The sequence below is a fragment of the Pseudomonas abietaniphila genome (assembly GCF_039697315.1).
Classification (GTDB): domain Bacteria; phylum Pseudomonadota; class Gammaproteobacteria; order Pseudomonadales; family Pseudomonadaceae; genus Aquipseudomonas; species Aquipseudomonas abietaniphila_B.
On the sequence record NZ_CP155619.1, the window covers coordinates 6,421,700 to 6,479,370 of the forward strand.

The 57,671-nt window shown below is 51.5% G+C and carries 51 protein-coding genes (1 of these 51 cut by a window edge); 39 read left to right on the forward strand and 12 right to left on the reverse strand.

The window, feature by feature from the left end; genetic code table 11:
* Positions 1–615: 615 nt before the first annotated feature.
* The 22 genes from ABDX87_RS28445 (at position 616) to ABDX87_RS28550 (ending at position 21,735) form a co-directional block, all read left to right on the forward strand.
* Entirely contained in the window at positions 616–1,740 is a 1,125-nt protein-coding gene (locus ABDX87_RS28445; RefSeq protein WP_346830887.1) for a phage/plasmid replication domain-containing protein, read from the forward strand.
* Positions 1,737–1,964, forward strand: a complete 228-nt coding sequence (locus ABDX87_RS28450; protein ID WP_346830888.1) for a hypothetical protein — start codon at positions 1,737–1,739, stop codon at positions 1,962–1,964. The genes ABDX87_RS28445 and ABDX87_RS28450 overlap by 4 nt, the downstream gene beginning before the upstream one ends.
* A 263-nt stretch (positions 1,965–2,227) precedes the next feature.
* The gene (locus ABDX87_RS28455; protein ID WP_346830889.1) at positions 2,228–2,566 is read left to right on the forward strand and encodes a hypothetical protein; all 339 of its coding nucleotides are present in this window, start codon (positions 2,228–2,230) and stop codon (positions 2,564–2,566) included.
* 258 nt (positions 2,567–2,824) lie between these two features.
* On the forward strand, positions 2,825–3,055 hold the full coding sequence (locus ABDX87_RS28460) for a hypothetical protein (RefSeq protein WP_346830890.1): 231 nt from the start codon (positions 2,825–2,827) through the stop codon (positions 3,053–3,055).
* A gap of 112 nt (positions 3,056–3,167) precedes the next feature.
* Complete coding sequence (locus ABDX87_RS28465; RefSeq protein WP_346830891.1) at positions 3,168–4,496, forward strand: hypothetical protein; 1,329 nt, start codon at positions 3,168–3,170, stop codon at positions 4,494–4,496.
* Positions 4,497–4,503: 7 nt separating this feature from the next.
* Positions 4,504–4,860, forward strand: coding sequence for a DUF2523 family protein (locus ABDX87_RS28470; protein ID WP_346830892.1), 357 nt, complete (start codon positions 4,504–4,506; stop codon positions 4,858–4,860).
* A gap of 2 nt (positions 4,861–4,862) precedes the next feature.
* Positions 4,863–6,185 carry a zonular occludens toxin domain-containing protein gene (locus ABDX87_RS28475; protein ID WP_346830893.1) on the forward strand — a complete coding sequence of 441 codons (1,323 nt, stop codon included), beginning with the start codon at positions 4,863–4,865 and terminating at the stop codon, positions 6,183–6,185.
* An 897-nt stretch (positions 6,186–7,082) separates the two neighbouring features.
* On the forward strand, positions 7,083–8,207 hold the full coding sequence (locus tag ABDX87_RS28480) for a phage/plasmid replication domain-containing protein (protein WP_346830887.1): 1,125 nt from the start codon (positions 7,083–7,085) through the stop codon (positions 8,205–8,207).
* A complete protein-coding gene (locus ABDX87_RS28485) occupies positions 8,204–8,431 on the forward strand; it encodes a hypothetical protein (RefSeq protein WP_346830888.1) in 228 nt (75 codons plus the stop codon). Before ABDX87_RS28480 ends, ABDX87_RS28485 begins: the two co-directional genes overlap by 4 nt.
* 263 nt (positions 8,432–8,694) lie before the next feature.
* Positions 8,695–9,033 (forward strand): hypothetical protein, encoded by a 339-nt coding sequence (locus ABDX87_RS28490; RefSeq protein WP_346830889.1) that lies wholly within the window; start codon positions 8,695–8,697, stop codon positions 9,031–9,033.
* 258 nt (positions 9,034–9,291) lie between these two features.
* Positions 9,292–9,522 carry a hypothetical protein gene (locus ABDX87_RS28495; RefSeq protein ID WP_346830890.1) on the forward strand — a complete coding sequence of 77 codons (231 nt, stop codon included), beginning with the start codon at positions 9,292–9,294 and terminating at the stop codon, positions 9,520–9,522.
* A 112-nt stretch (positions 9,523–9,634) separates the two neighbouring features.
* Positions 9,635–10,963: a hypothetical protein gene (locus ABDX87_RS28500; RefSeq protein WP_346830891.1), complete on the forward strand. Its 1,329-nt coding sequence runs from the start codon at positions 9,635–9,637 to the stop codon at positions 10,961–10,963.
* Positions 10,964–10,970: 7 nt separating this feature from the next.
* Entirely contained in the window at positions 10,971–11,327 is a 357-nt protein-coding gene (locus tag ABDX87_RS28505; RefSeq protein WP_346830892.1) for a DUF2523 family protein, read from the forward strand.
* 2 nt (positions 11,328–11,329) lie between these two features.
* Entirely contained in the window at positions 11,330–12,652 is a 1,323-nt protein-coding gene (locus ABDX87_RS28510) for a zonular occludens toxin domain-containing protein (protein WP_346830893.1), read from the forward strand.
* A gap of 897 nt (positions 12,653–13,549) precedes the next feature.
* The gene (locus ABDX87_RS28515; RefSeq protein ID WP_346830887.1) at positions 13,550–14,674 is read left to right on the forward strand and encodes a phage/plasmid replication domain-containing protein; all 1,125 of its coding nucleotides are present in this window, start codon (positions 13,550–13,552) and stop codon (positions 14,672–14,674) included.
* A complete protein-coding gene (locus ABDX87_RS28520; RefSeq protein WP_346830888.1) occupies positions 14,671–14,898 on the forward strand; it encodes a hypothetical protein in 228 nt (75 codons plus the stop codon). The genes ABDX87_RS28515 and ABDX87_RS28520 overlap by 4 nt, the downstream gene beginning before the upstream one ends.
* A gap of 263 nt (positions 14,899–15,161) precedes the next feature.
* A complete protein-coding gene (locus ABDX87_RS28525) occupies positions 15,162–15,500 on the forward strand; it encodes a hypothetical protein (protein WP_346830889.1) in 339 nt (112 codons plus the stop codon).
* 258 nt (positions 15,501–15,758) lie between these two features.
* On the forward strand, positions 15,759–15,989 hold the full coding sequence (locus ABDX87_RS28530) for a hypothetical protein (RefSeq protein WP_346830890.1): 231 nt from the start codon (positions 15,759–15,761) through the stop codon (positions 15,987–15,989).
* A 112-nt stretch (positions 15,990–16,101) separates the two neighbouring features.
* Positions 16,102–17,430, forward strand: coding sequence for a hypothetical protein (locus ABDX87_RS28535; RefSeq protein ID WP_346830891.1), 1,329 nt, complete (start codon positions 16,102–16,104; stop codon positions 17,428–17,430).
* 7 nt (positions 17,431–17,437) lie between these two features.
* Positions 17,438–17,794, forward strand: a complete 357-nt coding sequence (locus ABDX87_RS28540) for a DUF2523 family protein (RefSeq protein ID WP_346830892.1) — start codon at positions 17,438–17,440, stop codon at positions 17,792–17,794.
* A gap of 2 nt (positions 17,795–17,796) precedes the next feature.
* A complete protein-coding gene (locus tag ABDX87_RS28545; RefSeq protein ID WP_346830893.1) occupies positions 17,797–19,119 on the forward strand; it encodes a zonular occludens toxin domain-containing protein in 1,323 nt (440 codons plus the stop codon).
* A 1,317-nt stretch (positions 19,120–20,436) separates the two neighbouring features.
* Positions 20,437–21,735: a tyrosine-type recombinase/integrase gene (locus tag ABDX87_RS28550; protein WP_346830894.1), complete on the forward strand. Its 1,299-nt coding sequence runs from the start codon at positions 20,437–20,439 to the stop codon at positions 21,733–21,735.
* Positions 21,736–21,868: 133 nt separating this feature from the next.
* Here ABDX87_RS28550 and ABDX87_RS28555 read toward each other — a convergent pair whose 3' ends face one another.
* The 5 genes from ABDX87_RS28555 to ABDX87_RS28575 all read right to left on the reverse strand — a co-directional run bounded on the left by ABDX87_RS28555 (position 21,869) and on the right by ABDX87_RS28575 (position 29,070).
* Positions 21,869–22,087, reverse strand: a complete 219-nt coding sequence (locus tag ABDX87_RS28555; protein ID WP_346830895.1) for a hypothetical protein — start codon at positions 22,085–22,087, stop codon at positions 21,869–21,871.
* 256 nt (positions 22,088–22,343) lie between these two features.
* Positions 22,344–23,507, reverse strand: a complete 1,164-nt coding sequence (locus ABDX87_RS28560) for a Wadjet anti-phage system protein JetD domain-containing protein (protein WP_346830896.1) — start codon at positions 23,505–23,507, stop codon at positions 22,344–22,346.
* 6 nt (positions 23,508–23,513) lie between these two features.
* Positions 23,514–26,825, reverse strand: a complete 3,312-nt coding sequence (locus tag ABDX87_RS28565; protein WP_346830897.1) for an ATP-binding protein — start codon at positions 26,823–26,825, stop codon at positions 23,514–23,516.
* Positions 26,822–27,583, reverse strand: coding sequence for a DUF4194 domain-containing protein (locus tag ABDX87_RS28570; protein WP_346830898.1), 762 nt, complete (start codon positions 27,581–27,583; stop codon positions 26,822–26,824). Before ABDX87_RS28570 ends, ABDX87_RS28565 begins: the two co-directional genes overlap by 4 nt.
* Complete coding sequence (locus ABDX87_RS28575) at positions 27,571–29,070, reverse strand: DUF3375 domain-containing protein (protein WP_346830899.1); 1,500 nt, start codon at positions 29,068–29,070, stop codon at positions 27,571–27,573. Before ABDX87_RS28575 ends, ABDX87_RS28570 begins: the two co-directional genes overlap by 13 nt.
* Before the next feature lie 502 nt (positions 29,071–29,572).
* On the opposite strand from ABDX87_RS28575, the gene ABDX87_RS28580 reads away from it, so the two are divergent.
* Both ABDX87_RS28580 and ABDX87_RS28585 read left to right on the forward strand, forming a co-directional pair.
* A complete protein-coding gene (locus ABDX87_RS28580; RefSeq protein WP_346830900.1) occupies positions 29,573–30,322 on the forward strand; it encodes a hypothetical protein in 750 nt (249 codons plus the stop codon).
* A 121-nt stretch (positions 30,323–30,443) separates the two neighbouring features.
* Positions 30,444–31,823, forward strand: coding sequence for a DUF6035 family protein (locus ABDX87_RS28585; RefSeq protein WP_346830901.1), 1,380 nt, complete (start codon positions 30,444–30,446; stop codon positions 31,821–31,823).
* A gap of 369 nt (positions 31,824–32,192) precedes the next feature.
* Here the strand turns inward: ABDX87_RS28585 and ABDX87_RS29390 are convergent, their stop codons facing one another.
* Positions 32,193–32,447 carry an abortive infection family protein gene (locus ABDX87_RS29390; RefSeq protein WP_431061192.1) on the reverse strand — a complete coding sequence of 85 codons (255 nt, stop codon included), beginning with the start codon at positions 32,445–32,447 and terminating at the stop codon, positions 32,193–32,195.
* Between the two features lie 39 nt (positions 32,448–32,486).
* Here ABDX87_RS29390 and ABDX87_RS28590 point away from each other — a divergent pair, with 39 nt between their 5' ends.
* Together ABDX87_RS28590 and ABDX87_RS28595 are read left to right on the forward strand one after the other, a co-directional pair.
* On the forward strand, positions 32,487–34,421 hold the full coding sequence (locus tag ABDX87_RS28590; protein WP_346833648.1) for an ATP-dependent nuclease: 1,935 nt from the start codon (positions 32,487–32,489) through the stop codon (positions 34,419–34,421).
* Positions 34,418–36,097, forward strand: coding sequence for an ATP-dependent helicase (locus ABDX87_RS28595; protein ID WP_346830902.1), 1,680 nt, complete (start codon positions 34,418–34,420; stop codon positions 36,095–36,097). The genes ABDX87_RS28590 and ABDX87_RS28595 overlap by 4 nt, the downstream gene beginning before the upstream one ends.
* A gap of 76 nt (positions 36,098–36,173) precedes the next feature.
* On the opposite strand, the gene ABDX87_RS28600 is transcribed toward ABDX87_RS28595, so the two are convergent.
* Positions 36,174–37,361: a restriction endonuclease gene (locus tag ABDX87_RS28600; protein WP_346830903.1), complete on the reverse strand. Its 1,188-nt coding sequence runs from the start codon at positions 37,359–37,361 to the stop codon at positions 36,174–36,176.
* Positions 37,362–37,586: 225 nt separating this feature from the next.
* Here ABDX87_RS28600 and ABDX87_RS28605 point away from each other — a divergent pair, with 225 nt between their 5' ends.
* Positions 37,587–40,562: a TrlF family AAA-like ATPase gene (locus ABDX87_RS28605; protein ID WP_346833649.1), complete on the forward strand. Its 2,976-nt coding sequence runs from the start codon at positions 37,587–37,589 to the stop codon at positions 40,560–40,562.
* Positions 40,563–40,675: 113 nt separating this feature from the next.
* Here ABDX87_RS28605 and ABDX87_RS28610 read toward each other — a convergent pair whose 3' ends face one another.
* Entirely contained in the window at positions 40,676–42,520 is a 1,845-nt protein-coding gene (locus tag ABDX87_RS28610) for a DUF4209 domain-containing protein (protein WP_346830904.1), read from the reverse strand.
* 222 nt (positions 42,521–42,742) lie between these two features.
* Here ABDX87_RS28610 and ABDX87_RS28615 point away from each other — a divergent pair, with 222 nt between their 5' ends.
* From ABDX87_RS28615 to ABDX87_RS28660, 10 genes are all read left to right on the forward strand, one after another.
* Positions 42,743–43,360 (forward strand): 3'-5' exonuclease, encoded by a 618-nt coding sequence (locus ABDX87_RS28615; protein WP_346830905.1) that lies wholly within the window; start codon positions 42,743–42,745, stop codon positions 43,358–43,360.
* A 429-nt stretch (positions 43,361–43,789) separates the two neighbouring features.
* Positions 43,790–44,992, forward strand: a complete 1,203-nt coding sequence (locus ABDX87_RS28620; RefSeq protein WP_019579112.1) for an ABC-three component system protein — start codon at positions 43,790–43,792, stop codon at positions 44,990–44,992.
* Positions 44,989–45,477 (forward strand): three component ABC system middle component, encoded by a 489-nt coding sequence (locus ABDX87_RS28625; RefSeq protein WP_019579113.1) that lies wholly within the window; start codon positions 44,989–44,991, stop codon positions 45,475–45,477. The genes ABDX87_RS28620 and ABDX87_RS28625 overlap by 4 nt, the downstream gene beginning before the upstream one ends.
* Complete coding sequence (locus tag ABDX87_RS28630) at positions 45,474–47,423, forward strand: DUF3732 domain-containing protein (RefSeq protein ID WP_346830906.1); 1,950 nt, start codon at positions 45,474–45,476, stop codon at positions 47,421–47,423. Before ABDX87_RS28625 ends, ABDX87_RS28630 begins: the two co-directional genes overlap by 4 nt.
* Positions 47,424–47,850: 427 nt before the next feature.
* Positions 47,851–49,599, forward strand: coding sequence for a caspase family protein (locus ABDX87_RS28635; protein ID WP_346830907.1), 1,749 nt, complete (start codon positions 47,851–47,853; stop codon positions 49,597–49,599).
* Positions 49,600–49,845: 246 nt separating this feature from the next.
* On the forward strand, positions 49,846–50,811 hold the full coding sequence (locus ABDX87_RS28640) for a type II toxin-antitoxin system VapC family toxin (RefSeq protein ID WP_346830908.1): 966 nt from the start codon (positions 49,846–49,848) through the stop codon (positions 50,809–50,811).
* 90 nt (positions 50,812–50,901) lie between these two features.
* The gene (locus tag ABDX87_RS28645) at positions 50,902–51,477 is read left to right on the forward strand and encodes a hypothetical protein (RefSeq protein WP_346830909.1); all 576 of its coding nucleotides are present in this window, start codon (positions 50,902–50,904) and stop codon (positions 51,475–51,477) included.
* Between the two features lie 109 nt (positions 51,478–51,586).
* Positions 51,587–51,904: a DUF7693 family protein gene (locus tag ABDX87_RS28650; RefSeq protein ID WP_026331674.1), complete on the forward strand. Its 318-nt coding sequence runs from the start codon at positions 51,587–51,589 to the stop codon at positions 51,902–51,904.
* 86 nt (positions 51,905–51,990) lie between these two features.
* On the forward strand, positions 51,991–52,200 hold the full coding sequence (locus ABDX87_RS28655) for a hypothetical protein (protein WP_346830910.1): 210 nt from the start codon (positions 51,991–51,993) through the stop codon (positions 52,198–52,200).
* A 357-nt stretch (positions 52,201–52,557) separates the two neighbouring features.
* Complete coding sequence (locus tag ABDX87_RS28660; RefSeq protein WP_346830911.1) at positions 52,558–53,352, forward strand: NYN domain-containing protein; 795 nt, start codon at positions 52,558–52,560, stop codon at positions 53,350–53,352.
* Positions 53,353–53,422: 70 nt separating this feature from the next.
* On the opposite strand, the gene ABDX87_RS28665 is transcribed toward ABDX87_RS28660, so the two are convergent.
* Entirely contained in the window at positions 53,423–53,809 is a 387-nt protein-coding gene (locus tag ABDX87_RS28665) for an antitoxin Xre-like helix-turn-helix domain-containing protein (RefSeq protein WP_346830912.1), read from the reverse strand.
* Between the two features lie 537 nt (positions 53,810–54,346).
* Between ABDX87_RS28665 and ABDX87_RS28670 the strand changes: the two genes are divergently transcribed.
* Together ABDX87_RS28670 and ABDX87_RS28675 are read left to right on the forward strand one after the other, a co-directional pair.
* The gene (locus ABDX87_RS28670; RefSeq protein WP_346830913.1) at positions 54,347–54,556 is read left to right on the forward strand and encodes a hypothetical protein; all 210 of its coding nucleotides are present in this window, start codon (positions 54,347–54,349) and stop codon (positions 54,554–54,556) included.
* Between the two features lie 51 nt (positions 54,557–54,607).
* The gene (locus ABDX87_RS28675) at positions 54,608–55,360 is read left to right on the forward strand and encodes a hypothetical protein (RefSeq protein WP_346830914.1); all 753 of its coding nucleotides are present in this window, start codon (positions 54,608–54,610) and stop codon (positions 55,358–55,360) included.
* A 28-nt stretch (positions 55,361–55,388) separates the two neighbouring features.
* Here ABDX87_RS28675 and ABDX87_RS28680 read toward each other — a convergent pair whose 3' ends face one another.
* The 3 genes from ABDX87_RS28680 to ABDX87_RS28690 form a co-directional block, all read right to left on the reverse strand.
* Positions 55,389–56,153: a hypothetical protein gene (locus tag ABDX87_RS28680; protein WP_346830915.1), complete on the reverse strand. Its 765-nt coding sequence runs from the start codon at positions 56,151–56,153 to the stop codon at positions 55,389–55,391.
* 106 nt (positions 56,154–56,259) lie between these two features.
* The gene (locus tag ABDX87_RS28685) at positions 56,260–57,207 is read right to left on the reverse strand and encodes a hypothetical protein (protein WP_346830916.1); all 948 of its coding nucleotides are present in this window, start codon (positions 57,205–57,207) and stop codon (positions 56,260–56,262) included.
* A 456-nt stretch (positions 57,208–57,663) separates the two neighbouring features.
* Positions 57,664–57,671, reverse strand: partial view of a GIY-YIG nuclease family protein gene (locus ABDX87_RS28690; RefSeq protein WP_346830917.1) — the final stretch only. It continues 814 nt past the right edge of the window; only the last 8 of its 822 coding nucleotides appear in the window; its start codon lies beyond the right edge, outside the window; the stop codon is at positions 57,664–57,666.

Sequence of the window (57,671 nt, forward strand, 5' to 3'; positions counted from 1 at the left end):
CTTCTCAGGTCAAGGGCCGCGTCCCCGGCTTGTCGTGACACGCTCTACCGTCGCGATAAACGGAGACCCGGAGCGTAGCGAACCCTTTACCAGCCCCGATCCCCTCACTCTCTGCCTGGGGTGTGGGAGGCGCTTTTCCTCCCGCATCCCTGGCCCTCGCCGAGAGACCTCCGGTAGGACCCCCGGAGGGGCTTTTCAGCTTTTCAGCTTGTCGGCTTTGGCGATTGCCGGCCGAGCGGGGTGGGGAGTGCTGTAACACCCCCACTTTGGTATGCAATCGCATACTTTTTTGCCTTACTCCACTTCTAGCCTTACCTCTCCAGACTCTGACAGGTGTGTGCAAGGTATTGATTTCTCAAGGATTTTATGTACGAGCTCGCTATCTCTAAGCGGCTGCATCCCTTTTTTAACAAGTAACTTATTGATTTCTATAGCCTTTTGCCTGATTGCTTCCTGCTCGGCATTTGTCAATCTCACGTTCGTAGCCATACCTGCACCGTTCATCAAAATACCTCCCGATAATACATGTGTGCACGCAGACAAGTATTGACGTGTGCAGTTCCACATGTGTAGATTCGCGTCCTATGTTATTTGTGTGCATGTGTAGGAAGCGACATGTTCTTCGACTGGATCAAGGGTTATCAGGATTTTGATCATGATCTGCCTGTCATTGGCGATGTGATCACTCGCCGTTTCGACGCCGATACCGATGAGCTGCTTTCGTCCTCCGTTCCTGCTTTTTTTGCTGAGGGCAGCTACTCGACTACCTTTCGTATCCATGTCTCTGGTCGTCGCATCACCGTTGATGGCAATGCTTCTCGCCTAAATCGACTCGATAACGTCGTAGGTATCGCTTCCCTCGAGGATTCGATGCGTGTCATTAACGCGCTTCTCGCTGAGTATGGCCTCCCTCCTCTGAACAAGTGCAAAACCATTCAGCGTCTTCAGGACGGCTCCGCAGTTGCTGATGGCTTTGTTTTTCAACGTCTTGATTTGACTTCAAATTTTTATGTCGGTAAGGGCAACGAACGCGCTTATCTCCGTGGTATCTCTAGCCAGCGTTACAGAAATTCTATTGCCTACCTTTATCCTGACGGCAATACCTGCGTTTGGACTCCAAAAGGCGGTGAGAAGGCCGGTCGTCTCGTCTACCCCGGTAACTATGCAAAGGCCGCCGAGCTTGAAGCTCATCTTCTCCCACGCGTTAAGCGTACTTTCGGTGAAGAATCCGAAGAATTTAAATACGTAAGTAACTTGCGTGATTGGTGCCGCGAAGTCGGTATGGTTCGCTCTGAAATTAAATGTCGTTCAGAGTTTTTGAAGCGTGAAGGCCTACAATTTTGGGGCCTGTTTGACGAAAGCAAACTTGTGGAAATCCAGAGGGGTTTTCTTATGATCGGCGAAAAATGCGAGATCAATAACTTTGACGTCCTTACTGTTAAGGATGAACTCCTTGCAAAGAACATTGTTTCCTCTACTAAGGCTGCAATGACTACAGCGGGTTACGTTGCGCTCTGGCAGTGTGGACAGACCTTTGATTTTGAAAAGTCGGCTGTAAAGAAGCACCGTGCTTTGCTTCGTCAGCTTGATATCGATATTAAGATTCCGTTCGATGCTACTCGCCATGGCGTTGTATTCATTCGCAATGTCCGTGAGGTCGAGCGTCGTTTTGAATCTCCTGTTCCATCTTTCTACCGCCCTGCTGTTATCCCGCGTCATCTTCATTTGGTGGCCGCATGAAACGTGTCAGTTCGCAGGGTAAGACCCTTAGTTCTTCACAGCGCCGCCACCTTGAGTTACAGGCTCGTATGCGCTTGATTCCCTCGCCACTTCGTGCACAGGTTGAACAAACCATTCGTGAGCTTGATGAACGAAAAGAGCAGGGCGCCAAACCCGACAAGCAATACTTTCACGTGTCCAGTTCCCACGGCACTGTTTCCGTTGCTGAATGGATGGGCTACTAATGGACAAGTCTCAATACCAGATTTTACGCTGGGCTGTGGAGTGCCATCTTGCTGACACTATTAGCGATCCTGACACTGTTCGTGCTCTCTGTAATGAGCTTATGCGCAAATTTGTACAAGCTATGGCAGCTTCACAAGTTAAGCAAGCTGCCTCCAAGCGTGCTTTCCGCACGTTTCGACGAGATAAACAAGTAACTCCGCCCAGTTGGGCATTTCGCAAACCGGGCACAGATTCCCGACTCCCTAAGTTGTAAGGAGCTTTTATGATTATTCTTCAAGGTTTTGTTCAAGCTGTTGTCACCAAGAACGAAGACGTACAGGGCAAAAACCCTTATGCCGTTGTTGCTATTGACGACCTGAGTACAGACCGCGATGGCATTAGTCACACAATGACCCGTAAGATCATGGTTGCTGGTAACGATTATAAGAAGGGCCTTCAGAACGCTTACCGTAGCCTTATTGGCTCCGAGGTTTATGCCCCGGTTCGCGTAGAGTGCGAATTGTTTAACGGCAAACCTCAAGAGCGTTATACCTTGCAGGGTCCTCCTATCAAATTGACATCTGCCGCTTCAACTACGGTTAAAGCTGTGGGTTCAAACTAAGTGTCTACCCAACCTGTTTTGGTGTGTGCTCAATTTACCCAATCGAGCAGCGGTGTAACTTCATGCACCTCTCAGACTTGGGTTGATACTTATGTTCTAACACCTGACGAGCAGGCACAGTTGCAGCTTGTCGTAAACGGTGGTTTCGATGCCGATACGTTCACATTGTTCTTCGGGGCAACGCTAACGTTATTTGCAACTGGTTTCGCTGTTGGAATCATAATTTCTCAAATCCGCAAAGTTAGAAGAGGCATTTAAATGAAAAAGTTCATGCGCGTTCCTTCCTTCCGTTCCATCGCGTTGGCTGTTGGTGTTCCTGCATCCGTCGTTGCGTCTGGTAGCTCCTTCGCCGCTGGCATTGCTGATGGTGCAACCACCGCCATCGGTACGGCTCAATCCTCTGGTGAAAGCGTTGGTGCTGCTGTTGTTGCCTGTGTCGCGGCGCTCTGCGTTGTCGGTGTTGTTATCGCTCTGGTCCGCAAGGTCTGACCTGGGGTGATCTGGTCAGCGCTGGCCGCTATCATCATGGCCAGCGCACTGGTTTCAGGAATCCGGTGCGCTGAATACCTGTAACTTCAGCCCCCGGAAACGGGGGTTTTTTGTGCGCTACATATTCCTTTTTTTATTGCTACTAGTTAGTCAAACTTCCTTTTCAGCTAATTTCTATTGGACTCGCGGTGCTGGTACTGTTCAGTATCCTTCTGCCCTTGCTGCCTGCCCCAATCCCATCAGTTATTACTCATTCACGCTTGCGCCTGATCATGTAACTATCGCTTCCAACCTCACTACAGCCACTTGCGTTTATATGTATGACGGCAATCGTAATGGTGTACTTGTTCCCTATAACGGTGAATCCGTCTACCGCAAAGGTGATTCTTGCCCTGTAAATACCACTTATAATTCTGTCACTGGTGCCTGCGATGCTCCTTCCAATCCCTGCGCATCTAAGAAGGATGTAGCAATACCTTCCTTCAAATGGGATTCCAACTCTGATCTACCTCCTTCCACTATATCTTCTGGTGGATGCGAGGCTACTATATCCAAGGGTAAATGTTATTACGCATCTATAGGAAAGGCAGTTTGCAACGGCACAGCTACGTTCACTGGCAATCAATTAGCCTCAAATCCTAATGGCGCTCAGGTCTCCGATTGTAGTGGTGATGCCTGTGCCTCTGGTGCTCCTCAGCCTGAAAAGAAGAGCCAGGATTGTGTGTATTCTTCCAACGGTTCAGGGTCATCCTCCTGTACAGCAACCACTTCTGATTCCACTCCCGGTACTGCTCAGTGTGGCTCCGTAAATGGTGCTTACACCTGTATTGAAAGTCCAAAAGCTTCACTTACCTCTAACACAATAAGTTCTACAAAGACTCCCACCTCCAACTCAAATGGCACTCTTACAGTTGTTCAGAACGATACTATTACTACTGTTAAGTGCTCCGGTAAGTCCTGTACTACGACTACCTCCAACTCTTCCGGAACTACTGTCACTAACTCATCCGGACAGGTAATCAGTCATGACTCTACTTGCACTGGCAAAAGCTGCGGTTCTTCCGGTCAGGTTTCTACTGGTGGTTCTGGTAATGGCACCGGCGATCAGGAGGAGGGTGATGATGGTGATTCACCCAGCGCTGGCACACTTACTGATCCAACAAATGGTTCCTTCGCTGGACAGGGTGACGACTGGGATTCAAAGATTGAAAAGGCAAAGAAAGAATATAAAGATGGAATCGATAAAATTAAGGATTCCTTTAAGCCTATGGGCGATGTCTCTATAGGCGGTGGTAGTAAGCTTTATTGCCCGCCCGCTGTAACTGTTCTCGGTAAAAACATTGATTTTTGCCTTGATAAATATGCGTCTTCGCTCTCTTGGATCAGTGACGCAATTTTGGCCCTCTGCGCAATGATTGCGCTCATTATTGTATTTAGTTGAGGTGGTTATGGATCTCGGATGGATTGCCGCTTGGTTTGATTCTGTCAACACTTTTTTTCAGGCTGTCTGGAACTTTATGGATTCAGGCATTTATCAGTTCGTCAAAGACTTGCTCGTTGTCGTTACCAAGGCACTTATTTGGAGTTACCTCCAGTTTAAGATTTTCTGCCTCGACGTCGCCTACGAGGTTGTAAAGGAAATTCTTCAAGACACCGGCGTTACTCAAATGGTTAAGTCCGCTTGGAGTTCCATCCCCGGTGATATGCAGGCCATGCTCGGTTTTTTTAATATTCCACAGGGCCTGACACTTATCTTTTCTGCGATTCCCACTAAATGGGCGCTCAAGTTCGTTCCGGGAGCCTGATCATGGCTATTAAGATTCACCACGGCCCAAACGGCTCTTATAAAACCTCCGGTGCGATTTGGGACGATGCCGTTCCAGCCGCAAGGGAAGGGCGTCTTATTATCACAAACGTTCGAGGTGTAACCCGTGCTCGGTTCGAAGCTCTTTTTGATGATCTTCCTGATTCTTTTGATGTTGAGTGGATTAGCCATGAATCAACCGAAGGCATGGAGCGGATTAGAACTTGGTTTCAATGGGCTCCGCGAAACGCCTTTCTGATATTTGATGAGGCCCAAGTTATCTTTCCTAGCAAATGGACTGATAAGTATGTTGAGCGTTTCAATTATCCCGGTGGACCGGAAGCCGCAAAGGCTGCTGACAAGCCTACAGACTGGTTGTCCGCTTGGACCATGCACCGTCACTTTAACTGGGACATCATTCTTACGATGCCCAACATCAAGTACCTGCATTCTGATATCCGTAATACCTCTGAGGCTGCCTATCAGCACTCCAATCTCATGCTCCTTGGCAAATGGCTGAAAAAGCTTGTTGGCAAGGACTACAAGGAGGCCATGCACAGCGCTCAGGAGAATAAGGCGCCTTCTGACGGCTCTAACATCGTTCAGCTTCGCAAGATTGATAAACGGGTATTTGAACTCTATGACTCAACAGCAACCGGACTCCACCGCGACACCATGGCGGGCAAGAACGCGCTCACGTCGCCTCGCGTTCTTATTCTCTTCTTCGTTGTGGTTAGTGTTATCGGCTATGTTTTCTGGCGTAATGACGGCAATCCCTTTAAAAATCCGCTCTCTATACCGGGCGCTAAAACCAGTTCGCCGACTTCTCAGGCTCCTGCTCATCAAGATCCTGTCCAAAATCCTCACGTGGATCCTGTGCGCGTACCTGCTGAGCAAGTTCCTCAAACTCCTGTTTTGAGTGACCCTTACGGCCAGTTCGATATCGTCATCAAAGGCAGCCTCTGGAATGAAGAAAAAGGGGTCTTGTTTGTCTTCCAGATGTCCCGCGATCAACACGCTTTCACGCATACAACCCGTGACATGATCGCTGCAGGATATGAGATTTATGCCCGCGGCTCCTGTGCTGCCGACCTGGTGTTTCAAGGCCAGAAAAGAACCGTTACCTGTCTTGGTGCCATGGCCGACAGCAACGGCGAGCGGCGGCTCGGTTCAGAGCCGCGAGCCGGGGCTGTTGGACAGCCTTCGTTCGTCGCATCACAAGCGCCGCAACCGGCCAACGCTTCACAGCCAGGCACGCACGGAGTTGTCGTGAATGTCATCCCAGACACCAGCCGAGGGCAGCGCACGCTGTTAACCGCACAATGACTATCCCTTGGCACGCTATAATTCCCGGCCTCATCCTTGGCTGTATCATCGGAGAAATCTGGATTCGGCTTCAGATTTGGCGTCGTCGTCGACGTTCATCCTCCACGCCACCATAGGGAGCTTCGTATAATTTCTGTGCCGTTATGGTACTTGCGGCCAACGGCCAGAATCGTCGATCGGGAAAATCGCCTCGCGCCCGATCGGCGATTTAGCCATAACGGCCATTATACGAGGCCCCTACAGCCTCTCTGACCGCTTTTCCCACCACAACCTCCCCGAACCCTTCTCAGGTCAAGGGCCGCGTCCCCGGCTTGTCGTGACACGCTCTACCGTCGCGATAAACGGAGACCCGGAGCGTAGCGAACCCTTTACCAGCCCCGATCCCCTCACTCTCTGCCTGGGGTGTGGGAGGCGCTTTTCCTCCCGCATCCCTGGCCCTCGCCGAGAGACCTCCGGTAGGACCCCCGGAGGGGCTTTTCAGCTTTTCAGCTTGTCGGCTTTGGCGATTGCCGGCCGAGCGGGGTGGGGAGTGCTGTAACACCCCCACTTTGGTATGCAATCGCATACTTTTTTGCCTTACTCCACTTCTAGCCTTACCTCTCCAGACTCTGACAGGTGTGTGCAAGGTATTGATTTCTCAAGGATTTTATGTACGAGCTCGCTATCTCTAAGCGGCTGCATCCCTTTTTTAACAAGTAACTTATTGATTTCTATAGCCTTTTGCCTGATTGCTTCCTGCTCGGCATTTGTCAATCTCACGTTCGTAGCCATACCTGCACCGTTCATCAAAATACCTCCCGATAATACATGTGTGCACGCAGACAAGTATTGACGTGTGCAGTTCCACATGTGTAGATTCGCGTCCTATGTTATTTGTGTGCATGTGTAGGAAGCGACATGTTCTTCGACTGGATCAAGGGTTATCAGGATTTTGATCATGATCTGCCTGTCATTGGCGATGTGATCACTCGCCGTTTCGACGCCGATACCGATGAGCTGCTTTCGTCCTCCGTTCCTGCTTTTTTTGCTGAGGGCAGCTACTCGACTACCTTTCGTATCCATGTCTCTGGTCGTCGCATCACCGTTGATGGCAATGCTTCTCGCCTAAATCGACTCGATAACGTCGTAGGTATCGCTTCCCTCGAGGATTCGATGCGTGTCATTAACGCGCTTCTCGCTGAGTATGGCCTCCCTCCTCTGAACAAGTGCAAAACCATTCAGCGTCTTCAGGACGGCTCCGCAGTTGCTGATGGCTTTGTTTTTCAACGTCTTGATTTGACTTCAAATTTTTATGTCGGTAAGGGCAACGAACGCGCTTATCTCCGTGGTATCTCTAGCCAGCGTTACAGAAATTCTATTGCCTACCTTTATCCTGACGGCAATACCTGCGTTTGGACTCCAAAAGGCGGTGAGAAGGCCGGTCGTCTCGTCTACCCCGGTAACTATGCAAAGGCCGCCGAGCTTGAAGCTCATCTTCTCCCACGCGTTAAGCGTACTTTCGGTGAAGAATCCGAAGAATTTAAATACGTAAGTAACTTGCGTGATTGGTGCCGCGAAGTCGGTATGGTTCGCTCTGAAATTAAATGTCGTTCAGAGTTTTTGAAGCGTGAAGGCCTACAATTTTGGGGCCTGTTTGACGAAAGCAAACTTGTGGAAATCCAGAGGGGTTTTCTTATGATCGGCGAAAAATGCGAGATCAATAACTTTGACGTCCTTACTGTTAAGGATGAACTCCTTGCAAAGAACATTGTTTCCTCTACTAAGGCTGCAATGACTACAGCGGGTTACGTTGCGCTCTGGCAGTGTGGACAGACCTTTGATTTTGAAAAGTCGGCTGTAAAGAAGCACCGTGCTTTGCTTCGTCAGCTTGATATCGATATTAAGATTCCGTTCGATGCTACTCGCCATGGCGTTGTATTCATTCGCAATGTCCGTGAGGTCGAGCGTCGTTTTGAATCTCCTGTTCCATCTTTCTACCGCCCTGCTGTTATCCCGCGTCATCTTCATTTGGTGGCCGCATGAAACGTGTCAGTTCGCAGGGTAAGACCCTTAGTTCTTCACAGCGCCGCCACCTTGAGTTACAGGCTCGTATGCGCTTGATTCCCTCGCCACTTCGTGCACAGGTTGAACAAACCATTCGTGAGCTTGATGAACGAAAAGAGCAGGGCGCCAAACCCGACAAGCAATACTTTCACGTGTCCAGTTCCCACGGCACTGTTTCCGTTGCTGAATGGATGGGCTACTAATGGACAAGTCTCAATACCAGATTTTACGCTGGGCTGTGGAGTGCCATCTTGCTGACACTATTAGCGATCCTGACACTGTTCGTGCTCTCTGTAATGAGCTTATGCGCAAATTTGTACAAGCTATGGCAGCTTCACAAGTTAAGCAAGCTGCCTCCAAGCGTGCTTTCCGCACGTTTCGACGAGATAAACAAGTAACTCCGCCCAGTTGGGCATTTCGCAAACCGGGCACAGATTCCCGACTCCCTAAGTTGTAAGGAGCTTTTATGATTATTCTTCAAGGTTTTGTTCAAGCTGTTGTCACCAAGAACGAAGACGTACAGGGCAAAAACCCTTATGCCGTTGTTGCTATTGACGACCTGAGTACAGACCGCGATGGCATTAGTCACACAATGACCCGTAAGATCATGGTTGCTGGTAACGATTATAAGAAGGGCCTTCAGAACGCTTACCGTAGCCTTATTGGCTCCGAGGTTTATGCCCCGGTTCGCGTAGAGTGCGAATTGTTTAACGGCAAACCTCAAGAGCGTTATACCTTGCAGGGTCCTCCTATCAAATTGACATCTGCCGCTTCAACTACGGTTAAAGCTGTGGGTTCAAACTAAGTGTCTACCCAACCTGTTTTGGTGTGTGCTCAATTTACCCAATCGAGCAGCGGTGTAACTTCATGCACCTCTCAGACTTGGGTTGATACTTATGTTCTAACACCTGACGAGCAGGCACAGTTGCAGCTTGTCGTAAACGGTGGTTTCGATGCCGATACGTTCACATTGTTCTTCGGGGCAACGCTAACGTTATTTGCAACTGGTTTCGCTGTTGGAATCATAATTTCTCAAATCCGCAAAGTTAGAAGAGGCATTTAAATGAAAAAGTTCATGCGCGTTCCTTCCTTCCGTTCCATCGCGTTGGCTGTTGGTGTTCCTGCATCCGTCGTTGCGTCTGGTAGCTCCTTCGCCGCTGGCATTGCTGATGGTGCAACCACCGCCATCGGTACGGCTCAATCCTCTGGTGAAAGCGTTGGTGCTGCTGTTGTTGCCTGTGTCGCGGCGCTCTGCGTTGTCGGTGTTGTTATCGCTCTGGTCCGCAAGGTCTGACCTGGGGTGATCTGGTCAGCGCTGGCCGCTATCATCATGGCCAGCGCACTGGTTTCAGGAATCCGGTGCGCTGAATACCTGTAACTTCAGCCCCCGGAAACGGGGGTTTTTTGTGCGCTACATATTCCTTTTTTTATTGCTACTAGTTAGTCAAACTTCCTTTTCAGCTAATTTCTATTGGACTCGCGGTGCTGGTACTGTTCAGTATCCTTCTGCCCTTGCTGCCTGCCCCAATCCCATCAGTTATTACTCATTCACGCTTGCGCCTGATCATGTAACTATCGCTTCCAACCTCACTACAGCCACTTGCGTTTATATGTATGACGGCAATCGTAATGGTGTACTTGTTCCCTATAACGGTGAATCCGTCTACCGCAAAGGTGATTCTTGCCCTGTAAATACCACTTATAATTCTGTCACTGGTGCCTGCGATGCTCCTTCCAATCCCTGCGCATCTAAGAAGGATGTAGCAATACCTTCCTTCAAATGGGATTCCAACTCTGATCTACCTCCTTCCACTATATCTTCTGGTGGATGCGAGGCTACTATATCCAAGGGTAAATGTTATTACGCATCTATAGGAAAGGCAGTTTGCAACGGCACAGCTACGTTCACTGGCAATCAATTAGCCTCAAATCCTAATGGCGCTCAGGTCTCCGATTGTAGTGGTGATGCCTGTGCCTCTGGTGCTCCTCAGCCTGAAAAGAAGAGCCAGGATTGTGTGTATTCTTCCAACGGTTCAGGGTCATCCTCCTGTACAGCAACCACTTCTGATTCCACTCCCGGTACTGCTCAGTGTGGCTCCGTAAATGGTGCTTACACCTGTATTGAAAGTCCAAAAGCTTCACTTACCTCTAACACAATAAGTTCTACAAAGACTCCCACCTCCAACTCAAATGGCACTCTTACAGTTGTTCAGAACGATACTATTACTACTGTTAAGTGCTCCGGTAAGTCCTGTACTACGACTACCTCCAACTCTTCCGGAACTACTGTCACTAACTCATCCGGACAGGTAATCAGTCATGACTCTACTTGCACTGGCAAAAGCTGCGGTTCTTCCGGTCAGGTTTCTACTGGTGGTTCTGGTAATGGCACCGGCGATCAGGAGGAGGGTGATGATGGTGATTCACCCAGCGCTGGCACACTTACTGATCCAACAAATGGTTCCTTCGCTGGACAGGGTGACGACTGGGATTCAAAGATTGAAAAGGCAAAGAAAGAATATAAAGATGGAATCGATAAAATTAAGGATTCCTTTAAGCCTATGGGCGATGTCTCTATAGGCGGTGGTAGTAAGCTTTATTGCCCGCCCGCTGTAACTGTTCTCGGTAAAAACATTGATTTTTGCCTTGATAAATATGCGTCTTCGCTCTCTTGGATCAGTGACGCAATTTTGGCCCTCTGCGCAATGATTGCGCTCATTATTGTATTTAGTTGAGGTGGTTATGGATCTCGGATGGATTGCCGCTTGGTTTGATTCTGTCAACACTTTTTTTCAGGCTGTCTGGAACTTTATGGATTCAGGCATTTATCAGTTCGTCAAAGACTTGCTCGTTGTCGTTACCAAGGCACTTATTTGGAGTTACCTCCAGTTTAAGATTTTCTGCCTCGACGTCGCCTACGAGGTTGTAAAGGAAATTCTTCAAGACACCGGCGTTACTCAAATGGTTAAGTCCGCTTGGAGTTCCATCCCCGGTGATATGCAGGCCATGCTCGGTTTTTTTAATATTCCACAGGGCCTGACACTTATCTTTTCTGCGATTCCCACTAAATGGGCGCTCAAGTTCGTTCCGGGAGCCTGATCATGGCTATTAAGATTCACCACGGCCCAAACGGCTCTTATAAAACCTCCGGTGCGATTTGGGACGATGCCGTTCCAGCCGCAAGGGAAGGGCGTCTTATTATCACAAACGTTCGAGGTGTAACCCGTGCTCGGTTCGAAGCTCTTTTTGATGATCTTCCTGATTCTTTTGATGTTGAGTGGATTAGCCATGAATCAACCGAAGGCATGGAGCGGATTAGAACTTGGTTTCAATGGGCTCCGCGAAACGCCTTTCTGATATTTGATGAGGCCCAAGTTATCTTTCCTAGCAAATGGACTGATAAGTATGTTGAGCGTTTCAATTATCCCGGTGGACCGGAAGCCGCAAAGGCTGCTGACAAGCCTACAGACTGGTTGTCCGCTTGGACCATGCACCGTCACTTTAACTGGGACATCATTCTTACGATGCCCAACATCAAGTACCTGCATTCTGATATCCGTAATACCTCTGAGGCTGCCTATCAGCACTCCAATCTCATGCTCCTTGGCAAATGGCTGAAAAAGCTTGTTGGCAAGGACTACAAGGAGGCCATGCACAGCGCTCAGGAGAATAAGGCGCCTTCTGACGGCTCTAACATCGTTCAGCTTCGCAAGATTGATAAACGGGTATTTGAACTCTATGACTCAACAGCAACCGGACTCCACCGCGACACCATGGCGGGCAAGAACGCGCTCACGTCGCCTCGCGTTCTTATTCTCTTCTTCGTTGTGGTTAGTGTTATCGGCTATGTTTTCTGGCGTAATGACGGCAATCCCTTTAAAAATCCGCTCTCTATACCGGGCGCTAAAACCAGTTCGCCGACTTCTCAGGCTCCTGCTCATCAAGATCCTGTCCAAAATCCTCACGTGGATCCTGTGCGCGTACCTGCTGAGCAAGTTCCTCAAACTCCTGTTTTGAGTGACCCTTACGGCCAGTTCGATATCGTCATCAAAGGCAGCCTCTGGAATGAAGAAAAAGGGGTCTTGTTTGTCTTCCAGATGTCCCGCGATCAACACGCTTTCACGCATACAACCCGTGACATGATCGCTGCAGGATATGAGATTTATGCCCGCGGCTCCTGTGCTGCCGACCTGGTGTTTCAAGGCCAGAAAAGAACCGTTACCTGTCTTGGTGCCATGGCCGACAGCAACGGCGAGCGGCGGCTCGGTTCAGAGCCGCGAGCCGGGGCTGTTGGACAGCCTTCGTTCGTCGCATCACAAGCGCCGCAACCGGCCAACGCTTCACAGCCAGGCACGCACGGAGTTGTCGTGAATGTCATCCCAGACACCAGCCGAGGGCAGCGCACGCTGTTAACCGCACAATGACTATCCCTTGGCACGCTATAATTCCCGGCCTCATCCTTGGCTGTATCATCGGAGAAATCTGGATTCGGCTTCAGATTTGGCGTCGTCGTCGACGTTCATCCTCCACGCCACCATAGGGAGCTTCGTATAATTTCTGTGCCGTTATGGTACTTGCGGCCAACGGCCAGAATCGTCGATCGGGAAAATCGCCTCGCGCCCGATCGGCGATTTAGCCATAACGGCCATTATACGAGGCCCCTACAGCCTCTCTGACCGCTTTTCCCACCACAACCTCCCCGAACCCTTCTCAGGTCAAGGGCCGCGTCCCCGGCTTGTCGTGACACGCTCTACCGTCGCGATAAACGGAGACCCGGAGCGTAGCGAACCCTTTACCAGCCCCGATCCCCTCACTCTCTGCCTGGGGTGTGGGAGGCGCTTTTCCTCCCGCATCCCTGGCCCTCGCCGAGAGACCTCCGGTAGGACCCCCGGAGGGGCTTTTCAGCTTTTCAGCTTGTCGGCTTTGGCGATTGCCGGCCGAGCGGGGTGGGGAGTGCTGTAACACCCCCACTTTGGTATGCAATCGCATACTTTTTTGCCTTACTCCACTTCTAGCCTTACCTCTCCAGACTCTGACAGGTGTGTGCAAGGTATTGATTTCTCAAGGATTTTATGTACGAGCTCGCTATCTCTAAGCGGCTGCATCCCTTTTTTAACAAGTAACTTATTGATTTCTATAGCCTTTTGCCTGATTGCTTCCTGCTCGGCATTTGTCAATCTCACGTTCGTAGCCATACCTGCACCGTTCATCAAAATACCTCCCGATAATACATGTGTGCACGCAGACAAGTATTGACGTGTGCAGTTCCACATGTGTAGATTCGCGTCCTATGTTATTTGTGTGCATGTGTAGGAAGCGACATGTTCTTCGACTGGATCAAGGGTTATCAGGATTTTGATCATGATCTGCCTGTCATTGGCGATGTGATCACTCGCCGTTTCGACGCCGATACCGATGAGCTGCTTTCGTCCTCCGTTCCTGCTTTTTTTGCTGAGGGCAGCTACTCGACTACCTTTCGTATCCATGTCTCTGGTCGTCGCATCACCGTTGATGGCAATGCTTCTCGCCTAAATCGACTCGATAACGTCGTAGGTATCGCTTCCCTCGAGGATTCGATGCGTGTCATTAACGCGCTTCTCGCTGAGTATGGCCTCCCTCCTCTGAACAAGTGCAAAACCATTCAGCGTCTTCAGGACGGCTCCGCAGTTGCTGATGGCTTTGTTTTTCAACGTCTTGATTTGACTTCAAATTTTTATGTCGGTAAGGGCAACGAACGCGCTTATCTCCGTGGTATCTCTAGCCAGCGTTACAGAAATTCTATTGCCTACCTTTATCCTGACGGCAATACCTGCGTTTGGACTCCAAAAGGCGGTGAGAAGGCCGGTCGTCTCGTCTACCCCGGTAACTATGCAAAGGCCGCCGAGCTTGAAGCTCATCTTCTCCCACGCGTTAAGCGTACTTTCGGTGAAGAATCCGAAGAATTTAAATACGTAAGTAACTTGCGTGATTGGTGCCGCGAAGTCGGTATGGTTCGCTCTGAAATTAAATGTCGTTCAGAGTTTTTGAAGCGTGAAGGCCTACAATTTTGGGGCCTGTTTGACGAAAGCAAACTTGTGGAAATCCAGAGGGGTTTTCTTATGATCGGCGAAAAATGCGAGATCAATAACTTTGACGTCCTTACTGTTAAGGATGAACTCCTTGCAAAGAACATTGTTTCCTCTACTAAGGCTGCAATGACTACAGCGGGTTACGTTGCGCTCTGGCAGTGTGGACAGACCTTTGATTTTGAAAAGTCGGCTGTAAAGAAGCACCGTGCTTTGCTTCGTCAGCTTGATATCGATATTAAGATTCCGTTCGATGCTACTCGCCATGGCGTTGTATTCATTCGCAATGTCCGTGAGGTCGAGCGTCGTTTTGAATCTCCTGTTCCATCTTTCTACCGCCCTGCTGTTATCCCGCGTCATCTTCATTTGGTGGCCGCATGAAACGTGTCAGTTCGCAGGGTAAGACCCTTAGTTCTTCACAGCGCCGCCACCTTGAGTTACAGGCTCGTATGCGCTTGATTCCCTCGCCACTTCGTGCACAGGTTGAACAAACCATTCGTGAGCTTGATGAACGAAAAGAGCAGGGCGCCAAACCCGACAAGCAATACTTTCACGTGTCCAGTTCCCACGGCACTGTTTCCGTTGCTGAATGGATGGGCTACTAATGGACAAGTCTCAATACCAGATTTTACGCTGGGCTGTGGAGTGCCATCTTGCTGACACTATTAGCGATCCTGACACTGTTCGTGCTCTCTGTAATGAGCTTATGCGCAAATTTGTACAAGCTATGGCAGCTTCACAAGTTAAGCAAGCTGCCTCCAAGCGTGCTTTCCGCACGTTTCGACGAGATAAACAAGTAACTCCGCCCAGTTGGGCATTTCGCAAACCGGGCACAGATTCCCGACTCCCTAAGTTGTAAGGAGCTTTTATGATTATTCTTCAAGGTTTTGTTCAAGCTGTTGTCACCAAGAACGAAGACGTACAGGGCAAAAACCCTTATGCCGTTGTTGCTATTGACGACCTGAGTACAGACCGCGATGGCATTAGTCACACAATGACCCGTAAGATCATGGTTGCTGGTAACGATTATAAGAAGGGCCTTCAGAACGCTTACCGTAGCCTTATTGGCTCCGAGGTTTATGCCCCGGTTCGCGTAGAGTGCGAATTGTTTAACGGCAAACCTCAAGAGCGTTATACCTTGCAGGGTCCTCCTATCAAATTGACATCTGCCGCTTCAACTACGGTTAAAGCTGTGGGTTCAAACTAAGTGTCTACCCAACCTGTTTTGGTGTGTGCTCAATTTACCCAATCGAGCAGCGGTGTAACTTCATGCACCTCTCAGACTTGGGTTGATACTTATGTTCTAACACCTGACGAGCAGGCACAGTTGCAGCTTGTCGTAAACGGTGGTTTCGATGCCGATACGTTCACATTGTTCTTCGGGGCAACGCTAACGTTATTTGCAACTGGTTTCGCTGTTGGAATCATAATTTCTCAAATCCGCAAAGTTAGAAGAGGCATTTAAATGAAAAAGTTCATGCGCGTTCCTTCCTTCCGTTCCATCGCGTTGGCTGTTGGTGTTCCTGCATCCGTCGTTGCGTCTGGTAGCTCCTTCGCCGCTGGCATTGCTGATGGTGCAACCACCGCCATCGGTACGGCTCAATCCTCTGGTGAAAGCGTTGGTGCTGCTGTTGTTGCCTGTGTCGCGGCGCTCTGCGTTGTCGGTGTTGTTATCGCTCTGGTCCGCAAGGTCTGACCTGGGGTGATCTGGTCAGCGCTGGCCGCTATCATCATGGCCAGCGCACTGGTTTCAGGAATCCGGTGCGCTGAATACCTGTAACTTCAGCCCCCGGAAACGGGGGTTTTTTGTGCGCTACATATTCCTTTTTTTATTGCTACTAGTTAGTCAAACTTCCTTTTCAGCTAATTTCTATTGGACTCGCGGTGCTGGTACTGTTCAGTATCCTTCTGCCCTTGCTGCCTGCCCCAATCCCATCAGTTATTACTCATTCACGCTTGCGCCTGATCATGTAACTATCGCTTCCAACCTCACTACAGCCACTTGCGTTTATATGTATGACGGCAATCGTAATGGTGTACTTGTTCCCTATAACGGTGAATCCGTCTACCGCAAAGGTGATTCTTGCCCTGTAAATACCACTTATAATTCTGTCACTGGTGCCTGCGATGCTCCTTCCAATCCCTGCGCATCTAAGAAGGATGTAGCAATACCTTCCTTCAAATGGGATTCCAACTCTGATCTACCTCCTTCCACTATATCTTCTGGTGGATGCGAGGCTACTATATCCAAGGGTAAATGTTATTACGCATCTATAGGAAAGGCAGTTTGCAACGGCACAGCTACGTTCACTGGCAATCAATTAGCCTCAAATCCTAATGGCGCTCAGGTCTCCGATTGTAGTGGTGATGCCTGTGCCTCTGGTGCTCCTCAGCCTGAAAAGAAGAGCCAGGATTGTGTGTATTCTTCCAACGGTTCAGGGTCATCCTCCTGTACAGCAACCACTTCTGATTCCACTCCCGGTACTGCTCAGTGTGGCTCCGTAAATGGTGCTTACACCTGTATTGAAAGTCCAAAAGCTTCACTTACCTCTAACACAATAAGTTCTACAAAGACTCCCACCTCCAACTCAAATGGCACTCTTACAGTTGTTCAGAACGATACTATTACTACTGTTAAGTGCTCCGGTAAGTCCTGTACTACGACTACCTCCAACTCTTCCGGAACTACTGTCACTAACTCATCCGGACAGGTAATCAGTCATGACTCTACTTGCACTGGCAAAAGCTGCGGTTCTTCCGGTCAGGTTTCTACTGGTGGTTCTGGTAATGGCACCGGCGATCAGGAGGAGGGTGATGATGGTGATTCACCCAGCGCTGGCACACTTACTGATCCAACAAATGGTTCCTTCGCTGGACAGGGTGACGACTGGGATTCAAAGATTGAAAAGGCAAAGAAAGAATATAAAGATGGAATCGATAAAATTAAGGATTCCTTTAAGCCTATGGGCGATGTCTCTATAGGCGGTGGTAGTAAGCTTTATTGCCCGCCCGCTGTAACTGTTCTCGGTAAAAACATTGATTTTTGCCTTGATAAATATGCGTCTTCGCTCTCTTGGATCAGTGACGCAATTTTGGCCCTCTGCGCAATGATTGCGCTCATTATTGTATTTAGTTGAGGTGGTTATGGATCTCGGATGGATTGCCGCTTGGTTTGATTCTGTCAACACTTTTTTTCAGGCTGTCTGGAACTTTATGGATTCAGGCATTTATCAGTTCGTCAAAGACTTGCTCGTTGTCGTTACCAAGGCACTTATTTGGAGTTACCTCCAGTTTAAGATTTTCTGCCTCGACGTCGCCTACGAGGTTGTAAAGGAAATTCTTCAAGACACCGGCGTTACTCAAATGGTTAAGTCCGCTTGGAGTTCCATCCCCGGTGATATGCAGGCCATGCTCGGTTTTTTTAATATTCCACAGGGCCTGACACTTATCTTTTCTGCGATTCCCACTAAATGGGCGCTCAAGTTCGTTCCGGGAGCCTGATCATGGCTATTAAGATTCACCACGGCCCAAACGGCTCTTATAAAACCTCCGGTGCGATTTGGGACGATGCCGTTCCAGCCGCAAGGGAAGGGCGTCTTATTATCACAAACGTTCGAGGTGTAACCCGTGCTCGGTTCGAAGCTCTTTTTGATGATCTTCCTGATTCTTTTGATGTTGAGTGGATTAGCCATGAATCAACCGAAGGCATGGAGCGGATTAGAACTTGGTTTCAATGGGCTCCGCGAAACGCCTTTCTGATATTTGATGAGGCCCAAGTTATCTTTCCTAGCAAATGGACTGATAAGTATGTTGAGCGTTTCAATTATCCCGGTGGACCGGAAGCCGCAAAGGCTGCTGACAAGCCTACAGACTGGTTGTCCGCTTGGACCATGCACCGTCACTTTAACTGGGACATCATTCTTACGATGCCCAACATCAAGTACCTGCATTCTGATATCCGTAATACCTCTGAGGCTGCCTATCAGCACTCCAATCTCATGCTCCTTGGCAAATGGCTGAAAAAGCTTGTTGGCAAGGACTACAAGGAGGCCATGCACAGCGCTCAGGAGAATAAGGCGCCTTCTGACGGCTCTAACATCGTTCAGCTTCGCAAGATTGATAAACGGGTATTTGAACTCTATGACTCAACAGCAACCGGACTCCACCGCGACACCATGGCGGGCAAGAACGCGCTCACGTCGCCTCGCGTTCTTATTCTCTTCTTCGTTGTGGTTAGTGTTATCGGCTATGTTTTCTGGCGTAATGACGGCAATCCCTTTAAAAATCCGCTCTCTATACCGGGCGCTAAAACCAGTTCGCCGACTTCTCAGGCTCCTGCTCATCAAGATCCTGTCCAAAATCCTCACGTGGATCCTGTGCGCGTACCTGCTGAGCAAGTTCCTCAAACTCCTGTTTTGAGTGACCCTTACGGCCAGTTCGATATCGTCATCAAAGGCAGCCTCTGGAATGAAGAAAAAGGGGTCTTGTTTGTCTTCCAGATGTCCCGCGATCAACACGCTTTCACGCATACAACCCGTGACATGATCGCTGCAGGATATGAGATTTATGCCCGCGGCTCCTGTGCTGCCGACCTGGTGTTTCAAGGCCAGAAAAGAACCGTTACCTGTCTTGGTGCCATGGCCGACAGCAACGGCGAGCGGCGGCTCGGTTCAGAGCCGCGAGCCGGGGCTGTTGGACAGCCTTCGTTCGTCGCATCACAAGCGCCGCAACCGGCCAACGCTTCACAGCCAGGCACGCACGGAGTTGTCGTGAATGTCATCCCAGACACCAGCCGAGGGCAGCGCACGCTGTTAACCGCACAATGACTATCCCTTGGCACGCTATAATTCCCGGCCTCATCCTTGGCTGTATCATCGGAGAAATCTGGATTCGGCTTCAGATTTGGCGTCGTCGTCGACGTTCATCCTCCACGCCACCATAGGGAGCTTCGTATAATGTATATTATGTTAAATCTTGTTTCTGACGCTTATGGTGGATGTACATTTTTGCACGTCTATATTCCAGTAATTCATCAACTGTGACCGTTGCGAAACGAGGACAAAATGAGCGATCGTCGCTCTGGAGGCCTTGTGAATAAAGGCGTTCAGCCCACTTCTCCTGTGCCAAAACTCACTTTTTTTAACGATATCCGGACACTGATCGGCAGGCATGGATTCTCTAACCCATTGATTTTTATGAAATCATGTTCAAACGGTTGTATGAGGCGTTTCTTTCAATATCGCTTAATTGCGGACACTACTACCGAATCTGCGCGACGATTCGGGGCCATCGAAACCCAATGAAACCGGGGCATCCAGCCGACTTTTTGAGATATGAGGACAAAAACCGAGTCGCCGGCCTACTTTGCGAATTCAGGACAAAAACAGAAATTATCCAGAGACCATTGGGGATTCGTTTGGGGCCTTAAACTCACTTTTACAAGCGTACATGCCGCTGTTTTCGGGGCTTTCAGAGTTTTCTTCAACGTTGAGCTGCCGTGGCAGCATTCCCACGAAAATCTGGGATGTCTTGATCTGCGGCCTGTCCCGAAGCTCTCGTTTGACGAATTCAGGACAAAAACCGCAACGCTTGGACGCTGCTTGACCAGGCGAAGCCCCTACTGACGGGGCATTCATCTATTTGGGCGAATTAAGGACAAAATCCGAATGGAAGATTTCATTCACGTATTAAGGACAAAAACCGAGGAGGAAAACCCGATCGTGGAATGGGCCACTTAATATATGGCTAAAATTGCCTGGCTTTGCTGTCCCATATTCGTGACTGAAGCTTCCTGCCATTACTATCTCTATGTTCTAAAACATACGGCTTTAATTGTCGGCGCGCGGCGCGCCAACTAAAGACGGTTGTTGTCGAGGGCTCATAGTTGCAGGGTTCGACATGAGGATGAGTGCTCGCGTGCGCATAAGAAACATTCTTGAAGGTGTCAAGCGGTGAAAGTGAGTTGTCAGATAAAAGGTGGATAGTTGCGGGACTGTAAAGATGGCGGTAGTATCGGGTTTCCGATTAACTGTAATGTCGGCTTGACGAGATGCTCGACTGGGAAGGGAGGATTGAAACTTCCTAGAACAGTCAGAATAGGAAGTTCTCATCAAGCCGTTCATTCATGCTGGGCTGTTGCTTGTATGACCATTTCCACCTACCCACTATTTGAATCCCATGATGATTTTCTAGATCAGGATTTTGCTGTGGGTCGGTCATCTATACGCAGCGTCAATGACTACTTGGAAAGTTTCGATGAAGAGCTTCTGGCCATCGACGGGTACCTGGCCGCGCGCGCGTACCTGCGGCATTATGCGGAAAACCCCCTGACTTTTAGCACCTATCGCTGTCAAGTCGAGCGCCTCTTGCTTTGGTCGTTGAATGTTCTAAAAAAGCCGATCACCGAACTTAAACGCCTTGATGCTGAGGCGTTTTTAGCGTTTTGTAAAAATCCGCCGACTAGTTGGGTTGGGCCCATTATCCGTAATCGCTTTCTGGATAATGAAGATTCGACAACTACGCTGACGCATCCTGTGGTAATGAACCCCAAATGGAGGCCATTTACGCAAAAGACGCCGAAACAATTCCGGGATGACTTAGTTAATTCCGACGACCACGCGTCTCAAGGGTATCACTCGTCCAAAGGCTCAATGGGCAATGTCTTCAAAATTTGCAGTGGTTTTTATGAGTACTTGATTGAGGAAGATCTGGCGGGGACTAATCCGTTCCGTAAAGTCACCAAAAAGAATCAGTACAACGCCACTCCTGATGACGGGGCAGTTACGCGAGCACTGACGCCGCTGCAATGGGACTACGTATTGGATACCGCTGAGGCCATGGCGGCCACTGAGCCGAATAAACATGAGCGCACGTTGTTTATCTTGATTACGATGTTCAGTATGTATCTCCGGATTTCAGATATTGCAGGTCGCAGTAACTGGAAACCAACGATGGGCGACTTTCGCCGTGATCAAGAAGGTAACTGGTGGTTCCATGTCATCGGTAAGGGCAATAAATCTGCCAAGATCGCCGTGCGGGACGATTATGTCACCGGCTACCTCACGCGGTACCGTCGATTTTTGGGGCTCTCGCCATTGCCGGAGTATCAAGAGAAGACGCCGCTGATCACCACCCTGAGCGGTCGATCAGGCCTCTCCGATCGACAAGTGCGCGCCCTCCTCCAGGCGGTTTTTGACAACGCCCTGAACCGCATGCGCATTGAAGGCCGTGAAGCTTATGAGATGGACAGCCTGCGGGCAGCTTCCTCGCACTGGCTGCGCCATACCTCTGCAACGTTTGATGCGCCGTTTCGGAACGCCAAAGACTTGCAGAGTGATCTTCGGCATTCCAACCTGGCAACGACTCAGAACACGTACTACCACTCACACGATCAGGAACGTGCACACTCAATCAAGCGTCTAGGTTTACGCGATCGCGGGTAACCGTCCTTAGCTCTAGACGTGCCGAGGCGTTCCGATAGCTGCTGATTAGTCGTTTGATGTAAGGGTTCGCGCCTTCTGCCCGAGGGCTGTTGTGTCTCGCCACCCAGGGTGAGGAACGAACCCCGCCTCATTTTTATTCGATGTGAGCAAGTACCTGCTCAAGTTTCTCCTGCGACCAAAGCAGATCCTTGCCGTTCTCCCTGGAGCAGTGCAGCACCTGCCCAGGATTCATCCTGTTCAGTTGGCGGACAGTACTGGCAACCGTCGCCTGATGCACTTTGGTGGCAATGTTCAGGTTGTGCTCATGGAGCTGTTCGCCGGTGAAAACATGAATGTCGAGGTTGTAAGTCATAGTGTGCCCTCCTCGCTCAGAATGTGCTGGGTTGCGAAGTTAATGTAGGCCACCCAAATCCCCCTGCAAAGCAATCACCAAGGCATGAGCATCCCCGGCGACCAGCGGCTGGGATGTCTCTCTGCCAGTTCACCCAGCTCGCATGCCCAGGATCAATCTGGACAATCCCGATTCCGGCGTCTCGCAACGATCCCAAGGCCACTGACGGTCTGAGCCGACTCCTCCTCCACGTTCGCGAGCTAAATACCCGCTTGGATCAGGGCTTTGCTTCTCCTTGAGGTGATACCCACCTCTCCAATGCCGCCCATACTTCCTGTCGAGGGATAAATTCTTGCTCCAGCCGGCCTTTCCGACTCGCCACCAGCCGCAAGTACAATGCAGCCTCAGCTGACGTTAAGCCAGCTGGCGGCGTGTCATGAGCCCGCACAGGCTCTCTAACAGCTGACCTGGACTTGTGCCCGTCATACACGTCTTCGGACATCAGCAATGAGGTCACTCCTAAATGCTTCACACGCGCACGAGCGAGCATCCTCAGTCCCCAGGTATCTATGTCCCCCCAATAAGCGACTGACTTGTCACGTAGCTGAGCAGAACAAAGCCACTCCAAATCTAGCCCACATCCTAAAACCGCAATGGTCTCAGGTAGCTCAAGCAGGTGATGGAGGCATTTTTGATTCTCTACGACTAAGAGGCGCGTCCCAGGCAGCGCAACTTGAGCAAGCTCGGAAGTCGTGACCTGCTGTCGATTGAATGGCAGGAGACCTGTTTCGAGTGGTGTAACCAGTACCCAATGGCTCGTATCGTCGTACGCGTCCAAAAAACCACAGAGCCCCTGCATTGATGCTTCCCCCTCGAACAGGACGTCGAGCATCTTTCTTAGGAGCAATTCGTTCCGCTCAAAAAATTTGGTGTCTACACCATATCCGGACAGTAACCTGAGCGGCAGTCCCTGCGCACATCCTGGAGACAATTGCGAGGCCAATACCGCGGCCTGAATTACCTCTTCTTTCGGCTTGCCCCTCCAGAGGCTACGCCGCGTGATCAGCAACTTTCGAAAATCAGCAGGTACTCGCTCTACCAGGTATCCCAGCGCAGCATACTCTTCGCTTACCGAACGGCGGGATGCCGCTACAACCCACTCGGATGGGTTGCGGAGACACCATTTCATAGGGACGCTGACCGTTTCGGCGCCGCTGCGATACGCGACATCAGCCCATTCAATCGTTCCGACTTTCACCTCGCGCCAGGCTTCAACATGTCTTTGAACCTTTGAGGTATGTGAGCTGAAGCTCTGGGCTGAAGGCTTGCCGATATTCAGCACCATGGGCCACGCCAAAGGATTGAGTAGCTGCTTGAGACGTACACTTGGCAGCTCCCATTGGCGGGCCAACTTCTGACGGAGTTCCTCCGGAGGTTTCATGTTTGGTTACTGCGGCTCACTGGGGGCGCTGTCCCCAGTTGTATCACCTTTCCCTTTCCTGTCCCGGTAGTATTTTTCGAGCGCCTCCCAGCTCATGGATACCATCGTTGATAGCCCATCTTTCTTGTGAACGACAATCGCAGAGCGGGTATGAAGCCGCAACAGGCGCAACTCTTTGTTTGGAGTAATGAAGATCGCATGAAGGCCGAACTCCTTAAGGGCGGCTATGATCCGTGCCGCAACACTTGGTGAGCTCTTCGAGAACGCTTCGTCCAGCACGATGGTGCCGAATAGCGGCCGGCTCTCACCCATAGGACACAAGGCATAACCCAAGGATGCAGTTAGGACGTATGAGGCGACAATTTCCTTTTCGCCACCGCTGTCGCCTTGAGAACCTTTCCTCCCTTCTGTTGCCACGCCAGTAGCCGAGTCGACAACAGACACTGAAAACGCCAACCGGAATCTCGGGTCTAGCATTGCCCTTGCCGAAACGTTCCGGCTCTTCGCGCACGCGTCTTTTAGAACCTCTACTAAGCTCTTCAGTGCTCGATAATGGGTTTCACCTGTGTCATTGACGAACCGAGCAGAAGCCAGCTTGCGCTGCGAGGCATGCAGGTAACGTAGGCTTTCATGTATGACCTTGCTGGTAACCAAGCGAAGGTATTTACCCGATTGGAATTCAACCCGACGTAACGTGCTGTTCAGTTCGTCTATCCGCTCCTCAATTAGTATCACTTCCTGGTCGATATAGCTGAGCAGTTGGGTGACACCGTCGTCAGATGAGCGATTGAGATAGGTAAGAAAACGATCGACCTTTTCTGGCAGGGCTTCTTCAGTGAGCACTCGCAAACGTTCGATGTAAGCAGGTACATCGGCCAGGTCGCGCCCCACGTCAGCTAGTGCCCCTGTATCCCGGCTTTTGGCATCGGACATTTTTCTGACCAGGTCACCCTGTAGCTCAACAAGCTGATCATTATTTTTACTAATACGTCGACTGAGGGTTTCGTAGCTCTCCCGCTCAATATCATTGAGATTCTGCAGCTCACTGGTATCGAGCCTTGGAAGGTATTTTGCGGCAGCGGAGCGCTCTACACCCGTCATCCCAAGCTCGGCGCGACTGAACGTTTTCTCGACCATCACGGCGGCGCTGTCACGCCCCTTTTCAGACAACGCGTAAGCGACTTTCGCATGAATATGTGCATCTTCAATCGAGTCTCTCTTGGCTATGGCCTCATCCAGTAGCTTTTTCGCCAAAGCAACATCGGTCTCCGGGCGTGTCAGGTAATCAAGCTGTCCCTGCAGGTCAATTAACTGATTATTCGCGCCAGGAAGGTCGATGAGGGTGAACTCGACGTCCCTGATTGACAGGTAGGCGGAATTGGCCTCCTCAAGGCTGCCCAAACGATCTTGTGCTGCGCGTACCGCATCAACTGCAGCAACAAGCTTTAGGTCAACGCTCGCAACCTGCTTGCCCAAATAGGCCAACCGATCCCGGTTATCAAAGCCGGTGACCCAGTCGGCGCTGAGCAACTTTTGATCCCGCTTCTCGTAGAAATGGGACTTCCCTGACATCAGCCCCTCTTTGGTCATTGCATGAGGGATCGAGAGCAAAGCATCTGGATCAGCAACACAGTGGCGATCATTATCAGCAATCAGCGCTTCCACTGCCTTGCGGTAGGGATGTGCTTTGAACTCGAGCTTGCGGGCATAACCGTCTTGGAAAAAACTACGCGGTTCGACGTCAAGGTAAGTCTCAAGAATCCTTACGTGTAAGTGATTGTGGCGCGAGTTGATCCATTGCAAAGCAGCCCTTGCCCTGTCGGGCGAGACCAAGACGCGAAGACGATGGCCACCAATTGCTCGTTCTATAGCTCCTCGCCAGGCTTGATCGTCGGGTTTGACCTGTACAAGCTCTGCCACAAATGGCAGTTCTACTTCATTCACATCAAGGTGTGCCGCCAATTGGCTGCGGAACTGATGATACTCGCCTGGTATGTTCGATCCCGGCCGGCGTCTTATCTCATCGATTTCTTGATGCAAGGTAAGAAGCTGGGCCCGCACCTCCGACTCGACAATCCCACGCTGAAATGTCTGGCTACGCTGTTCTTTCATTACATCCGCTAGGGCAACACATTGCTTGACTGCCTGCGCTTTGTTCAAAGTCAGAGAATCGAAGGATATCTCTTCAGGCAGGCCCAATTTTCGTACAAGGTGCTGGTACTGAGCGGAGTAATTGGCTCTGACTTCTCGTACGGCTTCCCATTCCTCAACCCGTTTGCGCAGTTGATCAATGCTGGCGCCACCTTTCTGAAGATAGGTTTGGAGATGGATATCACACTGCTGTTTCCACTCATCTCGCTGGTCACCGAGTTGCTGCAGAAGCAGCGCGGACTCCTCAGTTGCTATGTCCAGCCTTCTTTTTTCTGCCAACCAGAGTTGATGGGACTGTTCTGCGAACCAGACCGGGGCTATCGTCTCGACCGCCTTCAGCTCTTGGAGGCTATCTGACTGCTTCTTGAAGGCCTCCCAGCATTCCGCAATCGGCTTCAGTGATTTCTGCTGCGCACGTGCAATCTCCAGCTCTTGGTGAATTTCACTGAGATCTTCAAAGCTCTTAACCACTTCCGCCGCACGGCCGAACGCAGACCGATCATCCAATACCAGCTCGCGAAAGATTGAATCAATATCAGTTAATTGTTTGATGCCCGCAGCGCGGTTCAGCAGCGAGAACGCATTGTCGCCGACTTGAAACAAAGCACGCACCCGTGCCAGATACTCCTTTCGAGTCCCGTGCAGCCAGAAGTTTTGAACATTCTTCTCGATTCGACCTAGGCCGCGCTTACCCTCATCGTGATAAGCGACGAGCCAAGCCTCCAAGGTCTGTTCAGGGTTTTGCGTAAGTATCCAGCACTTCTCCATCTCTGTAGCTGCTGAGCTGGTGCCTTCGAACGAGAAGAGCGCGGCCAAACGAACCATTTCGTCTCCTCGTCGTAAAGTCGCACAGATCCCAGAAATAGTTCGTCCTGGGCGAGCACTCGGATGCTTCGGGCTCTTGCTTTCTCCCGGCCCTGATGCACCTCGCACGTAAGACACCAAATCCCTGTCGCTCTCAACTCCCCCCGTCGAGGCGAGGTTATAGCGTGGGTTTGCGCAGATGAGCGTCATGAAGGCGTCGATGAACGTCGTTTTTCCGCTGCCGGTTGTTCCGACTAGCGATGTCCCTGCGGGATCAATTGGGGTCTGGTGAAAGCCGTCATAGCTGCCCCAGTTGTACAGCTCCATTGCGGTCAAAACGTAACTGCCAGTCGCGCTTTTCATGGCCGTTCCTCCCCTTCTTCAGCTGCTGGGGTCAATCGATCCAGGCTCACACCGTAGGTTTCCAGCCATTGGATCAATGCAGAGAGATTCTCAGGGTTCGCGACATGAGCGATTAACGGGCGAATGGTGAAACGGTCACTACCGTCGATCGTTGTCACGAGGTGGTGATTTTTCAATTGGTCAAGGAGGTTGAGTGCTCGAGCTCGGTCTTTGAGGTCGCTGCCCGGATCGCCCAGATAGGCATGGAGTTGTGTGATTACGTCATCAACGGTCATTTGAGCGATGCCGGCTCCTACTCCGCTTTCCATTTCGAAAGCGATGAGATGCTGACGTAGCAGCGCGATCAGCAGAGTTTGCTCAAGGTTGAATGTATGTCGGCGGACTAAGGGATGTGTCCACCCATCTGCGGTATCGCCTGGTTGCTGCCGTACGACAACAAACGCCAAGCCCCTGATCTCGTCAAAGCGCACGCTGAGATCAAAGGGCTCCAGGATCCGCTCCATCAGCTCCGCATTCGCAACTGCTGCCCTGTAGAGATGTGAATCTTCCGACTCCTCAATATCCCCATTTTTGTATAATTGCTGGACAGCCTCTCGAACAACGCGAGTGGTACGTAAATCATCGTCTTGTGCTTCGAAAGGCTCTATTTCAGGCTCCTCCGTATCTGATTCTTGCCCCCTGTCTTCGTTGGGCCCTTCCTGGTTGATTGGTGAACCTGTTAATTCATCAAAAACGCTCGGCATGATCAAAGCTCCCATTTGATGTCGCGAAGCTTGTCCGACTCAAGTTGGGTGAAAGGCAGATGGAACCGCCATCGACAATCCTCTGCATCTGTCAAATCAAACGCTTCGATTTCCTTGTCATGGATGGCTATCCCGGCCTCCCGGGCCATCGTGATCCACAACGTGAAACACTCCAGGTCATGCGTTGGAGGAAGCAAAGCCGCTAGCTCTGCCAAAGAAAGAGGTCGCCCCTGCTCTGCCAAAATTCTCAGCGTCTCCCTCACGAAGGCTTCTCGATCCAATCCATCGAACGACTGCCAAAACTCTTCCTCTATCTGATCCAAAGCTGTCGCATGTCGACTCAGATCAAGATCAGGTACGCTCTCTTCAGCGATACCTTTGAATCTAAGGCGCTCAATCGCGGGCACCTTAGCTAACGCCATGCCGACGGTAGGAATGGGTACTGGCAGACGCCTGACTGCTTGGCGCTGCCAGTCAATGTTCACTGCCAAACTTAAGAATTCGTTTAGCAAGTGGCCAACGCGGTGATGTTCAGCAATGAGTCCGGTCTTCAAGAAACCTTTGACATCGCGTTCGCTTTGAGCCCTCGCTCGCAGCACGGCCTCAGACTCCAGAAGTAAACGCGGAACTAGGCGTAACAGTTCGTTTTGCTGAGGCTTTTGCAGTGCTTGGGGGACGGCCGGGTGGCGCATGATGTTCCGGAGGCGAGTCCTCATTCTGTCGAGCTCTATAGGCGCCCTCAACTGCTGCTGGAAACTGTCAAATACCCTGCCCTCCGGCGTATTCAGCAGAGCATCCTGACCATCAAGGAGATTGTCGACTATCTCTCCCCTGTGGCACTGCTCACTAATGATCGATTGTCGAAGCAACCGGTCGGCACTGCGCCAAGAGTCTTCAACACGCCGGAAGTCCGCCCGGAGGCTGATGGCTAGCGCATAGACCTCTCGGATACCTTCGATCGCCTTCTCCTCGTCAAAAATAGGGATGCGCCCTGCTTTAGCCTGGTCGAGTTCGATCTGCAGCTCTCGAATACGCCGTTTCAGACTGAGCGCCCTGCTTTTCGGGTCAGAGTTAAGGTGCGTTTCGAGATTTTCGATTTCACGCTGAACGACTGACAGTCGTGAAGCCGTCGAGGTCATGACTCGGTTATCGAGCGACTCGGCAAACCGAATCGCCGATTCCAGAGCATCGGTCGCGTATAGTCGCCCATTGCGCTCGACGATGAGCCGACGCTTGATCCAATCTCCAAGCTCTCGGTTTGCCTGCTGGAGCTCAGTGCCTGGGTCGATTTGATACAGCTCTTCATCTGCGTAGTTGGCCAAGGTGTCGGCCAACGAATGCAGAGCATCGTCTAGGTCTATGCCGTCCTGGCCGGGTTCGAAAAGCGTCCGTAAGCTGCCAAGAATCAAAGGAGCGTATCGCGACGCCAGCAGCAACCAAGCAGGATGAAGGGCACGAAGCGCAATGAAACGCTCCGCCCTCTGACGCAGATTTTCTTCCATGGGAGAGTTACCCCATAGGTGAAACGCGGCGAAATCGTTGTGCCGCTCGCGATATAGGCCACCGCTACACTATTCGCCCGATCAAGCGTAGACGCTTCGGGCTAATAGGCAAATTTTCCCTCAAGCCCGGTCACTCCAGTAAGTCAGCACAAAACCTTCAATGCGATTGATGCATGCGTTTCGTTTTGGTCTCAGTAAGCGGTATGCACTTGCACTTCGAGTCACATAGGCTGCAGGAGGTGGAGATTCCCTTGCGCTGGATCTGCCCCACCCAAGAACGGATCAATCACGCACTTGAAGCACACGTTTTTTCCATCCATGGCGATCTCATCATCCTTTCGCATAATGCTGGCAAAGTACAGGCATGTAGAAGCTGGGTATGATCGCTGATGATCATTCGCAGACCAACACCTCGTTCACCGCTCAGTGCGTGACTGATTGAATATCACCGCGAAGCCAGCAGCGGCGGCCACCCCATGAACGTCGAAGGACAAGAAATCACATGAGCTCGATCAAGGAATATCTCTTCGAGGTACAACAGGAAAACTGTATCGAATGGATTCGTCAGCAGTACGGGATTGAGATCGATCCTGACGAGGATGAGGAGCAATGGGCGGAACTGGCCGGCGAGTACTCGGCCATGCTTGAGGCCGAAGAGGCTGAGTTCGAATGGCTAAATCGGCATTCGCACAGCGAGTTCTTCCATGAATTTTTTGCTGAGCTGGCGACAGCTTCTAGTATGTTGACGCTTGGTAGCAGACAGCATGCCGACACCCTGAACAAACTCGTCTACGCGCATGCCGTCACCCTGATGGAAGCGTTGATCAGCTCAGTCGTACGCAAGCTTCTTGTGAGCGAGCAGAGACTTCTGATGAACCTGGTAGCCGGATACAAGAAATTGAGCGGCATAACAGTCACCCTCAAGCAGATTGCTGAGGAACCCAAGGTCGTAGAAGTCATCGTCCTGAAAGCTCTATCCGAGTTGAGCTTCCACAACGTAGTGACGATCAATCAAGTACTGAACGCCATGTTCGGCGAGCACATGAAAGGCCTTGGACTGAGTGAAATCGGTCGCATCTGCAGCAAGCGTCACGACATCGTTCACCGAAACGGCAAGACTGTCGACGACCAGCCCATCGAGCTAACCTCGCAGGAGGTGCATCAAGCGATCCGCACCATCAGTGAATTTGCTGAAGATCTCAAGAGCCGGATCTACAACGCGTTCACTGCGAAAGATACCGTTGAGTTTTAGCAGACAGGAGCCGGGCTCAGCCGAGCTTGAACCGGGCTGTGAGTAACTATTAGGAGTTCGGTGGCTTCGCGAGCAGGCAGTGGAGTAAAGCTCTAAGCCAGTCCAAACGAAAGGTAGCTGTATGTTCACTCATGAAGTCGCACAACCCACCGACACGATGCTCCTGACCGAGATCCTCGATATGGTGACAGGTGAAAACGTCGATCTGCAGGCGTTCCTCAGTCGCGAGCTGAGCCTGGTCATCAAAGATCGGGCCGAGCTGGCTAGCCGGTATGTACGCAATCCAGAAGAGCCTTGGTTGGTCTGCCAGTTGTGCTCGGCTCCAGTCATTCTGGTGCGCACCAAGGGACGACGCTTTCACTTCCGTCATCACCCGCGAGAGGAAGCCGAGCAAAAGTGCTCGATCTCCACGCGTGGCCAGTTGAGCGCTGAGCAGATCAACTGCATCAAGTACAACGCCGCGAAGGAAAGCTCTGCTCACCTGAGGCTAAAAGGCATCATTCGCGACAGCCTGATCGCAGATGAAAACTGCACCGAGCCGTTGGTGGAAACAATTTGGAAAGGCATGCGGCTCGCTGACCGAGCGCAGTGGCGCAAACCGGATGTCCAGGTAGAACACGCCGGCCAGCGATTGGCGTTCGAGGTTCAGCTCTCGACCACCTACCTGACGGAAATCGTAGGCCGCCGTGAGTTTTATCGTGCTAACAATGGCGGCATGGTCTGGGTCTTCCAGAGCTTCGACCCGAGCACGACTCGAACCTCCGAGGAAGATATTTTTTACCTGAACAACAACAATGTGTTCATCGTCAATGAGGCGACCCTTGAACGCTCGCGACAGGCCAAACGCATGGCCATAAACTGCTGGTACGCCATCCCTCACCTCAGGGGTAAAACGATCATCGACGAGTGGATGATGGAGGAAGTTTTCCTCGATCAGCTGATTATCGATCCGAAGAAGCAGAAGGTCTTCTTCAGGGATTACGATGCCCTTCGCGCCGAGCTGGAAAGCTCACTGGACATCTCGAAGGCCCGCCAGGCTTTCTATGACTTCTGGTTTGAGCATGCAGCGAACGACTGCCGGGAAACGGATGCCGCTTGGCGAACCTTGCGGGATAAGATGCGCGTCGCGGTTCCGCATCTATATCTGCCGATGGATTACCGCATGGACAAATTCCACGGTGTGATTTCCCTGATGTTGAGCGCCCGCTTTGGCCGCCCTGTTGGCTACAACCTGCAGCGCTTGTTGAACGTCGCGAATACCGCATTCGATCACTACAAGGAGTATCTCTACGCGTTTGGTTGGACGCTGAGACTGTGCGGCTATGAGCAACATCTAAAAGAACAGGACTCCAAGGGGACATGGCTCCAGCGCACGAAGGTCATCAAGAAGGGACTGGAGAACCACGACGCAGCGTTTCGGCAGGATCCAACCTACAACCGCGTGATCGCGTTTCTCGTTCCCGAGGTCAGAGAAAAGTTGGCTCAAGCCAGAGACTGGTGATGCCTGCGGAAGAGCACATCGTGCTCGCCCGCTGTACCACCGGCACACCGATCCGGCCAAGTTCGAAACGGTACTTCAGGCCAAGGTTGCCGGCCAGTCAAAGAGAGAGATTGCCAAAACCCTCGGCATGCCCTGGTCGACTGTAAACGACATCTGGAAGAAAACTGACCGAAGCTGATTGGGCTAACACGGAGATTCCTGCCCCACATACTTGCCGATGTAGGCTTCGCTCAGACGGTGGGTCAGCTCCACTAATAGCTTCAGTTTCTTCTCTAGCTCTACGGTGATACGAGGCAAGGAATTCGTAGTGAGGCGACATGAGGCGCTAGTTGTCTGGTCTGCTGCGCTCGTAGCCCGTCCGCAGCAGCACTACAGACCTTTCTCAAGGGCGCTTTTCTCGTCCCAAGTTTCAATAACGAATGCACTGATGGTATGCGCTGCATGGATAGCAAGCCGTGCATGGCGGGGCTTAAGCTTGTAAGGCCGCTTTCCTGCGCCATGGGCGGAGCTCGCATGGGTGCGTACCCGTTCGCTCCTAGCGTATGCTTCAGCAAATCGGCGACACCAGCTAGCAAAGCGAATCGGCTTGCGGATATTAAATCCGCCAAGTGCGATCAGGTTCAAAGACGGTGCACTGAAAACAAACTAGAACGGAAGCTGATGATGAAGCTGTGCAGCCTGCAATTGAGTAACTTTCAGTCCTTTGGCCCTGCCATGGAGGAGATCTCATTCGAGGATGTGACATACCTGCTGGGGCCAAACGGTTCCGGCAAGACTGCGGCCTTGCAGGCACTTTGCCGGATGTTCGCGTTTGAGCCAAATCTACGCCGTATTCGTCGCTCCGACTTCCACGTACCCGCTAAAGAAAAAGAACCGCCGGAACAGCGCAATCTATGGCTCCAGGCGGACTTCACCTTTGAAGAAACATTGAATGATGAAGAGAACGACACAGTCCCAGACTTCTTTAATCAGATGGCACTGCGCAAGGCCAAAGATGTTCCACGCGTACGATTTCGCCTAGAGGCAACTCTCTATGAGGATGGAGAAATTGAAGAGAGGTTCTTGTTTGTAACGAAAACTGATGAGAATGACAAACCTACATCCACCTCGACAGTACCGAAACGGCACCGTGACAAAATCCACCTCCACTACCTGCCAGCTCGTCGCGACCCATCCGACCACGTAGCGTATGGAGCCACTGCCCTCCTCGGTCGCCTCCTGCGCTCGGCGAACTGGAATGATGACCGGGAGACAGTGAAGGAGCTCACCGAGCAGATCACTGAATGCCTATCAGAGAATGACTCTGTACAGGCGCTGAGTTCTAGCCTCAATGCTGCTTGGCAGAAACTGCACAAGGGCGACTTCTTCGCTTCACCTCGCCTGACGTTCGAAAATTCGGAGATTGAAGCGCTACTTAGGCACCTGTCGGTAACCTTCAGTCCAGGCCACGGTGAGAACCAGGTGGACTTTGTGCGCTTGAGCGACGGTCAGAAGTCCATGCTGTACCTCTCGCTTGTTCTCTCGACACTTACAATCGGCCGTGAGGTTAGGTCGGGAGAGAATACTTCCTTCGACCCACACAAGTTGAAGCCACCTGCCTTCACCATCCTCGCGGTAGAGGAGCCTGAGAACAGCCTTTCACCTCATTATCTCGGGCGTATCGTCAACTCGCTTAAATCCTCAGTAGGCGTAGACGCCCAAGCTTTAATTGCGACCCAGGCTCCATCCATGTTGCGTCGGGTGGAGCCTGAAAACATTCGCTACCTTCGTCTAAATCAGAGGCGACGAACGCAAGTCAAGATGATTGAATTACCATCCAAGCGGAGTGAAGCCTACAAGTTTGTCAGAGAAGCTGTTCAGGCCTTTCCCGAACTGTACTTCGCTCGCCTAGTAGTGCTGGGGGAAGGCGACAGCGAGGAAATTGTTCTTCCTAGGATTCTGCAAGCCAAGGGAGCCCCCGTTGATGAATTTGCAGTGGCCATTGCCCCGCTGGGTGGACGTCACGTGAATCATTTCTGGCGACTTCTTTCGGCAATCGGAACGCCTTACATCACTCTTCTAGACCTAGATGTTGGGCGGCATCAAGGGGGATGGGGGCGCGTGAATTATGTCAGGGATCAGATAGATAAATACGAACCAGACGATAACCTACCTCATGATTGGATACGCCACGCCTGGGATGATCCTTTAACACCCGTGAGAACCCATCACGTCTTCGAAGGAAACCGCTTTGGAAGAGACCTGAATCTTTTCGACGAGCTTGAAAAGCGAGACGTCTTCTTCTCTTGGCCTTTAGATCTAGATTTTTCTATGCTGTGTTCCTTCCCTCACGCCTACAGAGCCACGGCAGCTCCAGCCACGCAGAGAAACTATGTTGCGGTTCTTGGCGAAAATCACTTCAACCCAAACCAGTATAACGATTTCGAACAAAGCTGGTTCGGGGCGTACCACAAGCTGTTCAAACTGAGCAGCAAACCGGTCGCCCATTTGGATGCCCTTGGCAATCTTACTGATCGTCAGCTTCTGGACGCCCTACCAACGTCTCTACATCGGTTGGCTGACAGAGTGATTGAGCGTCTGGCGGAGTCCCCGGAATGATCGAGCCGGATCGCTGGAGTCCTTCACCTGGCATTCGGCTTGAGAAGAACGCATGGGAGGTCATTCGAGAATGCAATAGGTCAGTGGTACTGACCGCCGGGCCCGGTGCAGGAAAAACCGAGGTGCTTGCTCAGCGTGCAGACTTTCTGTTGCGTACGAACAGCTGCCGCTACCCAAAACGGATCCTTGCTGTTTCGTTCAAGGCAGATGCGAGTCGAAACCTAAAGCAGCGAATACAGCTTCGCTGTGGCTGGGATTACGCTTCTCGCTTGGATAGCGTCACCTTCCACGGCTTTGCGAAGCGGATCATTGACCGATTTCGGCCGGTCTTGGTGGATGAAGCGCTGAGCCAAGACTATGTGATTGGCCCGGAGTACATCGCCGGGGAGCAGATCACCTTCAAGCACCTCCTGCCGTTCGCGTTACGAATCTTGAAAGACAGCAAGGTCGCCCGTAATGCGATTCGGAAAACCTATTCACATGTTTTTCTCGACGAGTTCCAAGACTGTACTGCAGACCAGTATGAGCTCATAAAGCTGCTCTTCCTCGGCACGCCCATCGTTATAACTGCTGTCGGGGATACCAAACAGACGATCATGGGGTGGGCGGGAGCGCTAGATGGCATCTTCAAAACCTACGCCGACGACTTCGCTGCCCGTCCACTGCGGCTGTACTTGAATTTCCGTTCACAGCCAAGCCTGTTGCGTGTGCAGAACGAGATCATTTGGGAGATTGACCCACCGGCCATGATGCCTGACGCGCTGATCGACGGTGAAGGTGGTGAGATACTCATTGGTCATTTTCGAAACTCGGCCGAAGAAGCTCAATCCCTTGCAGATATTATCCAGCATTGGATTGATGAGGAGGACATCCCACCTAACGAGATCGCAGTTCTGATGCCCCGCCAGGTTGAGGAGTACGGCGAGGCGCTGATGGAGCAACTATCAAGAAGGGATATACCTTTTCGAAACGATCACGATCTCCAAGATCTACTCAAAGAGCCTGCGGCACGCCTTGTGGTCGACTACCTCGCGTGCCTCTATGGCCAAGGAGAGGCTGATGCCTGGTCGCGTTTGATGGAGCAGCTTGCCCGGTTCGAAGATGAAGATGGTCGTAGCAGCGCGCATCAGATCTTTGAGGATATGTTTCGAATTCATAGCAGGCAGGTGAGAGCCGACCGCAAAACTACTACGCCATATGTATCGTGGTGGAAGCTTGTGCTCGCGCTACTCAAAAGGTTGAGTTCATCTGATTTAGCCGCCCTCTCCGCCGATTATCTGTCGCGACAGCGTATGGTGGAGGTTGTGCACGAGGTTCGCGACCGAATCAAAGCTCATCTTGCGGATGACCCAAACTTACTTCGGGCACTAGCGCGACTTTCAGGCGACGCCTCAGTGAGACTGCTTTCCATGCACAAGAGCAAAGGGTTGGAGTTTCACTCGGTGATCGTCCTTGGAGTCGAAACGCAGACCTTCTGGGGCAAGCTTGCCGAGGAGCGCTGTGTATTTTTCGTGGGAGTTTCGAGGGCAAAACAGCGACTGGTGTTGACCACTTGTGAGCACCGACCCCGTCCCAAGTGCGCACAAAGGCGGTGGGATGAGCGTAGGAGCCCACATGGTGAGTTTGTAAACCACGTGACTCGGCATCAAACCCGCTCGCTACATGCACCAAGGTAAGGATCACCAAAACAGACGCCGAGCTAATTCCTACCATCGCCGTTCGACACAATGGCTGGCTACTCAGAAGGATGGATTAGTCTAAGTGGCTGAAGCGACTTGGTTGCCGACTCCAGATCGAGTAAAGATCTCGTCCATCCCAGTAGCTCACCCTACCCTGATCATCCACTGACCGCTTCGCCCGAAAGACTGTATCGGCATTTTTTACAGTCAAGATCTGGATATCCAGCATAGGGACTTCATGCCCTTCGAGCCCATGCGAATCCTGGCTGATAATACGCCTTGGTAGACTCATGAGCAGAGCTGCGTGCTTAGTTTCTTTGAGGACGAGCGCAAAGCTGTTGCCGATGGTGCGATAACCAGTGTGAGCGTGAACGACCAGCGCGTGACTGCCACCTTCAATACGATGCAGAACCGATAGTAGATGCGCATCCGACACTAATACGGACTTGTCTTGAACAATACCCGCCTGCGCTTGCTGACACCACTGAGCGACGTCTGCAGAGGTCTTCAGCTCCAATACTCCAGACGATCGACGCGCGAAGTTCTCCGCACCCGGTAGATAACGCGAGGTGGTCACAAATATGCCCCGGTCGGCGCCGTCGTTTGCCACGGCCCCTCGCAAAGCTTGCACGGCCTCAAGACCTATGGGGCGATTGGGCGCATATCGCTTGGCTTGGACATAGGCCAAGGTATCCCCTAACGGACTCCGCTGAAGTAGTTTGACATCAACCCCTCCATCTCCTACTCCTGGCCCCAGCTCTGATTCATAGCCCAAGCTCTGGAAAATGCGGTAGAGCAGTATTTCAAATTCGCGATGATGTAGGCTGTATAGCCGTTCCGGACGCGCCTGAAAATACTGATAGAGTTCAGCGTATACGTCGCCGAAATCTTCGATGATCAGGCTGCAGACCCACTTCCAATGAAAGAATTGGTCGTAGGCTTTCTGCAGTTCTTCGGTAGTAGCGTAAAAGTAGTAGGAGCAGCCGTCATAGTTGTCATACCAGAAGCCATGCGAGTCAGCGATTGCATCAAACTCCGCCCGCAGCTTTGGATCTAGATCTTCATCAAGCAGGCGGGCAAGCTCCCCGCTGCTGTAGAGGATGAAAGTCACCGCCTCTTCGCCAGGCTCGCCTTGTACGCGCTTCGCATAGGACGTGAAACCGCTATCGCCCCAAAGGTCGTTGCTTACAGCCCAGACTTGCAAGTCCTTCTGGGCAGCTACAATTTTCCGCTCCAGGTCTCTATCCGTATATGCGCTCAATTGATCTCCCTCTTGGCCAGATTAGACGCTCCCTCGCATGGCCTAAAAATGATTACTGAGCATACAGGGTGATCGAGCAGTCCGCTTCAAGTCGGCATCCCCAAGAATCTACTTCGAGAGCCTGGAAAAGCCCACCGCGTTAGCTAAGATCAAAGATGCCTAAATAATCGCTCGCGGCTGCTTAGCTTCATTTGGCAGGGAAGCGTAACCGGATGAGGATGCTTGATGATTAGTCGTGGGTCGGAATGGCATCGTTGGGAGCCGCACATTCATGCACCTGGCACTGTGCTAAACAACCAATTTGGATCGGAGGATCCATGGGAGGCATACCTCACTACGCTTGAAAGTTTGACCCCAACAATCGAAGTTATTGCCGTCACTGACTACTACATCACTGACGCCTATGAAAAGCTTCTGGAACATAAGGCTGGAGGTAGACTTAGCAACGTTCAGCTGCTCTTTCCCAATATCGAATTGCGACTTGATGTCGCCGCAAAATCCGGATTTGTGAATATCCACCTCCTAGTCAGCAATGAGGACGAAAATCATCTTGTTGAGATCAAGCGCATTCTGAAAAGACTACAGTTCTCCGCCCACAACGATCGATATGACTGCACCCGAGAGGAGCTCATCAGGCTGGGCAAAAAAACGGATGCGAAGATCACCGATGACGGTGCAGCGCTACGGATGGGAGCAACACAATTTAAGGTGAGCTTCAGCCAGTTGCGCCAGGTCATCCAGGAAAGCGAATGGGCAAGGAAAAACATTCTAATTGCAGTGGCCGGCGGCGCTGGTGATGGTACGTCCGGTGTACGACTCGCGGCAGACACGACCGTGAGGCAAGAGATTGAAAAGTTCGCGCACATAATTTTCTCCAGCAATCCAGCGCAGCGTGAGTTCTGGCTAGGCTTACGCGCAGTAACTCCCGAAGATCTTCGCGCGCGCTTTGACGGCTGCAAACCTTGCCTTCACGGCAGCGACTCGCACTCCCAACAGTCCGTCGGCCAACCTGTCGACAGACGATATTCCTGGATCAAGGGTGGCCTTGAATTCGATGCACTACGCCAGGCATGTATCGACCCTGACGGACGAGCCTACGTTGGTGATAAGCCTCCTAATTCGGCAATGCCCTCACAGGTGATATCTCACCTAAGCATCGGAAATGCCAGCTGGGCGGCAACCCCCTCTATCCCGCTCAACCCGGGATTAGTTGCCATCATTGGTGCCCGAGGCTCGGGCAAAACCGCGCTCGCAGACATCATTTCAGCAGGCTGTGATGCGGTCTCCTACTTCGGTTCGGGTACGGGCGGAACAATAAGCCCATCGTTTCTTGCTCGCGCTAGCGGCTTACTTGAAGACGCCACCGCAACCTTAACCTGGGGCGGCGGAACGTCTGTTACACGTCACCTGGATGGACGCGATGCCAATGGGCACCTCTCCTTCCCTCGCGCCCGGTATTTATCCCAACAGTTCGTTGAGGAACTCTGTTCTGCCCATGGCGTTTCCGACGGGTTGATCAATGAGATAGAGCGCGTGATCTTTGAATCTCACTCGCAGGATGATCAAGATGGAGCTGTCGATTTTCCTGAGTTCCGGGAACAACAAACCGCTAGATTCCAGCAGGCCCGTGCCCGAGAGGCTTCAGCGATTTCTGATATCTCCGAGCGAATTGCCATCGAGTTCGAGAAAGAACAGCTCGTAGATACACTAACGAACCAAGTCGAACAGAAGAAAAAACTCATAGGAGGCTACAACGCAGATCTTGCCAAGCTGGTGGTCAAGGGAACCGAGGCTCAGGTTACGAGACATACCCAGCTTAGCCAGGCCGCTCAGAGTCTGAGGAGTAAGATTCAATCGTTCAGTGCCCAACGTCGCACGTTCGTTTCCCTTCAAGATGAAGTGCAGAGCATGAGAGCCACCCAGGCTCCAGAGATGCTACGCCAATCCCAGGCGCGCCACTCCAATAGCGGACTGGCTACTCAACAATGGGCGGACTTTCTTCTCGTTTACAATGGCAATGTTGATGACAGCCTGGTGGGGTATCTGAAATGGGCAGACCAAGAGATTTTGAAGCTGACCGGCACCCCCATCACGCCAGGGGATCCCAACGTTGAGCTGATAAAGCAAGATGTTCCACTCGACACACTTCCACTGGGGCTGATCACAGCTGAAATGGATCGTCTGGAAGCGCTCTTCAGCGCGGACAAATTGATCCGCGACCAGTACTCCGCATTGACTAGACGCATTTCCCAAGAGACCGCTGCCCTTCAGACCCTGGAGACTAAGTTAACCGATGCGCAGGGGGCGTCAGTACGGCGCAAGGATCTTCAGACGGAGCGTGAAGATACTTATCGTAGAGTCTTCGAGGCGATCATCCACGAGCAACTAGCCCTAGCAAATTTGTACACTCCCCTGATGGCTCGGCTCGGCGCATCTTCTGGCACGCTCAAAAAACTTAGCTTCTCAGTCAGGAGGATCGCGGACGTCGACGCTTGGGGAGCGATCGCTGAAGAGGGTCTACTGGATCGCCGAAAGTCCGGCCCTTTCTATGGGCGTGGAGCTCTGACAGACGCGGCAGCGAAGTCATTGAAGTCGGCCTGGGAGGTTGGCACTGCAGCAGGTGTCCAAACGGCAATGTCAGGATTCTTGAGCAAGTATCAACAAGATCTACTGGTGCACGCTCCTTATGCAGCGAGTCAGCAGACTGAGTACCGAGCCTGGTCAAAGCAGATGGCTCAATGGCTTTTCAGCACTGATCACCTCACTGTTCGCTATGAAATTTTGTATGACGGCGTAGACATCCAGAAGCTATCGCCTGGTACACGAGGGATCGTTCTGCTATTGCTTTATCTCGCGCTGGATGATTCGGATGACCGTCCACTGATCATTGACCAACCCGAGGAAAACCTCGATCCAAAATCCGTCTTTGACGAACTGGTCTCGCTTTTCATTGCCGCCAAGTCAAAACGTCAAGTGATCATGGTTACGCATAACGCCAACCTTGTGATCAACACCGACGCAGATCAAATCATCATTGCAACGGTAGGCCCGCATCAGCCTGGCGGGCTTCCACCTATCAGTTACCAATCTGGAGGGCTAGAAAACGCGGGGATAAGAAAGGCGGTTTGCGACATTCTTGAAGGCGGTGATGAGGCATTTCGGGAGCGGGCGCGCCGGCTTCGAGTACGCCTCGAAAGGTAAGCCGCTCTCAGACCGCCGGAACGTTTCATTGCAAAATGAGTACCTGCGAGATCGAGTTACGGCACTAGCAACACAGGACACTTTTCCTAGTGTCGCTTGCAGAAGTGGGAGCCTTAACCGCCCGCAGGCGTACCCATTGCCGCCCAGAACGGCCCCGAGATGTACTTGAGCATGAACCACCACGCATAGACTATGGATTCTGAGTAGAACTGGCCGTCATGCATTAATCCATGCGCGAAGGTATTTCTGAGGTTTGGCCCATATGGGCTGCAGAAGACTGCTTTGATCTCAAAGGCTACGTTCTCCCCTAGCAACTCAGTAACACCCTCGACATCCATCAACGTGCTCAGCCCGTTTTCGGTGACGATGCCATCAGCATTGGATGTTGATGTGTTGAGGCCGGCTTCCTTCATGCGGTGGCGAATAATCGCCTCAAGCTGCGGAATAAGAAAATGGGCAGCCATGCCGAAGTCACCTGCAAACCCCCAATACAGCCCTTTGCCGATCATTTGAGTTCGATTCGGAGGAACAAGAGACGACGCCTTGGCCATTTCGACCATATCGATCTCCTTGACGCAATGTTCTTGGGAGATGATAGCGAGCGCCGGGACAATGCCGCCCTGTACTGTTAGCTTGATAGTGTGCTGATGCTCGCTGACCATCTTGGCTTGGATGGTGTGTTCATCGGCTTCGGACAACTCTGCACCGAAGGATAGTGGAGGACGCCTTGCGATGACCCTCCCGGTCTCATCAAAAAAAACTGCGCCTGTCAATGCGCTGACTATCCCTGTCCGCAATGACTTGAGCGCGGCAACTCGCGCGTCGTTCGGCGAGCAAAATGGGTACAACATAGTTAGGTTGTACACCGCATCGCCTAAAGACTTGCCTTGGACAAGAGCTCTGGTATGTGCGACTAAGTCAGTTATGTCAGTGCGGGTGACGACAGTAGCCATTTGCTCGACAGCCCGAGCGCCGGCTTCGGCAATTCTTTGGCGGAGGGCGGGTAATACCTTCTCAACATCTAACTCAGCGCGAAGCGCCCCCGGAAGAGAGCGGTAGATCTGAAGAGCATTTTCCAAGGCGTTCTGCGCGACAATCGGATTCGTCTGCTCACCTCTCAGCTCAGCCTCTGATACCCACGTCTCTGCGACAGCTACTGTCATTTTCGCCTCCATAAGAGCTCGATCAGACAAGGCGAACCCCCTAGACGCGGCCTCATAGCATGTACGAGCTCTGAATATATCTTTCCTCTCGTCAAAGGAGCGCCCGAGCTCAGCCAGCATTTCGGGAATCACAGAAGTGTCGGTATGGTCGAGCCTGAAGTCCATGACCGTCTCTGCGAGGCCGACGGAGAACATAAGCTGCTGTTTAACAGCTAGCTTGATGGCGTCCATGACCATCTCAGTCAGTGACGTCAGGCGATCCCCTCCCCCGGCCCCTATCTGCCTAGCGAGAGTGAGCGCTCGGTGAAGACATTCCCTACCTTCCTGGTACCAGTAATCATCGTTCAGAGGCGTCGTCGTGTAACCGTCGATGGCAGCTCGGGCGTGCCGAATATGCCTGAGACCAGGCGTAATCCATAGTAGGTCTGAAACCCTAGCCTTTAAGAGCCCCTCGGGGAGGAGATCGACCACGTCACGAAAAAATTCAAGTTCTTCGTCCAACATGCTCGCCGGCACCATCGAATGCCGGTCACCCATGATCAAGTAAGGTCTGAATGGCTCGTTTCTGTTGGCGTTATCCAACATCATCGAGCAGAGATCCGCCATGAGCGACCATATCCTCGCCTCTTCAAATGCTTCCGTCTCAGACGCAGTTCTCGCGAGACTGGTCAGCGCTTCAGATAGAGCTAAATAGGTCGGCTCGATCTCGTATAGAGCGCGTTCTAACTCAGCTTGGCGGAAAGCATTGACACGCAAAGGGGTGGCTGCAGGATAGCGAGGGAAATGCTCCGACACGACGTATTCACCTGTATAAAAGGAGGCTCATTTGTACGACCACCAATCACTAAAAGCAAAGGCTGTGGAGAATATGTCTGCCGCAAACCTACACAATGCCTTTGAAGCCTCAACGGGTTTTGCCTTGCTTACTGCTCTACAGTTTTTCCCCAGCCCTCAATGCTGCATCGGGTGGATAGCACGGTGTAACCTGAACAAACTCCAAGTAAGGTTTACCCTGCCATGAGCATTGAAGCAAAACTCCTTCATCTCCAAGCTATCCAAAACCTCCTCGCGCCATACCGCTACCTCTATTGCGTTGACCTTGAGGCAACCTGTGATGAGGTTGATGATTCGGAATCACCAAGGCCGCTTGCCGTCTTCCCGGATCAAATGGAAACGATCGAAATTGGCCTGGTGGTGATCGATTTGGAAACACTTGAGATCGTCGATGAGTTTCAGCGTTTCGTCCGCCCTCAGATCAATCCCATCCTCACCGGCTTCTGTAAAGAGCTGACATCCATTCTACAAGCGGACGTCGACAGTGCAGGAACCTATGTGGAGGTTGGCCAGGAGATAGGAGCGTTTATTGCGCGATATCCAAACGCTGCTTGGGCATCGTGGGGGGACTATGACGCAAGGCAGCTTGAGCGAGACGCAGGGTTTGCTGCGTGCCCTTCGCTGCTCGAAGGCTTGCCCCATTTCAATACCAGGAAATGGCATGCAGGCATGTATGAAAATCGACCGAAATCACTTAAGCAAACGGTAGAGTCGTTGGGCTTAGTTTGGCAAGGTACCTACCACCGAGGGATAGACGATGCGAGAAATGTCGCTTCCATCGTAAAAGAGATTCTTGCCTGACTGCGTTAGCCGGGCCCAGGTGCCCGAAGAAGCGATGTCCCCATCAACAGCATTGCATCAGCAGAGCTGGGTGGTGCTCGAGCTTACTCCATGCTTGATCGTAAGCCGATAAGAGCTGTCAACAGCAGCAAGTTCAGCCTCTTGCACCTAGTGCAAGACCTTTTCTGTTCGATTACCACTATACGACGACATTGTCCGATGATCCTCGGATGATGCTGCGGTTGGCGCGCCGAGATAGTGTCTTCGAAGCACTTTGATAGTCGTGCCTGCCCCGATCCCAGTGATATCATCTTGATGCCGTTTGCTACGCCAAGCCTCCTTACCCAGTAAAGGGGGCCTCAAGGCACCGTATCGGACTGCATTTCGTACGAGCATTGAAGGGAAAAATCAAGCTAGCGTGTACATCGGAGGTATGCTGTGAGTAGCTCAATGGATCGCTTTTCCGCGAGCGAGCAGGGACTTGGCTATATTTACCAGCCTAGATTTGCCCTATTAAAAATGCTGGAAATGCCTGAAAGCACATCTGTACTGATCGAAAAAGAAGATGACTTGGACTTCATTGACGCAAACGGTGTAAAGACCCTCGCGTCACTGAAACACAAGGCCATAGGGGATCGAATTACTAACCTTTCGGTCGACTTCTGGAAGTCGGTTAACATCTGGATCCATCGGTATAATGACCAAGATAGGATCCAGTCCGATCTGAGATTCTTCTTGTTCAGCACGGCCACGGTGTCATCCGACTCATTTCTGCGCCATTTCTCGCCGGACGCCTTGCAGGCTGACCTAGAGCCCAAGCTATGGGTGACGGCTGTTAATGCGTTGGAAAGCAGTAAGTCTCAACTACTGCTACCTATCCAAGAAGCCCTGCGGGACTTTTCCGACTCAGAGAAAGAGGACTTCTTCGCGAGGATCACCATCTTTGATGAAAGCCCGAGGATCGTCGATATACCCCGGATTATCAAAAGTAAAATGAGAACCGTTCGCCGCGAGATCAGGGACGCTATTTACGAGCGACTTGAAGGGTGGTGGAACGATCTGATCGTCCGAATGCTATCAGGCCTGCAGGACGCTCCGATCTACAACCATGAGATATCCGACAAGCTTTCTTCGTATTGTGAAGAGTACGCCTCGGACAACCTGCCGATCACATTCAGGAATGTATCCCCGGCTGAAGAAGTCGATGTGGAGTCTGATTCCAGGATGTTCGTTCAGCAGATCCGAGCTCTGGGCATCAGCTCAATCCGAATCCGAAATGCCATCTTGGACTACTATCGCGCTTTCGAGCAGCGATCTGCATGGGCACGCGAGAATCTTCTCGTTTCGCAGGAAATTGAGCTCTACGAAGATCGCTTGGTTGACGAATGGGAGCGGTACCGCGAGGTAGTCTTCGAGGGATTGAGCGAGAACAGCGCAGACTCAGTCCTTACTGACGCCGGCAAGAACCTCTACAAGTGGGCCGAACTAGGCAGCGGCAGCATGGCCTCATTGCAGATCCGAGCCCGCGTTACCGAGCCGTATGTCCTGCGCGGGGGCTTTCATATTTTAGCCAATCACCGCCCTACCCCTAGGGTCTATTGGCATCCGTCTTTCCTCGCCGGAGTTCAGCGAGTCGTGGGAGTTAACCCATGAAGCGTTGGGACTTGAGGCCATTTGAAACGAAGAACCTCTTCAATCCAGCCTTTTGCGCTCTGCTAATGATGCGCTCGCTTGAGGCTTTTGAGCTCGAAGACGCAAGGGGTATTCCCTTCTCGTTATCCCTATTGATACTACCGTTGTCACTTTACAAGGGCAGCCGGGACGTCCTCGCCCCTAGTAGTCGAAGCTACTTACTCAAGACCATAGAGGATAATCCCCAGCTTCTCATTGCGTTAGCTGAGCGGGTAACCGAGATGCTTCCGTTTACCTTTGAAGCATTCGGGCTGGCCATGCAAATGGGCTGCTTTCAGGTCACCCCAGAAGGTCGACTAATCGGAACGCCCAAAACGACCAAAAAAGCGATCACTGGAACTGAGGAGTCGATTAGTTGCCAGCGAGTGGCCCGCCTTCTGGGCCGCGAATTTGCACGCATTGGCGACAGAGCGACGATATATACAGCATTCGGAATCAGACCATGAAGATCAGCTCCATCCATGTGTATAGCCACGACGGTCAGCGTCGAGATCTCAAATTCAAGGTCGACGGACTGAACGTCATTACGGGGAGATCCTCAACCGGTAAATCCGCACTTTCGGACATCATCGAATATTGCATGGGGCGATCCACGTTCAACGTCCCGGAAGGGATCATTCGTGACAAGGTGTCTTGGTTTGCAGTGATCTACCAGCTGCCTGGTGTCCAGGTGATGATTGCAAAGCCCACCCCCCCGACGGGAGGTGTGAGCTGTAGCACCGCGATGGTGAGATATGGTGACCAGGTAGTTGCGCTGCCCTTCGGCGAGCTAGCAGTTAACGCTGATGACGATACCGTCACGTCCCTGCTCTCACGTTTAATCGGGATTCCGGAAAACCGTACCGACGTCGACGCTGAGCATAGCCGTGTAAGCTTTGACGCGAATATCAAGCATACGTACTACTACATGTTCCAAAAGCAGGGTTTGGTCGCAAACAAAGACCAGCTGTTTTACCGACAGAACGAGCAGTTTCAGCCACAGGCCATTCGAGACACCCTTCCAATTTTGCTAGGCGTGTCGACAAATGAACGGTTTGAGCACGAAGCAAAGCTACGAATTGCAAAGCGAGACCTGAGGCTTCAGGCGAAACTGCTCTCGGAAGCACAGCAGACCCTGGACACCTTTCAACTCAAAGCCATCTCGCTGTACTCAGAGGCCAAGGCTGTTGGCATCATCAGTACCAATGCTACGCCTAGCGGTGAGAATGGATTGATTATGGCCCTGCGCGAGGCTGCTCAATGGATACCTCTAAAGCGGGTGGTTGACGACGGCGACAGGGTGACAAAATTAGAGGCTGAGCTCGCTAATCTGCGTAAGACGCGTCGGGAGATAAAGAGCCGGATCGATGCTGGTAAGCAGTTTGAGAAAAGAGCTGGCGGCTTTTCGAATGAAGCTAGCCAACATATCGATCGCTTGGCCTCAATCAAATCGCTTCCCAAAAACGTCGCTACTGGCGAGTGGCAGTGGCCGTTCTGTGAAAGTAACCTGGCAATGGATACCCCGATTGCCGCATCTCTCCTGCAGGAACTAGCCTCGCTAGAAGAGGAAATGACTGTCGTAGCCGGACAGCGGCCGAAGTTGCAGGCCTACTTGACTACGGAGGAGGAAAGTCATCAAAAAATCTCCGATCAGATCGCCGAGAAAGATGCCGAGTTGAGTGCTGCAATCGCCGCAAATGTCGCGCTCGCTTCAGCAGAAGCTCGTACCACCGCTGCCGCTGTTGTTGTCGGCAGAATCAGCTGGTTTTTGGAACAATTGATCCCTGATGCTGACTTGAGCAATCTCCGCGCTGAGCACCAGCGTCGCGAGCGGCGTGTCAAGGATCTAGAGAGTGCGATTGGGTCGGATGACAGTGATGATCGCCTAACATCGATCTTGAATAATATATCCGCGCAGATGTCGCGATACATCACACGCTTTGGGGCGGAGTTTAGTGATTACCCTGCACGCTTCGATCTGAAGCAACTGACAGTGGTGTTCGACAAAACAGAACGCCCGGTGCCGATGGCCAGGACGGGGGGCGGTGAAAACCATCTTGCTTACCATCTCAGTGCGCTGCTCGCACTTCACTGGTTCGCGGCCAAGAGCAATCGCCCTCTTCCACGGTTCCTGATGATCGATCAGCCAACGCAGGTCTACTTTCCCTCCGAAAAGGTTTATCAGGAGGCCGATGGCTCGGTACAGATGACCGAGGCAGATGCTGACATGGTGTCCGTGCGAAAATTGTTTGAGCTACTTCTAAAATTTACCCAGGATGAGGTTCCTGGGTTTCAAATTATCATCACCGAGCACGCGAACCTCCGAGATCAGTGGTTCCAGGATGCACTGGTAGAGGATCCATGGTCTAAACCTCCGGCTTTGGTACCAGAGGAGTGGCCGCTCAAAGCGTAAACGCTCTAAGACACCCGTACGTGTTGCTCGTTGAACGTCTCAAAGCGGCGGGTTTTCTGGCCCATCGAGTCGATTTTTGAAAGCAACTGCAAGGCCTGTTCGGCCAGAGCGCGCAGCTGTTCTGGTGTCATTCGGTCGAGATTGGGCGAGGAACCCATGCTGCCAATTGTGCCAGTGCCCGAAGTCAGCGGTGATAATCGACGAGCTAAGTGCTACAGCATTGTGATTAGGCTGCACGCACTGATGCGCTGCCAAGGCATTTGCTCACTACCAAGTTCGACTTGTGAGCCGCGTTGGATTCCGGGGCAGGAAATTTGCCCTGGGTTATCTATGAAGGGGGCGATTACTTTTGTCGGCGAGCGCCAACGCAATGTGCCGTTAAGGTCATAAAAGCCAAAAACAACACCTGTGAAGCACGAGATTTCTTATGAAACGTTATGGGCTGGTGATTGGAAATAATAAATATGCCGTTGACCCTCTTAATAATGCGGCAAACGACGCTCAAACTATTCACTCTATTTTAGAAGCGCGTGGGTTCGATTCGCAACTGATCATCGATGCTACTCGGTCACAAATCTGCGACGCAGTGTCATCACTGGATCAAAAGATAAATAAAGGGGATTTATTGTTTTTCTTTTTCGCCGGTCATGCCATTGAGCATTTGGGCTATGGATATATCTTCCCCATTGATATTGACACATCGTCACCGGGCGCAATCCAGTATTTTGGTTACTCGGTAGAAGAGCTGCTTCAAAAAACTCAGCCTTATAATGCGACGCGCATAGTTGTGCTTGATGCTTGTCGAAATTCAGTAGACCTAAACAATTTCGATGTACGACCATTCATTGAGAGCATTCATGAGCAAAGAGCTTCTACTGAGGCTACACAGCGAGATCTATTAGTAGCCTACTCTACCAGTTACGGAATGAAAGCATCGGATGGCAACAACAAAAACAGTCTTTACACAGAGATTCTTGCAGAACTAATGCCCAGCCATAATTTAACAGCGGAAGAGCTATTCAAAGAGGTCGGGCATAGGGTTATAAGCGGGTCAAAATTAGGGCAGCGCCCCTGGTTCTACTCGAGTCTAGAAGCAAAGGTTAAGATCTCAGATTTGCCAAGCTTTACATTCATACATAGCTTTGTTTCTCCAGCAGGAGGAAGTGATTTTGCACTATGTGGAGGGCGTGACCAAGGTGCACTGCTGCTGTTGGGAAATAACTCAACTATATTTAAGTTAAATGCCGCCGGACATAGCAGCTTTGGCAGCCTTGCAGGTGGTGTCAAGGCAGCTGCCATGAGCAATAATGGAATTATAGTTTTTCTTAGCAATAAAAATCATCTAATAGTTTCCAGCTTGAAAGTTGGTTTTGATCTTGGGAGAACTAAGCTAACCGGCCTGACTATCAGTAGTGACGGTCAATACGTCGTAGTATTTGGCGACCGATCTTTCAGTGTTTTTCAACTAAACAACGATAGTGCATCCTGCATTTCTTCAAAGAAAAACTTAAAACATACATTTTATTGCGCAGAGTTTGTCACAGACAAGGAAATTTGGCTAGGCGGCAGCGGCAATTGCCTGACCATCATAAAATTAGAAAAACCCAATGTTGAGTACGTAGTTGTCGAACTTCAAATCAGAGGCTATATATATTCCATCTCTAAATTCCACAACAATTTAGTTCTTCTCACGCTATCATCGGGCGATGTGTATCTATCTTATAGAAACACCCTAATCACAGGGCTTGCAATTAACCTTGGGAAAACCGTCAGAAAGCCTTCCTCTCGCAGATCTTCTATATTAAACCGAGTCGGTGAAGATGAGATGATCCGACAGTTTTTGTTTTCCCCAAAAGTCCTAGACGACGATATAATTTCTGACATATCAGAAGACCTACAATCGAATGACCTTATGTACAGCTCATTTGCTAATAATTTGCCTGTACTCGCTATTGGGAGCACTGAAGGCCTCATATATTTGATTGACACAAGAAACTGGGATAATTTTCAGTGCATCGATGTTGGTGGGGGACGCGAAACAGAACTGACCGGATTAAAATTCACTGCAGATAATCTTTTGGTCGCGGTAACTCGAGACAATCATGTATTTTACTACACTCCAGTAACACACAACTACTTAGCTTCTCTTGATTATGTTGATTCAATATTGTCATAATGGTCGTTTTTATATACCCATATAATAAGCCGACACAAAACTGAGGCCTCTCGCCTACCACAGCGCTCGCACCTTCCGGGCCAGCCGACGACGGGTTGCAGACGCATAGTCCACGCAAACCTGCTTTCGGAAAGGTAGACGCAGTCGAAGGATTTCAGTGGATGTTTGACCTAGGGTGATCCAACATTTGCCGTCCCTTAGAGCGTAGTACGCTTACTACTACTTTTCAGAATTGAGACAGCGTTGATGCGATTTTTTTTGGATACAAACATCTGGAGCTACATCGCGAATGAGGATGCTGGCGACGAGCTTGCCGCCCACGCCAGGGCAGCAGGGGTTGAGATTGTCGTTTCCCCTGCTGTGGTTGATGAGGTACAGCAGCTGCCGGTGCCGGAAGCCCGGCGAAAGGTAATCCAGCTACTGACAAAAAAGGACTGGAAGCGACTGATGCCTGAGGTGTTCAGCGAATGCGCTGAGCTCAAGGCAGAGATAATCAAGCTACGGCCAGAATGGGTCATAGCTGAGCCGAACATGAGGGAGTTCAACCGGGTCAGGTACGACTGGGTACGACGTACCGGTGGCTATTGGGATCGTGCGCGCCGGGGAGTAGAAACTCCACCAACGAATGAAAGCGTTCGACGGGAGCAAGAGGAGCGCCTGGCTGTCGAGCAGTCATTCGCCATCAGGGAGCGTATGCAGAAAATCAAGCCTGGCGGTGAGACACATCTACAGTATGTCGGACACATCCCAGAAGCCGGCACGCTAGGCTGGACTGGCAAGCCCGTGCACTACTGGCGGGTGCCCAGTCTGCACATGTTCAAGTCCGAACTGCAGGTGTACGAGAGTGCTGTCAGAGAATGGCTCGACAGCGAAATCGACGTGCCCGCCATGCTTTCATCGCCGGAATCGATGAATCGGCTATGGTTTCATGAATTAGACCCAGCAGCGGTTCCGCGGCAATGGCTGCGTGGGTCGTTTGAGTTTCTTCAAGCATGGCACAAGGTCACTACCGGCACGCCTGGCGACACTCGACTGGCGACACACCTGGTTGATGCGGACATCATCATATCTGCCGATAAAAATTTCGTCCGGTTTGCAGAACGCTGTAGAACGGACGCGCCATTTAAGATTGGCAAGACCCTGCGTGCGCAGGCTAATCGTGCAGGCGTCGACGAGGTAATGCAATGGATTGCCAAGGCGAACACTCTATGACGTCCTGTCACGAGGGCATGGTGTAGATTTCTAGCTCTTTTGCGGGGCCAAGGCCCCGCCCTCTTAGTCTGCAGAAACAAGGTAACCATTGTGAACGACCACCATGAGCTTTCAGGTGACGAGCAACAGCTTGAGGACTTTCTGCGAAATCAGCGAGCGGACTTCGACGAACGCAGCTACTGGCTTCAGCAATCTTTGGGCGCAGAAAGTCATTGGCTTTTCATCCAGGCGTATGACGCCCTGAAGCAGGAACTTTACCTGCCAGCCTGTACTGGATTTCTGACCGGTATCGAGGGCTCGCTTCGCAATACGATGGCTCAAGTGAAGACCCCTGCCCGAATCGACAACGTTGACGATATCTCACTGCTCAGTAACTCACTGCTGCGCCAAGCTAGGGCCAATGGCATGTCAATCGACGCCTTAGCATTTCCAGGTGAGCAAGATTTCGAAGCCAATCTCCCTACCCGCCAGAACGTTGAACTCGTCAGGGTTCGGCACACCCTGTGCCACGGCAACATTCTTGAGTATGTCCGTGCCCAAGATGATTTGCCGCCATTCTTCACACCAGAGTGCTGCCGTGACCTTGCCAATAAGCTTCACATGATCTCGCGTAACTGGGTGGCGAACCTTGGCGCGTTCAGAAAGCAGACTATGGGCCTGCAATGATCGATCTTCCAGGCCCGGCCTCTTTTGGCCCAAAGGAGCGACCTCTTCATTGACTCCACTCCACACCGCAACTTAGCGTTGGCGAGCAATGACTCAAGCGCAGAATGATTTGAACACAACCTCCCCTCTCACCGCCCGCGAGGTCTACCAGGTACTGAAGGACGTCGCGCTGGGCACACGCACCATGCATCGGGCCTCTCAGCAGACTTGGAATGAGATTTACAACGGTCTCATGACTGTTGAGATCGACGGCTGGCACCTCACGCTTTTCAATGACTGCGATACTTTGGATTACTGCGAGTACTGCATGTCCCCTGACCGTCGTGTCGGGTCTCTTGAAACCTGGCAGCGCTATGGCACTAATCCAGTCGACCTATTGAGTGGATGGGAGCGTGAGCAGCTTGAGCGTCTGCTTAACGCGCTCTGACTCTGTGCGACCATCCATACCCGAGCGACAAGATCTCACCAAATTCTCCTACTGCTACGCTGTCCTTTTTCCACGGAGGAATCGCGATGCCAAACTCAGATCTGCTCCCTTCCCTGTTATTCAAGATCAACGAAAACCAGCAAGCCCTTGAGGCTGCCATCATGGAATTGACACTCTGGGTCGAGCAGCGTGGTTCGGGTGAGGTTGGAGGCAATGTGCGCGGCGCGTTGGACACGATCAGAAAAAATGAAGATTTCATCAACATGACGCTCGCCGTATTGATGGCGCCGGAGTAAGGCCCCGCAAAACTGCTTTTGGTGGTAGGAACTCGACCAGCCGGGTGTCATAGAGCGGGGAAGGACGTCGTGCTTGATCCACGAATGACGAGCGTCTGCGATCAGTCCTGTAATGAAATCTATAGCGGCCTCATGCCAGTTGAAATCAACGGCTGGATGCTTACGCTTTTCAATGACTTGCGACAGCTTGGATTACTGCGAGGATTACAGGTCACCCGAGGGACGAGTTGGAACACATTAAATCTGGATGCGCTTCGGCGCTGATCCGGGCGCTTAGTGGGTGGGATTACGAGCGACCGAAGCCAAGATAAGTCTCTCGTTTACAGGTATGGTGACGCTTTCATTCAAGGATGAACCATGGCCACGCATACCTCCAATAACGCTCAGAAGCGCCTCGCAGTGTTGATCGACGCCGACAATGCCCCAGCAGCAATCGTCGAAGGCCTGTTTGAAGAAATTGCTAAGTACGGCGTCGCCAGCGTCAAGCGCATCTACGGCGACTGGACTGACCCCCATCTCGGCGGCTGGAAGAAAGTCCTGCTCGATCACTCGATTCACCCCATCCAGCAATTCGCCTACACCAAAGGCAAAAATGCCACCGACAGTTCGCTTATCATCGATGCCATGGACTTGCTATACACCCGCCGCTTTGACGGATTTTGCCTAGTATCGAGCGACAGCGATTTCACTCGATTAGCTTCTCGATTACGTGAAGAGGGTTTGACCGTTTATGGGTTCGGCGAAGAGAAAACACCCAAGCCGTTCGTGGCCGCATGCGACAAATTCATTTACATCGAGTTACTCCGTGAGGATGTCGTTTCACCTACCAATGGTGAGCCTAGTACGGCTTCTGTTGCGCCCCCTGATGTGGCCAAACCAGCAGTTGCTGAGCCTTCTAAAAAGCCTAAAGCACCGGTGGGCTTTATCGCCAAGATCATGGACGACATTGCTGACGAGGATGGCTGGGCACATTTAGGCGCGCTGGGCGCGAACATTACGAAACTACGTCCGGATTTTGACCCACGCACTCATGGCTACAAAAAACTGAGCGACCTCATCAAAGGCTACCCGCAGTCGTTTGAGCTGCAAGCCAGAGGCACATCGGGTGGCACGGCAGTGATGTACGCTCGTCACAAGCAGCCAAGCAAATGACAGACATACCTCCTGGTGGACGCCAACTGTCCGTGACCGGCAAGCTTTACGGTCACTCTGGCCCGCCGTGCTAAGTTGATCCAATGAGCCAACCCTTGTTCGACCTTGACCTCATCCATCTCGCTGCAGCGGCGAAATCGTTTTCGAACAGGTAAAGGGCATTCTCAAAGACTGCTACCAATGCAACCAAACGGTCGCTTTCTACAGTGTTAAACCGCCCTGCTTTCGCTCTACGCGACAACATTGTGGGCGACACCCACATAGTCTTTGTGACACCCCCTCGCTGCACCTGCAATAGGCTAGCTATCCGGTCGAGGAATTCAAAAGGCAGTCCTTCGCGAATCAGGTCATGAAGCCTGGTACCGCGTGACGGCAGCCCGAGGGTCATCCAAATGCTTTGTGAGATCTGGGCCCCTGGTTGGTATTCCTTTATCGATGACAGCACTTTCAACTCCATCTGAAAAACCTATGGCTGAGCCGGGCCCGCTGGCCCGAAGCAGCGACTTTAAGAGAAATGCCTCAGCACGCCATCTACTACAAAGCCGTCCTTCCTGCGAAGAGAAGCGCATTGAACTGTCATAAATTGTCTCAGCTGAAGCAAGTCCTGTTCTTGAAATCGTCTCCTTTTGCCGGTACTTGTAGGGCACCAATCTCATGCACGGAAAGCAACCATGCAAGCAAGATTCAGAGTGATTGAAACCACCACACTGGACGATGGCAGCAAGCGATACAGAGATCGTTGATCTTGTAGAGAGCAGGTCAGCTGGCAAGCGGCAGAAGTAGTTTGCTCGACATTGAATGCTGAACATCCGAGGCAACTGGCAGCGCACGCATCGCGTAGTACCTACTGAGCCGATACGGCATCCCACTCGCCCTTATGCGGAGCTGCTCGGAGAACTGGTTCTATCATGGATGCGGTGACCGTAGACGCTAGGCAGCTTGAACGGGAATTACACCTGCCTGCTACGCTGACCTCTTCCACGGAGGAATCACGATGTCGAACGCAGACTTATTCCCTTCCCTACTCTTCAAAATCAATCAGAACCAACTCGCCCTTGAGGCCGCCATCATGGAGCTGACGCTGTGGGTCGAGCAGCGAGGTTCAGCGGAGGTCGCTGGCAACGTGCGCGGCGCTTTGGACACAATCAGCAAGAACGAAGAGTTCATTAATATGACGCTTGCTGTGCTCATGACGCCTGAGTAAAAACCGACACAGTCAAATGGACGTACCTACCGGTAAGAGGAGATATCGACAATGGAAAATTGCCCGCATAGATATCTAGAGCTTTCTCTCGACCGATGGAATGAATGTCACTGGCATTTACATCAGATGGAAGCTCACTATCACGAGCCGGAGCCATTTCGTTATTCGTGCAACTCTTTTTTGCGCGCGGTGAAGGAAGTGCCTGACGCATTGAGTAATGACCTGCAGAAACACCGTGAGGTGAAGGCAAAAATCAAACCGCAATTCGATATTTTTTCAAAAAACGACTTTATATACAGACTGGGTAAGCAGCGGGATTTTATCGTCCACCATGGAGCGCTGAACCTAAATAGCCATGGCCGGATTGGTACAACGGAAGGGGCCAAAATCAAGATCGTCTTTCCGTTTCAGGTACATCCTTGGGAAACTTCGGATGCAGCTTACGAGCGTTATAAAGCCTTGTGTAAAACAAATAAAGTCTTACGCGGACTAGGCCCCGATTGCGATTCCGCCCCGGCTCTTTGGCGCACATGGATGATTCCACAATTTCCGAACCGAGACCTTCTCGACATTGCGTTTGAGGCGTGGAGTCACCTAGGCGAACTCCTATCTGTGGCAGTAGAGGCATTTGGCGGTGAAAAGCTGGATCTCAGCTTACCTTGTCGTCACGCCCCAGAACTCATCCGAATCAGACGATATAGCCAGTATGAGTTTTTTTTGAGCGTCGACGGAATCGATCTAAAAGAGGAAGAGCGGAAATGGCGCGAGCGACATACCAAGGCCGATCCAACGCAGGAGAGTTAACCGCAATGGCTTGATAGGCATGCAGCTCTCATGGCCACTCATTAGACTGGTAGTCGGAACTTGTTGCCCGCAAAAATCCGGCCTCGAAATTGCGGATTGAAACAAATAATTCTTCATCACCAAAGGCCTTTGCTGTGAAGCAACAAGCCATGATGCCACGATAGAAATAGTTCCAAAGATCAGCGCGATGCTCGGCTTGCCTCAAGGTTCCATGCATGCCCCGCATTTGGAACCTTGGTGGAGCCCCCCCGTACATATCCATAATTTGCGGTGACGCGGCATGGACGTAACCAGAATATGCCTTACTGACAGTTCTGGATGCGTCCAGGTTCTTGCTTGAGCCTTTTGGGCCGTTTACACATCGATCCAAATACGCGCGAATCTTTTTCCTCGGAACCATTGCCCGATCTTTGGACGAAACAGCAACGTCATTGGGATCAAACTCTTCTTGAAAGAAATCCTCCAGATATCTCGTATGTGAAGGAGTCGACTCTCCAAGTATTACCGAGAAAGATAGGAATGAAATATCTTCGGTGATCTCATCAAGAATTCGTTGTAGGGCGGCCTGCTCTTGAACAAATCCTGCGTCCAAGAGCAGCCTTGCGGCATGGAGACCGCTCACCATACGAGCGAGCTTCTGCACCAGAGCTTGATGTACCGTCTTCTCTACATACCGATAAACGAACGAATCCTTGTACTGAACACGTCTTGGTGCAGGGACGCGCATTGAAAATACATTAACTGTGCGTTCCATATGTTCTAGCGCTTGCTCGTACAAATTCATATCCGTCATCTGGAAACTGCCATCAGGCGATGATTGATCGCAAAATGTTTTTTTAGTCGTCCGGCTACATGTTCATCGCCAGCAGCCAAAACGCGATTAGCAAGAGGGATAAACGTTACTCAGCCATCATTTTGTCGTAGCGATGTTGGCAGTAACTGCATTTACCCTCGGAGTACAACCGTTCCTCGATGGAGAGTGGCTCCCCACAGTCTTCGCAACTAGAGTATTCCAACTCGCTGAAGCATGCCGCACACTCACCCTCGTCTACCAATAACGCATCCTCTCCACATTCGGGGCAGGTACACGTAACTGGTTCGTCGCCATCCTTAACGCGCCAGTGATTTCTACCCGCCATACGAGCAGAAACAGCCGGCCCAACGACCGCTGCGTATAAAGCCTCCTCCTGGCAACTGCTACAAATAAACGTGATAGCGCCACGCGTAGCTGTTGGATCAGTCACTTTCACCAACCGAGACTCACATTCCGGGCAAACCATAGAATCAATAGATTCGGTTACGGCACCAAAAGGCCAACTGACGGAGTTGAGGTTTTCCTGGCAAGCTCTCAGCTCAGCTTCAAAAACCGCCGTGACACTCAGCATGAGATCCCAGCATTCCTGGCCCAGAATATCCACTGGCCGCTCATCCAAGTGTGGCTCACAGAACTGCGTGATAAGGTGCAACGCGTTCGCAACCGCTTCCTTCATGCGCTCGACAGGCAACTGGCTATAGTAATGCTCAATATCGTTGCGAATATCTTGCAGCGCCTTGAGGAGCTTCCAGTCCACTCCAGTAATGCCCAAGGCATTCAGACGCTCAATGATGTCTTGTACTTCTACAGTTTTTTTACCCTTGCCGATCCAAATAACTGCTCCGGTTGTAGGGTCGGTCACTGGGATAACCTTGGTCTTCAAAAGTGCTTCATCTGAATTTTCAGGGCTTAGCTGCTGTAGCTTGTATTTGAATAGCAGCAGGATTCCCGCGTACAGATTGCGAATTGCGGAAAGCACTCTGCGATCATCCTCCTCATGGAAATCCTCCATCCCAACCTGGATGGATTCCACTGCATTCCTTAGCATCGACATACAAGGTTCCTCCCGTTTTTAGCTACTGAGTGTAGCGTGCCGCCGGGGTCATCGGAGCACATATGACCACCGTTCGCTAGTAGAACAGATCTCGTAGCGAGGGTTGTGTCGGAAGCGCCCCATACTGACCAAATACTATCCGTCAGATGTCTCAAGTTCGTCCTGCAATGCGAGCCTGGCGATCAAGTATGGGAGAGTCAACGTGCGACTCTAAAATCCAAGGCGCGACATGGAGGGAGCAGATGAAACCTGGAAGGCCGTCGTGGGGTGGCGAGTACTGGATCAACCCCGCCAGATCACGACTTGGGATAATGTAGTTTTCGGTTTTTGCTCAGGGCCTGCGGCATAGGCACGCTCATGGTGGCACAAAGGCTGCTTGGCTTGCCCGTGGCAGGGTTAGACCCAGCCACGAACAGGCTGACATGCGCATTCGGGTTAATTAC

Coding starts and splice junctions, on each gene's coding strand:
- ABDX87_RS28675 (WP_346830914.1), top strand. CDS start 54,608: ATGGAAAATTGCCCGCATAGATATCTAGAGCTTTCTCTCGACCGATGG.
- ABDX87_RS28470 (WP_346830892.1), top strand. CDS start 4,504: ATGGATCTCGGATGGATTGCCGCTTGGTTTGATTCTGTCAACACTTTT.
- ABDX87_RS28445 (WP_346830887.1), top strand. CDS start 616: ATGTTCTTCGACTGGATCAAGGGTTATCAGGATTTTGATCATGATCTG.
- ABDX87_RS28495 (WP_346830890.1), top strand. CDS start 9,292: ATGAAAAAGTTCATGCGCGTTCCTTCCTTCCGTTCCATCGCGTTGGCT.
- ABDX87_RS28475 (WP_346830893.1), top strand. CDS start 4,863: ATGGCTATTAAGATTCACCACGGCCCAAACGGCTCTTATAAAACCTCC.
- ABDX87_RS28525 (WP_346830889.1), top strand. CDS start 15,162: ATGATTATTCTTCAAGGTTTTGTTCAAGCTGTTGTCACCAAGAACGAA.
- ABDX87_RS28555 (WP_346830895.1), bottom strand. CDS start 22,087: ATGACTTACAACCTCGACATTCATGTTTTCACCGGCGAACAGCTCCAT.
- ABDX87_RS28485 (WP_346830888.1), top strand. CDS start 8,204: ATGAAACGTGTCAGTTCGCAGGGTAAGACCCTTAGTTCTTCACAGCGC.
- ABDX87_RS28665 (WP_346830912.1), bottom strand. CDS start 53,809: ATGGAGTTGAAAGTGCTGTCATCGATAAAGGAATACCAACCAGGGGCC.
- ABDX87_RS28655 (WP_346830910.1), top strand. CDS start 51,991: ATGCCAAACTCAGATCTGCTCCCTTCCCTGTTATTCAAGATCAACGAA.
- ABDX87_RS28605 (WP_346833649.1), top strand. CDS start 37,587: ATGATTAGTCGTGGGTCGGAATGGCATCGTTGGGAGCCGCACATTCAT.
- ABDX87_RS28585 (WP_346830901.1), top strand. CDS start 30,444: ATGTTCACTCATGAAGTCGCACAACCCACCGACACGATGCTCCTGACC.
- ABDX87_RS28530 (WP_346830890.1), top strand. CDS start 15,759: ATGAAAAAGTTCATGCGCGTTCCTTCCTTCCGTTCCATCGCGTTGGCT.
- ABDX87_RS28635 (WP_346830907.1), top strand. CDS start 47,851: ATGAAACGTTATGGGCTGGTGATTGGAAATAATAAATATGCCGTTGAC.
- ABDX87_RS28460 (WP_346830890.1), top strand. CDS start 2,825: ATGAAAAAGTTCATGCGCGTTCCTTCCTTCCGTTCCATCGCGTTGGCT.
- ABDX87_RS28545 (WP_346830893.1), top strand. CDS start 17,797: ATGGCTATTAAGATTCACCACGGCCCAAACGGCTCTTATAAAACCTCC.
- ABDX87_RS28590 (WP_346833648.1), top strand. CDS start 32,487: ATGAAGCTGTGCAGCCTGCAATTGAGTAACTTTCAGTCCTTTGGCCCT.
- ABDX87_RS28505 (WP_346830892.1), top strand. CDS start 10,971: ATGGATCTCGGATGGATTGCCGCTTGGTTTGATTCTGTCAACACTTTT.
- ABDX87_RS28630 (WP_346830906.1), top strand. CDS start 45,474: ATGAAGATCAGCTCCATCCATGTGTATAGCCACGACGGTCAGCGTCGA.
- ABDX87_RS28550 (WP_346830894.1), top strand. CDS start 20,437: ATGACCATTTCCACCTACCCACTATTTGAATCCCATGATGATTTTCTA.
- ABDX87_RS28450 (WP_346830888.1), top strand. CDS start 1,737: ATGAAACGTGTCAGTTCGCAGGGTAAGACCCTTAGTTCTTCACAGCGC.
- ABDX87_RS28670 (WP_346830913.1), top strand. CDS start 54,347: ATGTCGAACGCAGACTTATTCCCTTCCCTACTCTTCAAAATCAATCAG.
- ABDX87_RS28490 (WP_346830889.1), top strand. CDS start 8,695: ATGATTATTCTTCAAGGTTTTGTTCAAGCTGTTGTCACCAAGAACGAA.
- ABDX87_RS28640 (WP_346830908.1), top strand. CDS start 49,846: ATGCGATTTTTTTTGGATACAAACATCTGGAGCTACATCGCGAATGAG.
- ABDX87_RS28560 (WP_346830896.1), bottom strand. CDS start 23,507: ATGAAACCTCCGGAGGAACTCCGTCAGAAGTTGGCCCGCCAATGGGAG.
- ABDX87_RS28575 (WP_346830899.1), bottom strand. CDS start 29,070: ATGGAAGAAAATCTGCGTCAGAGGGCGGAGCGTTTCATTGCGCTTCGT.
- ABDX87_RS28480 (WP_346830887.1), top strand. CDS start 7,083: ATGTTCTTCGACTGGATCAAGGGTTATCAGGATTTTGATCATGATCTG.
- ABDX87_RS28515 (WP_346830887.1), top strand. CDS start 13,550: ATGTTCTTCGACTGGATCAAGGGTTATCAGGATTTTGATCATGATCTG.
- ABDX87_RS28580 (WP_346830900.1), top strand. CDS start 29,573: ATGAGCTCGATCAAGGAATATCTCTTCGAGGTACAACAGGAAAACTGT.
- ABDX87_RS28540 (WP_346830892.1), top strand. CDS start 17,438: ATGGATCTCGGATGGATTGCCGCTTGGTTTGATTCTGTCAACACTTTT.
- ABDX87_RS28620 (WP_019579112.1), top strand. CDS start 43,790: ATGGATCGCTTTTCCGCGAGCGAGCAGGGACTTGGCTATATTTACCAG.
- ABDX87_RS28660 (WP_346830911.1), top strand. CDS start 52,558: ATGGCCACGCATACCTCCAATAACGCTCAGAAGCGCCTCGCAGTGTTG.
- ABDX87_RS28595 (WP_346830902.1), top strand. CDS start 34,418: ATGATCGAGCCGGATCGCTGGAGTCCTTCACCTGGCATTCGGCTTGAG.
- ABDX87_RS28615 (WP_346830905.1), top strand. CDS start 42,743: ATGAGCATTGAAGCAAAACTCCTTCATCTCCAAGCTATCCAAAACCTC.
- ABDX87_RS28510 (WP_346830893.1), top strand. CDS start 11,330: ATGGCTATTAAGATTCACCACGGCCCAAACGGCTCTTATAAAACCTCC.
- ABDX87_RS28455 (WP_346830889.1), top strand. CDS start 2,228: ATGATTATTCTTCAAGGTTTTGTTCAAGCTGTTGTCACCAAGAACGAA.
- ABDX87_RS28570 (WP_346830898.1), bottom strand. CDS start 27,583: ATGGGAGCTTTGATCATGCCGAGCGTTTTTGATGAATTAACAGGTTCA.
- ABDX87_RS28565 (WP_346830897.1), bottom strand. CDS start 26,825: ATGAAAAGCGCGACTGGCAGTTACGTTTTGACCGCAATGGAGCTGTAC.
- ABDX87_RS28625 (WP_019579113.1), top strand. CDS start 44,989: ATGAAGCGTTGGGACTTGAGGCCATTTGAAACGAAGAACCTCTTCAAT.
- ABDX87_RS28520 (WP_346830888.1), top strand. CDS start 14,671: ATGAAACGTGTCAGTTCGCAGGGTAAGACCCTTAGTTCTTCACAGCGC.
- ABDX87_RS28680 (WP_346830915.1), bottom strand. CDS start 56,153: ATGACGGATATGAATTTGTACGAGCAAGCGCTAGAACATATGGAACGC.